Genomic DNA, 57,671 nt, shown 5'->3' with positions numbered 1-57,671 from the left:
TCCCTCTCGCGTGTCGTCATGCGCGAATCACGTTTCCAACGCGGTCGTACACGATCATGATCGATGTGAAGACACCGATGACCCGCGAGCAGATCGCGGCGCGCATGGCGAACGTGCGCCGCGCCGACACCGGCATCGAAGTGACGCTTCGATCCGCGTTGCATCGCCGCGGCCTTCGATTTCGCAAGAACGTCAAGGGGCTGCCCGGCTCGCCGGACATCGTATTCCCGCGCCGCAAAGTCGCCGTGTTCGTCGACGGCGACTTCTGGCACGGATGGCGATTCGAGGAGCGCGGTCACAAGCTCAAGCCGTTCTGGCGCGAGAAGGTCGAGCGGAACATGGAACGCGATCGCTGCAACGTCGCCGACCTCCAGGCGCTCGGGTGGCGGGTGCTTCGCGTCTGGGAGCACGAAGTCGAGGAGCGACTCGACGACGTCGTCGAACGCGTGCTGCGCTTACTGGACGACGAGGCCGCGTGACGCGGCCTCCGTCGACGCCGCGGTCGCGTCGAGGTGCGCCGCGATCGACCGAGCGACGACGCGCCCGACCTCGGGCGGAACGGCGTTGCCGATGTGCCGACCGATGTGCTCGAACGTCCACGGGCCTTCGGGCGGCACGAACTCGTACCCGGGCGGGAACGTCTGCAGCAGCGCGCCTTCGCGCAGCGAGATGGCGCGGTCCTGCTCGGGATGGCCGAAGCGGCCGTTGCCGAACCCGTAGAACTGCGTCGTGATCGTCGGGGATGGCTCGTCCCACGCCATGCGGCCGTACACGCTCGGAAAGGACTTGCCGCTGGCCTTGCGGTGGCAGTCGGCGACGAGGTGTTCGTCCCAATCGCGCCACGAACCGTTGGGTTTCGACGCGCGAATGCGCTCCAAGTTGCGCTGCGTCAACCCGGCCGCCCAATGCAACGGGTCGGCCAGGTCGCGTTCGCCGGCGCGCAGCGGACGCAACGCGCCGATCGTGTCGCGAACCGTGCGGTACGTGTCGGGCGAGCGGGAAGGCGGTTCGAACTCGATCGGACCGAGACGCGACGCGAGCAGCAGCAGACGCTTGCGGCGCTGCGGCACGCCGTGGTCGGGGCCGTGCACGTCGTCCCACGCGACGTGGTAGCCGAGGTCTTCCAACTTCGACACGAAACCGCGGAAGACCTCGCCGCCGCGGAAGGTCGCGAGGCGCGACACGTTCTCCATCGACACGACGTCCGGTTCGACGGCCGCGACGAGGTCGCCGAACACACCGAGCAACCGCCAATCGCCCGTCTGCTTTCCTTTCGTGTTGTTCGACGAGAACGGCTGGCACGGCGCGCACCCCACGAGGATTTTCGTGCGCCCTCGCGGGTAGAGGTCGCGCAGCAAGTCGGGCACGCTCGGATCGTCGACGCTCTTCTCCAAGAAGGTGGCGCCCGCGTTGTTCGCTTCGTACGCGTGTCGACACGACGAATCCACGTCCAGGCCGGCGGCGACGTGGAAGCCTTCGGCGACGAAGCCGTGCGTGAGGCCGCCGACGCCGCAGAAGAGGTCGACGACCGTGCTGTTCCGATGAGGACGTGGGTCGGGGTGAGAAGGAGGAGTCGGCACCGTGATCGACTTCACTCTAGCAGCGCGGGCGTGTCGTTCAAGCTCGAACGAGCACGCACGTGTCGACGAGCGCGCGGAAGTGCCGATCGAGCTGCTCCGGCACCCGCCCGCCGCGAATCGTCACGCCGAGTTCCATGTTGCGCTCCAACGCGGCCGTCGTGAGGTTCGCGCTCGTCACGAGGCAAGCCGCGCCGTCCACGACGACGGCCTTCGCGTGCACCGCACCGACGCGACGCGTGGGGTTCCATTCGTACAACGTCGCGCGCGGCACGGCGGCGCGCATCTTCTCGATCGAATCGACCGACAAGCTTCCTCCTTTGGCGGCGGACGTCTCCAGCAAGATCGACACGTTCACGCCGCGCGCGCACGCGCCGTCGAGCGCGGCCACGACGCTCGGCACGTCGTACGCCACGTAACTCGCCACGAAGACGCGCTCGCGCGCGGCGTCGACGAGTTCGACCAGCACGCGTTCCGTGTGCCGCACCGACAAGAACGTCGTGGTCGGGCCCGTCCACGCGAGCGACACGTCCGTCGCGCGCCGCGCCGCGCTCGCCGTGGCGGCCGCGGCGCGCAGCGCGCTCGCGAGTTCCGCGCCGGACGTCGGCACGTCCTTCCACACGACACCAAGGGCCGTCACGGCGTCGGACGGCACGCCTGGCAGCGCGTTCGCGATCGCGCGCGGTCCGGGCGCGCGTTGCACGAAGCCGGCGAGTTGCTCGACACGCTCGATCGGCAGCGTCGTGGCGACGCGCGCCACTGCCGCCCACAAGGCGCTCGTCGTGTGGATCGTCACGTCACGCTCTTCCGAAGAACGCGGCGTCCACGCACTCGAAAGTCGGCACGAGCAACGCGCGGTCCAAGTAGCGGTTGCCGCGCTCGCACGACGTCTCGGCGACGAATTCGCACGCGTGGCACGCCGCGGCGTGCAAGGAGCGATCCTGACCGGGGTCGTGCTCGGAGCACAACGGGTCCGACGAGCACACGCGCGCGCGCCGCAGCGCTTGGGCGAGCACCCGCCCGAGGTTCTCGGGCTTGCCGAGCTCGACGAGCCCGCCGAGCGTGCCGTCCGCGTCCGCCGCGGCCGTGTACAGCAAGAAGCCTCCCATGGGACTGGCCGCGTCCGCGTCGGCGTACACGCGTTCGCGAATGCTCGCCGCGCCGTACCCGCACTCCAACGCGAACTCCCGAATCAGCAGGTGCGCGAGCGAGTGCAGCATCGCGTACCGCACGCCTGGGTAGTGCGCGTCGGGCGGAAGGTCGCGGCTCGCGCGCCATCCTCGATGCCCGCGCCGCAAGCGCTCGTCGCGTTCGCGCACTGCCGGACGCGCTTCCCACCTGCGCAGTTCCGCCTCGTCGAAACGCACGAACACGCCTTCGCCGTGCACTTCGGACGCCGGCACCCAGCGAGGGCGCGCGGCCGTCAGCGACGCGACACGGTCGCGCGCGCCGACGTCCAGCACCTCCTCCGGCGAGTCGACGCGCGTGAAGCCGAGCAGCGCGTTGACTTCACGCAGACGCTTCACGAGCGACACCGACGCGATCGTCGACGCGAACGCCGTCGGCACGTCGACGCGCTCGGAGAGGAAGTGCGGCCACGAGGACGCCGCCGGGGCGGCCGTGAGGACCGTCCACTCAGGCCGCTTCATGTCCTCGGTCGACGCGGCGTCGGACGTCGCGGTGCTCGCCCCGGACCGCTTGCGCTCGACCGCGTCCCACACCTCCTCGGTCGTCAAAGCGTCGAGCGCCGGGAAGTGCCCACGCTTGCGCAACGTCTTCAGCACACCACGCAGTTCGCTGGCATCCTCCGCGTCCTTGAGGTCTTCCCACGCGTCTTCGACGAACTGTCCGAGCTTGTCCTCGGCCAGTGGGATCGCGAGGGCGGACAGCGTCACCGGAAACCACGTGTTCGTCGCGCCGAGCACCACGGCGCGCGGCCGCGCTTCACACCCGTCCTCGTACCGATCCAAGTGCGGATGTCGACCGCGACACGCGGGCAGCGCGCGCCGGCCTTCCTCGCCAAACGCGTGCGCGAGGGACTTCGCGGCTTCGCACGTGTCGCACCGCACCCACAAGTTCTCCGTCTGCAGCGACGCGCCGCGCTCGAAAAAACGCAGTGTGCCGCCGCAGTCGCTCGGACCGCCATGCACGAACCAATGCCACGGGAAGTCGTCCAGGTGCCCGTTCTCGCACGCGAGCAGGAACCTCGCGGGCACGGCGTCGCTGCGCTTGCCCTTCTCGCAGTTTGTGTGCACGAACGACGAACGTTCCGGTCGGAACGCGTCGGCGTCGAGGTCGAACAACCCTGAGTCGAACTCGCCGAGCAGACCGCACCGCACGCAACGCAACCAACGCGGGAACGGTCGCACCGGCACGCCTTGGTGCGCCTCCGCGGACAACGGGTCCACGTCGTCGTCCGCGACGGGCGGTTTGCGAAGACGCTCGACTTGCGGCCCGAGGGTGCGGCGCACGGCCGCGAGGAGGCGCGGTTCGTCCACGACTTCGCATGTGCTTTCGCGCCACTGGTCGAGGCCCATCGTGACGACCGACAAGTTCGGCAAGTCCACGAGCGCGCCGGGCCCGTACGTCCACAGCAACTGGCTGGGCCGCACGGTCCCGACGGGCGCGGTGGTGAATTTCGTCATGCTTCGACTCCTTCGTCCTCGGTGAGCGCGGCGCGCCACGCGGGGCCGTCGTGCGCTTTGGACTTGTCCATCACGAGGCGCACGCTCGGCTCGACTTCGCGCATCGACATCGGCACGGTCGTCTCCGTCCACGTCGCGGCGCTCGGCGACTGCAACAACGCCGCGACGGTACCCGTGCCTTCCTGGTACCCGAGGTCGCGCCCGGGCCGCTTCGCTTCGCGCACCCAGAGATCGAAGCGCGCGCGCGTCATGTCGCGCGCGTCGTCGCTCGCCGCGTGCTTGCCGGTCACGAGACCGGCGCGCCGCGCGACGAGCGCCGTCGCCTCCACGGCTTCCGCGCGCGTCACGTCGTCGAGCGCGCCCGCGCCGACGTTCGCGTTGAGCTCCCGGCCCCCGAGGCGCGCGAAGCTCACGAGCGTGCCCGTGAGCCCGCGGTCGAGGGCGCGCGGCGCGAACGGCGTGACGGACTGCGCTTCGACGTGCTGGTAGAACGTCGCGTGGTAATGCTCGAAGGTCTCGTAGTGCGACAAATCTCGCGGACGCGACCACGACAGCACCGTCACGACCAGGCCGGGCGATGAGCGGCCGACGCGGCTCGTCGCTTGGATGTACTCGGCGGTGGTCTTCGGTTGACCGTTCACGGCCATGAGGCCGAGGCGGTTCACGTCCACGCCGACGGAGAGCATGTTCGTGGCGAGCACGACGTCCACGGCGCGCGCCTCGCCTTTCGACCACGCCGTCTTGTGCTTCGTCTCCAAGCGATCCAAGGTGAGCGGGATGTCGCGGTTCGACACGCGCGACGTGAGCTCCACGACTTCGCGCACGGACCGCTGCACGAGGCCCGGCCGTTCGATGGCGCTCATGCTGACGCGGAACGAGCGCGTCTGCACGTCGTCCTCGCACAAGCGCTTCATGCCGCCGAGCTCCCGCAGAGCGTTGAAGTACCCCACGAGAGTCATGTACGGGTCGGCCGCCGCGCCGAAGCGTTCGAAGAGGGCTTGCGCGCCCGTGAGGAGCGCGACGTACACGCGGATGAGCATCGCGGGTTTCGACGAGCCGGGCGCGCACACGCCGAGGTACGAGCGCCCGGGCTTCTCGCTCGTCGGCGTTCGACGCGAGAAGAAGTTGTCGCCGACGTCCACGCCGTGCGGCGGGAAGACGGTCGCGCGCCTCAGGAACACCCCGTTGACTTGCTCTTCGGCTTTGCGCACCGTCGCGGTCGACGCGAGTACCTTCGGGCGCACGGTGGCGTCGCCCAGGCGCCACGAGCACAACGCGTCCACCGCCGTCTCGTACAGCCCCACCATGGTCCCGAGTGGGCCCGAGATGAGGTGGAACTCGTCTTGGATGATCAAGTCCGGCGGGCGAATCTGCCGGACTTTGCGCACCGTCGTCGCCGGTAGCTTCCCTTTGACGGGGTGGGCGCCGTTGCACTCCGAGTCCGGCCACAACAACCCGTGCCGCGGGCACTCGGCTTCCACGCGTCCGAACAGCGTGCGCACCTGCCCTTTCCATGCCATCATCGCGAATTTGTCGACCGTCGCGATCAGCATGGACGGCGGGCGGTGGTACAGCTCCTCGTCGACCACCACGACCGGCAGCCCGGGCCCGTTCGTGTCGGCGAAGGGGCACGCGTCGACCACGTCCGAACAGTACAAGCTCGTCGCGCCCTGCTCGGCGTCCACCACGACGTCGCGTTTCGGGTCGATCTCCGCGCCGCACCACGGACACGTCGTGAGTTGCGCGGGGCTCGCGGCGCGCGGCCGCTTGCCGTTTCTCTCGGCCTGAATCGCCTCGTGCGCTTCCTTCACGGTGTTCGGGGTGCTCTTCTGCCCGACCCACAGACCGATGCGGAACGGCGAGCGACCCCACACGGTCGGCTCGGCCGCGCGCAAGCGCTCCATCGCGCAGATCAACGCGCTCGCTCGTTGAAATTGCTGCATCGTCAGCAACCGCAGCGTGTACCGCATGATCACCGACAAGCCACGCGAACCGTCGAGTTCGCCGAGGTCGGGGCGAAGGCGGCGCATCGCCATCGCGAACGCCGCCACGCCAAGGTACGCCTCGGTCTTCCCGCCGCCCGTCGGGAACCACAGCAAATCCGCCTCGGCGTCCACGTCGCTCGTGCGGTCCTTGTGCGCCGGGTTCGCGAGCGACGGCACGCCGAGCAGCACGAACGCCAACTGGAACGCACGCCACGAGTGGTTGCGCGGCACGTCCACGTCCCCCACCGTCAACGTCTCGCCGCGGCGGCGACGCAACGCGAAGATGGAACGAACGCGCTGATCGGCCATCGCGAGGTTCGCGAAGCGAAAGGCCTCAAGGGCGGCGTCGTCGTGCCGCAGCACGTCCACGCCTTCCCTCAGGCGGTCGCGCACGTGCTCGCACCGCTCCAGCGCGGCGTTCGCCGTGTCCTCCCAGCCCGCGACGTCGGTGGCGATCCTCGCGCGCTGCGCCGCGATCCAAGCCGTGTACGACGCGACGAAGGCGTCGAAGCCCGCGACGAGCGTCTCGCGGTCCATCGCCGCGAGGCGGCGCATGTCCAGGAAGTCGCTCGGCACGCCGTCGAGCGGCGGCGTCTCCGTGATCGGCACTTCGTAGCTCGGCATCACCCGCGTCCGCACTTCCGTCGCGCGCTCGAAATCGAACAGCGACACGCGCGCCGCGACGGCCACGCCGTGCCCCACGGCGAACTCCACGTGTTCGCGGTACAGCATCGCGAGCGCCGCGCGCTCCGCGTCCGTGCCGTCCTCCTCCAAGGGCGGGCGGCGCCGGAACGATCCGTCGCGGCCGAGGTCGCGCACGACGAGTTCGGGTTGGAAGAGCCACGCGGCGTCCACGTTCGCGTCGGGCTCGCGTTGCGTGTTCACGAGGAACAGCGTCACGAGGCGGTCGCGACCGTTCGGCGAGAGGCGCACGCGACCGCGCACGACGACGCCCGGGCACGCCGGGTCCGGCGCGATCGGCTCGATCATCGCGCCGTCCAAGCTCAAGGCGAACTTCCCGCCCGATGGAATCCGCTTCCACGCCCGCATCGGGCGTTGCGTTCGAGGGTCGGTTTGCCGTTCGCTTTCGCGGCGTTCGTACCGTCCCCACGTCGCTTCGACTTCCACGTGCGTCGCGTCCGCGTCCACGCAGAAGGTCAAGCCGAACGACGACGGCACGATGGACGCGTTGCGCGACGCGTCGAGCTCCGACGCTTCCTCCTCGGGATTCGGGCGGCCCGACGCGCCCTCCAACGCCTGCCCGGGGTCCGCCGCGACGCCTTCGAGCGGCCGCAAGTCGATCGGCGCGCCAGCGTCCTCGTCGGCGTCGAGCGTCGCGACGGGATTCGCGATCACGTCGACGGGCGCGAGCTTCCCGACGAGGTACCGGTCGCGCACGCTCATCTCGACGATCTCCTCGTGCGGCCCGTCGGCCGGGCCGAGCAAGTCGTCGACGAGCGCGAGTCGCAGCAGCTCGCGCACGTACGCCTGATCGTCGCTCGTCGGCAGCGTTTCCCACGCCGCGCCCGTGGCGTCGCGCACCGCCTTCGCGAACGCCGCCTGGTCCACGCGTGCCACGAGGACGCGCGGATCGTGCCCGTCGAAACCGAGCGACGCCAGCGACGGCTCGCCGTCCACGCGGCGCGACACGTCGAAGTACAAGGTCGTCTCTGCGCTCGTGGACCGCACGCGGTACACGCGGCCCACGTGGACCACGCGCCACTCCTCGCCGTGCTCCTCGGCCACGAGGACCGCGTCGCCTTCGCCCACATCGCGCCACCGCTCGCGGTCGCCCGGCAATGCCAACGTGTGCTCGTCGAGCCGCGTGAAGGCGTCAAGGCTCGCGAGCCACGCGCTCGGAATTCGAGGGGGACGTTCGAGCGCGCCGCCCCGTCGCCTTGCTTCGTTCGTCATGTTCGACTTCTCCTTCCGATCGTCCTTCACGACTTCGCTCGGTACTTCGCGCCGCGCTTCTCGCCTTCGCGCTCGACGAGGCCCGCGTCGAGCAGCTGCGCGATTGCTGTGCTCCACGCCGAGTCCGGCAGCTTCAAGTTCGTCACGATCGCGTCCTTGCCGTGCCATCCCCCTCGCTCGCGTAGGAACGCCGCGATCGCGGTCGCGCGGTCCGAAGGCGAGGTTGCAGTGGTGGTACCGAACAAGTCGGGTTGCTTGTCGTCGACAGTCGCCGCGTCCGCCTTACCGGACTTCTTGGCGTGGCCCTTCACGGGCAGGGTCGCCTTCGCTTGCTCTGCCTCGTAGTACTCGAAATTCAGGTTCGCTAGGCGAGCTAAAACCTCTAACCGTGCAACTTCCGAAATCGTGAAACGTCTCCGATCATTCTCGGGTAAGTACGATACATCGTGGAAACCATGATTTAAGTCAAAGTAGATTCCGTATGCTTTTGCTACTATTTTATCATTACTCACTATTTCATTTCTTAATTCTTTCACATCATGATCGTTGCAATCATTGCTATTTACAAGCCGCAGTAGTGCGGTAAGTCCAATACCTCTGGATTCCATGCAATCCCTTCTCAAGTTTTCAAGGCGTCGGCCGGATTTTGCGAGATCATCGTCATAAGTAATCGAGTGTGGAATTGGGAATGTTGTGAAGCACATCGTTGGGCTGTACCGTAGATCGGATTTTAGTCGGCCTCCATATCTCCAGGCATGCACCAAATGAAGATTGCTTTGCAAGACTGCAAATAGCGCTCTTGATTCAGTTGGGATTACAACTACTGCGCTGTCGAAGACGTAGTTAGAGGGGACAAAAGCGAAAGAGCAAGAACTGCTAACCCTTGATATTGCCAAAACCTCTGCATATTTTGGAAGCACTTTTGCCAATGCTTTTGCATTCTTTTCATAAATCCACCATTGCTTCCATAAAGATGGCTTACTGCTTCTTATCTCAAATCGATGAGGCTTAACGCGCATCTCAAGAATATTATGAATTTCATCGAGTTTAAGTAGTTGGCCTTCGTTTAGATCGTTGACATCTATGATATAGCGTTGCGGTTTTTGACTTGGGCTACTATTTAGGTCTTTGCCGATCAGAAACGGTCTGATGTAGCGAGAATTGATCGGATTTTTCAGCAATCGCTCTGCTTCCTCGATACTTAAGAAAAAGCCATCCCCGTTTGGAATTACCCCGTTAAATGCCTTTCCCTCATTTTCTAATAGACTTTTGCACTCCCAATCATTCTCTTGTTCAAGAAAAGAATTGATTTCTTGAACCTGTAAATTGTCAATATTTTTAGTGCCCCTCCAGGCTCCAGAAATGATATGAACCAAGCAGAAAAATACATTGGCTTTGCCTGGCCATTTCCTTCGAGGGCTTGCAGAATAGATAGTTGATCCGCCTTCAATAATATGTTTCAATCCAGATATTCTAGACTCGCCCTCGGTTATCGAGGAGGTCGCTATCAGTCCTATGGTCCCTTGTCGTCTGACAAGAGTAGAGCTGAGAAGTAAAAAATGTACACACAAGTCAATATTTCTTGTTGCGTGACTGTTTCGATTTGCCAAAAAATGATTGTAGCTGCTCCCCATTGTAGTTGAGACGTCTTTGCCAAAAGCAAATGGAGGATTGCCGACAAAGGCGTCGAAACCACCATATTCACGCACAAATACTTCGGGAAATTCGAGTGGCCAATGAAATGGGCGGCGCGGCCGACCCTTGCTGGGCAAGTCAGTCGCGAGCGAGGCGGCGGCCCGGTCCGTCACGGTCTTCGCGGCTTGGGCATCGCCTTCGAGCATCCGCCCGACGTCGCCGGAAACGAGGTTCAACGCCGGGTTCAAGGCGTTCTTCGTGCCCGCGTGCTTTAAAGCCTCCCCGATCAAGGCGTCGGCGGCATGGTGCGGGCGTTCTAGCACGGCGCGCGCTTCGGCGTCTAGCGAAGCCATCGCGTCGACGTCCCGAATGTCGCGAATCGGCGTGGCGCGCAGGCGACGGCGCGCTTCGACCGCGCGGTTCACGGCGGCCTCGACGTTCCCCGCGAAGAGGCGCGCTTTGCCCGTCGGCGTCATGGCGAACTCGGTGAGCTGCTCCAAATGGTGCAAGCCGAGCAAGCTGTCGCCGTGGCGAAGGTTGTGGTCGAGGAAGCCGAACGGGCGTCCCTTGGCGAGCGTGACGAGCCATAGCGACAGTTTGGCGAGTTCGACGGCGAACGGGTTGACGTCGACGCCGTACACGCACCGCTCGGCGACGAGGCGGCGCGCGAGCAGCAAGCGCTCCTCCGCGTCGTTCGCGAGGGGTTCCGCGCCGCTCGTGGCGTCGCGCACCTCGCCGAAGGCGTCGACGACCGAACCGGCGGCTTCGGCATTCGCCCAGCTTTCGACGAGCCGTTCGGCGAGCCAGCGGCACGTTTGCACGAGGAAGGCGCCCGAACCCATCGCGGGATCGCAGATCTTGAGGTCCAGGAGTTCGCCGGGCGTCTTGAGACGCCATGCGTCGGGCGGCTCGCCCTCGGCGGGGCCGTGGTACGCGAGCGGCGTGAGGGTCGTCGCGACGACCTTCTCGGTGAGGGCCTTCGGCGTGTAGTGCGCGCCGGTCGCGCCGCGGTCGTCGCCGCGTGTCACCACGAACGCGCCCGCCGGGTACACGACCGGTTCCTTCCACGCGTCGACGCGCAGCAGGTGCGCGACCGGCAGCGCGCGCTCCATCAGGGCGACGTCGCCTTCGCACGCACGCAGCAAGCGCGCGCGGTCGTGGTCGTCGACGTCCTTCTTCACGGCCTTCGCGAGGGCGGACTTCGATCGACCCGTCACCTCGACGAGGAAGTCGACGAGCTTGCCTTCGCCGTCCAACGCGGCGGATTCGAGGCGGGCGAGCGTGACGTTCGGGTTGCGCGCCTTCTTCGAGCCTTCCAATCCCAGGGTGGGTTCGGTCGTGCGCGCGACCGTGCGTTCGAGCAGGCCTTCGTAGACGTGTCCGATCTGCTCGACGTCCAGCGCGCGGTACGACAGGAGTTGCGCGCCGTCGCCGCGCTCCAGCTTCTGCAGCGCGGACAGCAGCAGCAGCACCGTGCGGTTGTCGATCGGCAGCGGCTCGGTGGGCGCGCCTCTCCACGTCGTGCCTTTCGCGCGGCCTTCGAGGAAGGGAAAGCGGTCCGGGTCGAACAGCGAACCGCCGAGGGCAGGCAAGCGCACGGACTCGTGCTCGACGCCGCCATACACGGCGCGGAACGTGGCGAGCAAGCGACTCCACGCGTCGTGCCGTCGTTCGAGCACGGCGGGGCCGTCGCGATCGGCCGCTTCGTCGAGTTGTCCGCGCAGCGTCGACACGGCGTAGCCTTCGTCCCACGTCGGCTCGCCGTGCAGCAGCAGCCCGCGTTCCTCGGCGCACAGCAGCACGACGAGCCGCATCATGACCGTCAAGCCCGCTTCGTACAGCTCGGCCGGAGACACGTCGCGCAGCAAGGCGCCGTTCTTGTCGCGGTTCGCGCGGTCCAGGGAGCGCACGAGCACTTCGACGGCGCGCTCGACTTGCTCGCCGAGCGTGGACGTGACGTCCTCGCGGAATTCCGCCGAGCGGTCGAGCAGCGCCCACGGCGTGCCTTCCTCGCGGCCGAACAAGCGGCGCGCGTTCAGCAACGACGCGAAGGCGCGCAACGTGACGGGTTCGTGCCACCAAAAGCGCGCGAACCACGACACGTGCCCGGACACGGCCCCGAGCGGCGCGTCGAGCAGCGTCCAACGCTCGCCGTTCGTGACGAGCGCCGCGCGCACGCCGAGCGCGCGGCACAACGTCGCGGCGCGCTCCAACGGCGACGCCGCGCCGCGCGCGTTCGCGAGCGGCTTGTCGAGCGCCACGTTCGCGTCGTGCACGACGACCAGCATCTTCGGCGCGCCGCCCGCGCGGCCCACGACGAAGGTCGGCCGTAGCGTCTCGCCCGACTCCGGCACGACATGCGCGAACGCGTCGTCCTCGACGTCGCCGAGGACGCCGGCGCGCCAGCCGAGCACTTCGTCGAGGACGAGCTTCACCCACTCGCGGTGCAAGCCCGGCAAGAGGGCGTCCTCGTCGTCGACGGCGGCGCGCCACTCCTGCCACGCCGCGTGCGCGCGGCGGCGCGCGGCCGGGTCGGGCGTGTCGAGGCCTTGCGGGAATTCGTCGCGCAAGACGTCCGGGGCGAACCAAGCGCCGGCGACGTCGACGAGCGAAAGCCAATCCAGGGTGGAGTCGGTGTCGTGAAAGGTAGGCATCAGGCGCGACCTCGCGAGGTGGATTCGGGAACGAGGAAGATCACCGCGACGGGGAAAGTGCGCGGCGTGGGGTCGGCGTGGCGAAGGCGCGTCGCTTCGAGTTCGCGGTCGCGCTCCTCGGGAATGCGCCGCAAGCGCTCGCGCAACGCGGCGCGGTCGCGTCGCAGTTGCTCGGCTTCCGGCGGGGTGAACAGCATCGGTTGCAGCGGCTCCTCGTGCTCGATCTCGCGCCGCAACGCGCCCTCCAAGTCGGCGAGCACGCGTACGACGTCGTCCGCTTCGGCTTTCGCACGGCGCTCCAAGGTGTTGACGAGGGTCGCCATGCGGTCGCGCGAACGCGCTTCGACGGCCGCGCGAATCTGCTCCTCGTGGCGCGCGAAGCGATCGACGAGCGCGCCGAACAAGGCCTCGCTCGGTAAGGTCGGCGTGGAAGCGCGCTCCAAGTCGCGCAAGCGCGTCACTTGCGGCACGCGCACGAAACGGTCGTGCCCGAGCTCGCCGCCCGCGAAGGTCAACTCCTCGTGCAACCGGCGGTGGTCGCCGCCCGTGACGACGAGGCGCGACCACACGCCGACGACGGGCGTCGCGAGCAACGCGTCGGGCACCGCGCGCACCGCGGCGCGCTGCAAGCGCGCGCTCCCTTCCGACGACCACACCTCGGCGCGCAGGAGGCGCAAAGCGAGCTGCACGAGGTCGTGCTCCAAGTGCGCGAGGACGACGTCGTCGCGCCCCTTCGCGACCGCGTGGTCGAAGGTGATCGGACGGCGCTTCTTCGTGAACGGGTGCTCCAACCCGGCGCTCGCACGACCCCACGAACCCGTCGCGATCGGCACGTCGAACACCGCGCCGTCGGGCGCGCCCGGCAAGGTCGTCGGCACGAGCGGCAGCTGACCGTCGAGGCGCAGCGCGAGCGCCACGGCACGCGCGACCCGCTCGGGCGCGAGGCCGAAGTCGTCGCGCGACTCGACGAGCTTCGCGTGCAAGTCCGCCACGCGTTCGCGCAAGCGGCGCTCCACGGCGAGCGAGCCGCGCGCCGCTTCCGCTTTGCGCGCCGCGTCCGTCGTGTCGAGCGTCTTCGCGCCGCCCAGCATCGCCTCCTCAATGCGGCGCGCGAGCACCGGACCGACGCTGCCGAGGTCCTGGCGAATCGCGTCCACCTTCCTCGCGGCGCGCAGCAGGAACTCCGAGTCGTCGACGTCGCGGTCGTCGCTGCCGCCGCGCTTCCCGACGGGATGCCAAATCGACACGACGGACGCCTTCTGCCCGTGCCGATCGACCCGGCCGTTGCGTTGCTCCATGACGTTCGGATTCCACGGAATCTCGACGTGCAGCAACGTCGAACAGTGATTTTGAAGGTCGATGCCTTCCGACGCGGCATCCGTGGCGAGCAAGATTCGCACGGGCGACACCGCCGGACTCGCTTGGAACGCCGCCTTGACCTCTTCGCGTTCGGGGTGCGGCAGGCCGCCGTGCAACTTCGCGAGGCGGTCGCCGCCGTATCCGTTCGCGACGAGGATCTCTTCCAGCCACGCCATGGTGTCGCGGTACTCGGTGAAGAGGATCACGCGGCGATCGTTCCAAGCGCCGCCCGGGCGGACTTCGCGTTCCAGCCACGCGAGCAGCGCGCGCGCTTTCGCGTCCGGGCGGTTCTTCGCGCGTTCCGCCCACGCCGTCAAGCGGTCGAGCAGCGCGCGCTGCTCGACCGCGAGCGGCGTCGACGCGCCGCTCGCGGCGCGCGTCGCTTCGTCCAGCGCGCGTTCGGCTTCCTCGTCGTCGGCGTGGTCTTCCTCGGCGCGCGCGAGCGCGCGTCGCAAGATGCGCTCGTCCAGGTCGTTCGCTGTGACGCGTTCGCGCGCGCCCGCGAGGCTCGCGCGGTGCTCGGCGAGCGTCTTGGCGAACGCGCGCGGCGACGAGAACAGACGCTTCTTGAGCAGCTTCAGCACGAAGGTCGTGGCGTACTCGTGCCGCGTGCCGCTCGACGCGTCCAAGCGCGCCTTGGCGTACGCGGCGAGCAGGCGCTGCACGTCGCGTTCCTCGTCGTCGTACGCGACTTCGAGTCCGCGCAACTCGCGCTTCGGGTAGAGCGCGCGGCCTTCGGCGTCCACGAGGTCGCTCTTGAGGCGCCGCACCATCACTTGCTGCAACTGCCGCGGGTCGGGCGGCACGGAACGCGAGAAGCGTCGATCGTCGAGCAGTTCGAGCAGCGACGTGAACGACTGCTGGTAGCCGTTGTGCGGCGTGGCGCTGAGGAACAGCTTGTGCTCGAAGTGCGGCGCGAGCTTGCGAATCAAGCGCGTGCGTTGACTGTCGACGGCGTAGTGTTCGCTCGCCGACGGCGCGACGTTGTGCGCCTCGTCGACGATCAAGACGTCGAAGCGCCGCGGGTACGTCGCGTGCGGCGGCAAAGCGTCTTCGAGCAAGCGCAAGCCTTCGCCGCTCTTCGCCCAGTCCATGGATGTGATGAGGCGCGGAAACGACGTCCAAGGGTTGGCGTGAATGCCGCGGCGCCGACGGAAGTCGCGCAAGTACTCGGTGTCGACGATGCGGAACTCCAGCCCGAACTTCTCGCGCATCTCGACTTGCCACTTCACTTGCAGCGACGCCGGCACGACGACGAACACCGTGCGCGCGCGGTGCCGCAGCAGCAGCTCTTGCACGACCAGCCCGGCCTCGACCGTCTTGCCTAACCCCACGTCGTCCGCGATCAAGAGGTTCACGCGCGCCATGTCCACGGCGCGCGCGACCGGGTCGAGTTGGTAGTCTTCGATGGTCGCGCCCGACCGGAACGGCGCTTGAAGCAGCGAGCGGTCGGCGTTCGTCGCCGCGCCCCACCGCACGGCGTCCAAGAAGGCGTCGAGGTCGGTTGCGTCGTCGAAGCTCCGCGGCCTCGGCAAGCCCGCGCGTTCCAAGACGCGCGCGCCGGGTTCGAGTTCCCACACGAGGTCGAGCTCGTCGCGCGGTCCTTCCTCGTCGACGGACGTGACGCGCACGACGTGCGACGCGCCGCTCGCTTCAAGTGAGGAGGCGCGAACGTCGCCGACGACCCAGCGCCGTCGGCGCACTTCGACGAGTTGTCCAGGTTCGGGGATCACGCTAAGCACTCCTGAACGAATTGGAATGGCATCCTTCGAAGCTTAGCTCACGAAGAACGGCGTCGGCCTCGCAAATGACTTCGCGTTTTCCAGGTCCACGGCCGATGGGCCTTTTGTTCTACCGGACGATTGCAGCGACCTGCGTCAGCCATCCTGCGTAGGGTCGCAACTTCGCTTGGCGGATACGCTGTCTCGCCATAATCTGGCATCGTAGATCGTCCTACCACCCGTCGAATCACGTCGAAAGGTCGCATGTTGAAGTCAATCGAGCTGGAAAAATTCAAGTCGATTCGTACGACGCAGAGGGTGGAATTCAAGCCTCTCACGCTGTTGTTCGGTCCTAACAGCGCCGGCAAATCGTCGGTCATCCAAGCCTTGCTCCTTCTCAAGCGAGCGTTCGAAGTCGGCGACTTCAACCCGGGTGTGATTCGACACCAAGCACAGGAGGTCGATCTCGGCGGTTTGCTGAGTTTCATCCACGGTCGCGTTCCTTCGCGTACGTGCCGGCTGAAATTCACCGTCGAGGCTACCGACGATCGTTCGGAGGACCGGCCAGGTACGTCGCGCCGCAAGCGTACTTTGACGTGGGACATGGAGCTCGGCTTGGATCGGGACGAGCAGCAGGACCCTCGACTCGCGCAAGACCCGAACCGCCGCTTGGATCAAGGTGGCATTCGTCGATGCCGTATCTACGAGGACAACACCTACCTCTTGACGTTGGAAGCGGCTGAGGTGGCCGACGTTCAGGGTAGGAGTTTCCCGCGCGCGCTCGCGCTCACTCACCTCAACACCGACGCACCGCAGCTGCGGCGTCTCGTGCATTCGGCCCTGCGGTCGGAATTCAAGGAAGCATCGACGAATCCCGAAATATTGCAGATTTCGCGATCCCGTTACGACATGGCGGGTCGAGAATTGAATGCTGCTGTCTTGACGGCTCTTCGAACGGACTTCGCGATTCCGGAAGCCGCGCTTCTCACCGGCGTGTTGGGGCGTGCCGCACCTCGTGGTCTTCACGTCGAGCACAACCCAGGCACGAGACGGTGGCAGGCGGTGGAGGACGTGGGCGATCGTAGTCATCGTTATCTACCGTCCCTCGCTTCGCATTCGTCGGCGTTCCGTGAAGTTTTCGCCGAATTCGAGACGTCAACGACGCCTCGACAACTTCGCCTTCCTGCAGGTGACGTTGGACGTCGGCTTCTCGATCATCTCGCGCGGCCGTTGCATAATCCAGATCGCGAACAGTTGGCAAAAGACCAGCACGCCTACTTCCTAGCCTCCCACTACTTGGAGAACCAGCGCAGACTCGTCGAGGAGGTCCTACCGCTGTTCGTACGTTTCGTCGACACGCTGGCCGTCGACACTGCTCGCGCGCTCGAAGGATTTCGTTACCTCGGTCCGTTGCGTCGTCTGCCGGATCGACGTCTTGGACGAGAGCAATCGAGTCGGCAGGACGGCGACGTTTGGTCGACCCTCGTCAAGGACGGCAATATCAGAGAAAGAGTTAACCGCTGGTTGGGTCCGCACGGGCTGAACACGTCTTACCGATTCGTCGATCGGAGGCTGTTCGATCAGCGAAGCGTCCGGCGAAGGCAGCACTTGGCATACGAGGATGGCCTGACACAAGGTGTTTCGTGGCTGACGAAAGCCTTGAGGACAGAGCTTCCTCTCCAAGGAATCCCGCTCGAAGCCTTCGAGCACGCGCTGGAGCAGGTGCGACGGAGAGTCCTCGAAGCACACCTGGCGTCTTTGGAAGAGTTCCCCGATGCGGAAGAGCACTCGAAGGTCGAAGACGTGGACTTGGACGCGGAAAGCGAGGCGATCGACTTCGCGAACTCGAGAACCGCCGAGCTTGGGCAGCTGCGCTTGTCCTGGTGGGCGGCCGAACACTCGGCTTCGCTCGCCGACCTGTCGGCCGAGAAGTTCTACGCCGATCGCCCGAACGCCTACGACGAATTCACGTCGCCCGCTAGCGCAGAATTGGTGTTGTTCGACGTGCGTCACGACGTCGCAGTCAGCGTTCGGGACGTCGGAACGGGAATCAGCCAAGTCGTGCCCGTGTTGGTGTACGCGGAGGCCGAGGACGAAAAGCTGGTCGCCATCGAACAGCCCGAACTGCACTTGCACCCCGCGTTGCAAGCCGAGTTGGCCGACACGTTCATCGCGAGTGCCAAGAGAAATCGAAGCGTGTTCTTGCTGGAGACGCACAGCGAGCATCTCATGCTGCGAATCCTTCGGCGGATACGCGAGACGACCGAGGGCGAAGAGCCGAGTGAAGAACTACGAATCGGCCCTCAAGACGTCCTCGTGCTGTTCGGCGAACCGAGTTCGCAAGGAAGTACATTTCGAGAAGTTCCGCTGACGGTCAACGGTGAATTCGAAGGACATTGGCCCAAGGGGTTCTTCGCCGATCGCTCGAAGGAGCTGATGTGATGCTGCGGGAGTACGCCGTCGAACCCGACGCGCTCGCTCAACATCCGCTTCCGTATTCGTTCGTGATGGCGTTCGGCTCGCACAGCGGTCGCTACTTGGCGACGCTGCAAAGCTCGAGCAAGTGGCGTCGGCGAGTTGCACAAGCGATTCACACCATGCGCGAACAGGGGAGAGGGAGCGCCAGGGCGCTGGCACAATGCGAAGCTTGGCTCGAAGAGCAGCAGAACACCGCGTCGCAAACGATCTACGTCGACAGGACGGGCTCGCCGTACGACGGGCGACTCTCCTGGCTCGAGAACGCGTTGAAGCAACATGCCGACGATCCGTTCGACGCCGTTTTGACTGAAGACGGGCGCCGAGGCACGCAGCGAATCGACGAGGCGCACGACGGGCAATCTTGGTGGCGAGCGGTTCAATCTCGACGCATCGCGAAGAAGCCAGAGCAATACGGCGACGTGTTCGGTCGAACGCTCGCGCGAAGTCACAGCGTGCTGCTTTTGGACCCGTACTTTTCGCCTTCGTCTCGACACGTCGGCGTGCTCGGCGAACTGCTTGGGCAGCTCGAAGTTGCGCGCGGTCCGAGCGTCGAAATCGTTTGCCTGTGCACCGCGAACAATTCCGCGGACACCTTCGAAGTGGACTGCGAGCGGCGACTGCCTCGACTCGTTCCCGCGGGCGTCACGTTGAAGGTGCGGCGTGTCGAAGGTGCGCTGCCGGAAAAGTTCGACAAGTTCCACGATCGCTTCCTGCTCACCGATCGATTGAACGTCATGGTCGGCTACGGGTTCGACAGTCCATTCGGCGCGGCGCCGACGACCACTTTGGCCATGATCACGCCCGAAGATGCCATGGAACTTCGAAGTTGGATCGACGATTCGAGTCGTTTCGCCACGGACGTTTTGTGGGTGCATCGACGCGATTGAAGCGTGTCGAGCGGAGGAAGCGGAAACTCGGTTTGCCAACCGTTTGCCAAACTTCGTCTAATATCGGCCGAATCGAGGATCCGAAAAAGCGAAACCCCGTCGGTGACGGGGTTTTCTTGGTGGAGCTGAGGGGATTCGAACCCCTGACCTCCTCATTGCGAACGAGGCGCTCTCCCAGCTGAGCTACAGCCCCTCGGAAGGGTCCCTTACGGGCGAGGAGAAGATTAGCACGCGATGTCCGGGCGCGCAAGAGGGGGCCAGCTTCCCGTGATTCGCCCGCGCGAGGGGTATACTTCGCGCCAATATGGACGCTTCGAACGACCGCTTCGCGTACAAGTTCTCCCAGGACGGCATCACCTTCGACGACGTGCTGCTCATTCCGCGGCGCAGCGAAGTTCTTCCGAACGAGGTGAGCCTCGAGGCGCAGCTCACGCGTCGCGTCCGCCTCAAGGTTCCGTTCGCGTCCGCCGCGATGGACACCGTCACCGAAACGAACATGGCAGTCGCCATGGCGCGTGAAGGTGGCATCGGGGTCGTTCACAAGAACATGCCGCTCGAACTGCAAGCCGAGATGGTCCGCAAGGTGAAGCGTTCCGAAGTCGGCATGATCGTCGATCCGATCACCCTGCCGATCGAAGCGACCGTCGGAGACGCCGAGCGCCTCATGAACGAGTACCGCATCAGCGGCGTGCCGATCACCGCGCCCGACGGTACACTCCTCGGCATCGTGACGAACCGCGACTTGCGCTTCGTCACCGACATGAGCACCCCGGTGCGAGACGTCATGACGAGCGAGAACCTCGTCACCGTGCCTGTCGGGACGTCGCTGGAGGACGCCGAGGCGCAGTTCAAGAAGAGCCGCATCGAGAAGCTTCTCGTGGTCGACGAGGACTACAAGCTCACGGGTCTCGTGACGATCAAGGACGTCATGAAGCGCATCAAGTACCCGCGCGCCGCCAAGGACGACATGGGTCGCCTGCGCGTCGCCGCCGCCATCGGAAACTCGCCCGACCTCATGGACCGCGCCGGCGCTCTCGTCGCGGCGGGCGTCGACGTTCTGGTGCTCGATTCGGCGCACGGGCACTCGGTCGGCATCTTGCGCGCGCTGGAACGCGTCAAGACCCACTTCGACGTGGACGTCGTCGCCGGAAACGTGGCGACGTACGAGGGGGCAAGGGATTTGATCTTGGCGGGAGCGGACGCCGTGAAGGCGGGAATAGGGCCAGGGTCGATCTGCACGACGCGCGTCGTCACGGGCGTTGGCGTGCCGCAAATCACGGCGATCTTCAACACCACCGAAGCGGCCTTGCCCGAGGGCGTGCCCGTCATCGCCGACGGCGGCGTCAAGCAGACCGGGGACGTGCCCAAGGCGATCGCGGCGGGCGCGAGCGTGGTGATGCTGGGGTCGATGTTCGCCGGGACGGACGAAGCGCCGGGCGAAGTCGTGCTGCGCGAAGGGCGCCGCTACAAGTCGTACCGGGGCATGGGGTCGCTGGGAGCGATGGATCAGGGCAGCGGAGATCGGTACTTTCAAAGCGGTTCGAAGAAGTTCGTGCCCGAAGGCATCGAGGGCATCGTGGGGTACAAGGGCGCGGTGAGCGAGGTGCTGTATCAACTCGTGGGCGGCCTTCGAAGCGCGATGGGGTACTGCGGAGCGCCCGACCTCGACACGTTACGGCGCGACGCGCAGTTCACGCGCATCACGTCGGCGAGCCTGATCGAGAGCCATCCGCACGACGTGACGATCACGCAAGAAGCGCCGAACTACAGCCGCAAGTAGTCCAGGACGACGTCCGCGATCATGACGGGGGACCATTCGTCCTCCGTCGTTTCCGTTACACTTCCTGCATGCGACGCCTGTACAGCGCCTTGCGCGAGCCGATCAACGCCCTCACCCACTGGAGCGGGGTGGTGCTCGCCGTGCCGTTTACGATCGTGATGCTCGTGTGGGCGAACGCGAAGGGTCTCAGCTTGTGGCCGTTCGTGGTATTCGGCGTGTCGTTCGCGCTTCTGTACCTCGCGTCGGCGAGCTACCATTCCTTCCACGGCTCCGAGCGAACGCTGCGGTGGTTGCGCAAGCTCGACCACAGCGCGATCTTCCTCCTGATCGCCGGAAGCTACACGCCCATCGCGTACTACGGCCTCGGCGAACCGTGGCGCGACGTCGTGCTGTGGGTGATTTGGGGAATCGCCCTGGCCGGAATCACCCTCAAACTCGTCACGATGAAGTTGCCGCGCTGGATCTCGACGGCTCTCTACCTCGGGATGGGGTGGTTGGCCGTGATGTTCCTGCCTCAGTTTCTCAAGACCCTGCCGCCCGCCGCGCTGATATGGCTGGCGATCGGGGGCTTGCTGTACACGGTGGGCGCAGTCGTGTACGCCATGAAGAAACCCAACCTCGGAACGTTCGGTTTTCACGAGGTGTGGCACCTGTTCGTCCTCGGCGGTTCCAGCGCGCACTTCGCGATGATGCTGAGCTTGCGCTGAGCGGTTTTTCCTCGGCTTCAGCGCCCGGCGATACGCTCGCCGGGTGTTGAACTTTCTCGCGGCGCTGCTGCCTCGATCTTGCCCGGGTTGCCGCGCTTCGCTCGGAGCGGCGAGAGGGGTGTGCGACGCGTGCCTCGCCTCGCTGCGTCCCGACGTGAGCGCCCACTCCATGCTTCGCTCCGACGTGTCGCCACACCTTTTGAGCCTCGGGCCGTACGCGGGCGTGACGCGGCGGCTCGTGAAGGCCCTGAAGTTCGACGGAAGCCGAGAGGTGGCGTCGCGTCTCGCCAGCGTTCTCGCGCCGAGCGTGCCAGCCGCGTGGAACGTGCAGGTCGTGACGAGCGTGCCGTTGCACGCGTCGCGCGAGCGCGAGCGTGGCTACAACCAAGCGGACGTCTTGGCGAGGGAAGTCGCGGCTCGGCTCGGCGTGCCGTCGCGCCTCTTGCTGCGACGCGTGCGCCGCACGCGTCAGCAAGCCCGCTTGCGCGGCGCGGCGCGAAGTCTCAACGTCGAGGGCGCTTTCGAAGCGACGGAACGGGCGCCTCGGCGCGTGTTGCTCGTCGACGACGTGCTCACGACCAGCCGCACGCTCGGGGAATGCGCGCGAACGCTTCGAGCGGCGGGCGCGACGGACGTCTACGTGCTCGTGCTGGCACGATGAGCGACGCCGAGCATCCCCGCGTAGTAAGACGTGACCGCGTGCGTGACGTCGAAGAAAGTCGCGAAGTCGACGGGCTTCGTGACGAAAGCGTTCGCTCCCGCCGCGTAACTCGCCTCGACGTCGTGAGGCGCGTCCGACGTCGTCAGGATGATCACGGTGAGGTCTCGCCAGCGTTCGCTCGAGCGCACTTCTCTCAGCACGTCGAGGCCGCGCAGCCGAGGCATGTTGAGGTCGAGCAGCACGAGGTGCACGTCGGGCGCGCTTTCGAACGGTTCGCGCTTGCCCAAGAACGCCAAGGCGTCCTCGCCGTCGCGCACGGCATGAAGCTCGCACGGCAGCGGCGCTTCCTCCAGCGCGGCGCGCAGCAACTCCACGTCCTCGAGGTGATCCTCGGCGACCAGCAGACGAAGGGTCACGTGCGTCCCTTCGTCACACCGGGCAAGATGAAGTGGAAGGTCGTTCCGATTTCGGGCGTGCTTTCCAGCCACAACCGTCCGCCGTGCCCCTCGACGATCTTGCGGCAAATGGCGAGGCCGACGCCGTTTCCTTCGTACTGCTCGCGGGTGTGCAGGCGTTCGAACATCTCGAAGATGCGGTCGAAGTGCTCGGGTCGAATTCCGATGCCGTTGTCGGAGACGGTGAAGTGCCACATCATGCCGCTGCGCGTCACGCCGACGTGCACGCGAGAGGGCGCGTCGCGCCGGAACTTGAGGGCGTTCGAAAGCAAATTCTGCAGCAACTGCGTGAGTTGCGAAGAGTCGCCGCGCACGAGGGGCAAATCGTCACTCGTGACGACCGCGCCGCTCTCGTCGAGCTCGGCTTGGAGGTCTTGCAACACCGTTCGGGCGATGTCGGCGACGTTCACGCTGTCGAAGCGAGGCGGCGCCGAGTCGAGACGCGCGAAGGCCAAGAGATCGTCTACGAGGGTCTTCATGCGCTTCGCGCCGTCCTTGACGTAAGTCATGTACTGGCGCGTCTTGTCGTCCAGCATCGGCTCGAGGCGGCGCTCGAGCAGGCCTGTGAAGCTCGTCACGGCCCGTAAGGGTTGCTGCAAGTCGTGGCTGGCGACGTACGCGAAGCGTTCCAATTCCTCGTTGCTGCGCCGCAAACTCGCGTTCGCGCGCCGCAACTCCTCCTCGGCCTTGACGCGCTCGGTGACTTCGGTGGACACCCCGATCATGCCGCAGACGCGGCCCGCCTCATCGAAGCGCGGAGCGACCCACATTTCCCACACGAGGTCGAGCACCTTCACGACGCCCGTCGCCAATTCGCCCGAGAGCGCGCGGCGCACGAACTCCAGGGTTTCGGGCGACGAGGCGTACAACTCGAAGATGTTCTGCCCGACGATCTCGCCGCCCGACAAGCCCAACTTGCCGAGTCCTTGGCCTTCGGAGAGCACGAAGGTCCCGTCGGGCGAGACGGAATACAAGATGATGGGCGCGCCGCGAATGACGGCTTGCAACGTTTCGGTGCGTTCGCGTACGAGCGTCTCCAAGTTCGCGTTGAGGCGTTCGAGCGCCTCTCGCGCCTCGACCCGTTCGGTCACGTCGCGCGTCGTCACTTGCAATTGGCTCACCTGGCCGTCGTCGCTCAGAATCGGCAAGCTGGTGCTTTCCAGCCACAGGGGCGTGCCGTCCTTGCGCTGCCCACGGTACGTCACCGTGAACGGTCGGCCCGCCAAGACCGCCTCGTGGCTGCGTTCGATCTCGCTCAAGTCGTGAGGAGGAAAGAGCTCGTACACGTTGCGTCCGATAAGTTCGTCAGGCTCGAAGCCGAGAATGCGGCGGTGCGACGGCGAGGCGTACAGGTACACGCCCTCGGGCGACATGAGGCACACGAGATCGCTGGCGTGCTCGGCGAGCAGACGGAAACGCTGCTCGGACGCGCTGAGGGCCTCCGCCGCCTCGATGCGCTCGGTGATGTCGTAATTCACTCCGATCAACTTCACGGGCCGCCCTTCGTGGTCGCGCACCACTCGCGCGACGGACTGCAGCCAACGCGTCGATCCGTCGGGATGCACCGCGCGAAACGACGCGGAGTAGACGCCCGTGCGCAGAGCTTGCTCGTACGCCGCTTGCATCCTCGAGTGATCGTCGAGGTGCACGAGGCGGCGAAAGTGGTCGTCGGTCCCGTCGAACTCGCCGCGCTGGAGGCCGTACAACCGATCCATCTCGCCTTCCCACGCCGTCTTGCCGCTCGCCAAGTCCGCTTCCCACAACCCGAGTTGCCCTGCCGACAGCGTCATCTCGAGCCGCGCGAGCGTCTGCTGCAACGCCTCGGTGAGGCGGGCGCGCTCGTCGGCCTCGGCGACGCTGCGTTCGAGCGCCGCGTGCCGCTCGTGGACGTCCGTGGCGAGGCACAGCCACGCTCGTGGTGCCGCGTCCTGCGCCATGCCTTGAATGTGCCACCAACGGTAACCCTCGGCCGTGAGGACACGCGCCTCGAAGTTCAGCGTCGCGTGCGCCTCGTGCGCTTCACGCCACGCGCTGCGGACGAACGCTCGGTCGTGCTCGTCGCACAACTCCGCGAAGTCGCTCGGCAAGCGCTCCATGGTCACGCCGCACGTGCGCTCGAACGCCTCGTTGACGAACACCACATGCCCCCGTTCGTTCATGACCCAGGCGACGACAGGCAGAACGCCCAACGTTTCCTGAGACAACATGAACGGTTGGAACAGGGGAGGCGGATGAGTCATGTCTCGACTTCCTTCATCTTTTATCTTAGGTGGCCACATCTGCCGACATGTACGCGAGGATCGAAGATGAAGGAAGTCTTCAAGTGACGTTCACGCTCTTAATTGGACGTGCCCGTTCAACCAAGACGTGACCTTCGCGATCGCCTCGTCCGCGCCCTCGTCGTTGAACAGTTCGTGATACCCCCCCGCCACTTCCCAGTACTGCACGTCCGCGCTCTTGACTTCACGCAGAAAACGCCGCGAGCCTTCCACGGTGATGAGACGGTCGGCGTCACCGTGAATGACGAGCGTCGGAAGGCTCCAGCGGTCCAGCTGCGACCACAAGGCGTGGCCCGCCGTCATCATCTCCGCGCCCGTTCGCGCCTTCACCTTGCCCGTGTAGCACAACGGGTCGGCGTCGAAGGCTTCTTGCACTTGGGCTTGGCGCGACAAGACGCCTTTTTCGATGACGCTGGCGGGAAAGCTCGGCGCGACGAGCGCGATCAAAGGCGCGAGGCGACGCACGAGCGGCGGCGCGTCTTGTCCCGTCACGAGCGCCGGACTGGACAAGATCACACCCGCGAGGCCCCGCGAATCGCGAACGACGCTCATCGCCGTGACGAGACCGCCCATCGAGTGCCCGAGGGCGAACACCGGCGTCTTCACGTGCGCGCGCAACCACTCGCGCGCCGCGAGGTGGTCTTCGGCGAGGTCGGCCATGCGCACGAGGGCGCGCGGTCCGCTCGATTGGCCGTGCCCGCGCTGATCGTACGCGTACACGCTGAAACCAGCGTCGGCGAGGGCTTCGACGACGTGCCCGTAGCGGCCCGCGTGCTCACCGTAGCCGTGCAGCAGCAGCACCGCGCCGCGCTCGTCACGCGCGAGCTTGCGAAATCCCTTGAGCTCCCGGCCGAACGTCCAACTTTCCACGCCCCAATGCGACATGCCTCAGTGTAAAACCCCTCCCGACTCGGGAGGGGTGCGAGGTGACGTCTTCGAACTTGCGATCAGAAGCGCAGTTGCACGCCGAACGCGATCGAACCGATGTTGGCGTTGCTGCCGTCGAAGTAGTAGCGCGAGCGCGCTTCGCCGAACAAGGCGACGTTTTCGAGCAGGCGGTAGTCGACGCCGAGCACGCCTTCGCCGAACGTCGCTTGGTTCGACAAGTTCAAGCCGCCGCCGATGCCGACGTAGCCGTCGACGAGGCCGATCGTCGTGCGGTACGTGCCCGCGAGGGCGACGCTGTTGCCGGGCGACGTGCCGTTGATGGTGATGTCGCCGCTCACGCGCAAGCCGAAGTTGCCGACGAGCGAATCGTTCCCGGCGATGACGCGAACAACTTGGCCGACGTTTTGCTGTAAGACGCTGTACAAGCTCACGCCGAGGTACGAGGTCGTGCGGAAAGGCTCGGCGGGCGGCACGAAGTCGCGCCCGGCGCGGCCCTCGGGGCCTTGGGGACCGACCGGGCCTTGCTCGCCCGCGGGGCCTTGAGGACCGGCGGGGCCTTGGGCGCCCGTCGCGCCCGCGGGGCCTTGAGGACCGGCGGGGCCGGCAGGACCTTGCTCACCGGCGGGGCCTTGAGCGCCCGTCGCGCCCGCAGGGCCTTGAGGGCCGGCAGGACCTTGCTCACCGGCGGGGCCTTGAGCGCCCGTCGCACCGGCAGGACCTTGGGGACCGGCGGGGCCTTGCTCGCCAGCGGGGCCTTGGGCGCCCGTCGCGCCCGCAGGGCCTTGGGGACCGGCGGGACCTTGCTCGCCGGCGGGGCCTTGGGCGCCCGTCGCACCGGCAGGACCTTGGGGACCGGCGGGACCTTGCTCGCCGGCGGGGCCTTGGGCGCCCGTCGCGCCCGCGGGGCCTTGAGCGCCTGCCGGGCCAGGGGTGGTGGTGACGCGGCCGAGCGCGTCTTGGATGGCGCGGATTTGGTTTTGAAGTTGGTCGATTTGTTGCGCTTGGGCGCGCACCTGATCTTGCAGTTCGCTGATGGCGCGCAAAATTTCTTGCAAGCCGAGTTGCAGCGTTTGCAGCTCTTGCGTGTTGCGCGCGATGTCTTCGAGCTTGTACAGCGTCAGAAGCCGCGCGAAGATCACGGCGACTTCTTGCCGCGTGGCGGCGTCGCACCAATCGAAGGATCCACCGGGGTATCCGACGATGAGGCCGCGCTGCACGACGAGGTCGATCGCGGCGCGCGCGTATGGCGCGGCGTCCGTGCATGACACGGGCTGGGTTTGGGCGGGCACGGCCGGACGCACGGCAGGCTGTTGCGTCGGCTCTCCGCTTCCGCCGCCCGCGAAGGCTGTGCTGCCCAACAGCAGCAACGTCGTCAATGAGTATCTGAACTTCATACGTCTCCTCCTTCGAGCAACGCTCGTACTTCTCATATACATCATGAGGGTCCTTCATGTCACGCACTCGAAAGATTGGGTGAACACCCACGTTCACAAATCCTCAATTCTGTTCGTATGTTCACCGTAAGAGTCGTCGAGGCGAGGTCATGATGGCCGCCATGGCGAACATCAAGAGAAAAGCCAACGCTCATTGGACGGGCGATCTTCGCAGCGGTCGAGGTGAACTGTCCACGCCGAGCGGGGTCCTCAAGGACACGGCGTACAGCTACCACACCCGTTTCGAGGACGGCCAAGGTACCAATCCCGAGGAACTCGTCGCCGCCGCTCACGCCGGATGCTTCACGATGGCGTTCTCGAACGTCCTCAAAAGTCACGGACACGAGCCGCGCGACCTTCACACCGAGGCGACCTGCGTCATGAATCAAGTGCCGGGAGGCTTCAAGCTCGCCGAGATGCAACTCGTCGTGCGTGGAAGCGCCGACGGCCTCGACCAAGAAGGCTTTCAGCGCCTCGCCGAGGAAGCCGAGCAAGGCTGCCCGATCTCGGGCGCCTTGAGGAACAACTTGGCGATCAGCGTGCAAGCGACGCTGGAGTAACTCGGCCTTCGAGGTTCTTCGCCTCCTCTCCCGCTAAGGAGAGGGGGCGTAATTCTTGCGCTTTTCTAAAGACCCTCGTCTCGTGGAATCTGCGTGAAAGGCGGCGTGGAGGTTACACTGCCTCTCATGGCGACCGATTGGTACAAGGACGCGGTCTTCTACGAGCTTCACGTTCGCGCGTTTCAAGACGGCAACAACGACGGCAAAGGCGACTTTCGCGGGCTGATCACACGGCTCGACTACCTCAAGAGTCTCGGCGTGGACTGCTTGTGGTTGCTGCCGTTCTACCCTTCGCCTCTCAAGGACGACGGGTACGACATCGCCGACTTCTACGACATCCACCCCGACTACGGAACCTTGGAGGACTTCAAGGCCTTCTTGTCCGAAGCGCACGCCCGCGGTATTCGTGTGATCGCCGACCTCGTCGTGAACCACATCAGCGATCAGCACGCGTGGTTCCAAGAGGCGCGCAAGGGCCGCGACAATCCGTACCACGACTACTTCGTGTGGAGCGACACGGGCACCGAGTACCAAGAAGCCCGCATCATCTTCACGGACACGGAGAAGAGCAATTGGACGTGGGACGCCACGGCAGGCCGGTACTTCTGGCACCGCTTCTTCTCTCAGCAGCCCGACCTCAACTACGACAATCCGGCCGTGCGCGAAGAGATGAAGAACGTCATTCGCTTCTGGCTTGGCCTCGGTCTCGACGGCTTTCGCGTGGACGCCGTGCCGTATCTGTACGAGCGCGAAGGCACGATCTGCGAGAACCTGCCCGAGACGCACCAGTACCTGCGTGAATTACGCCAGCTCGCCGACGAGGAGTTTCCCGGCAAGGTCTTGCTCGCCGAGGCGAATCAGTGGCCCGAGGACGTCGTCGCGTACTTCGGCACCGACGAGCAACCGGAATTCCACATGTGCTTCCACTTCCCGGTGATGCCTCGCTTGTTCATGGGGCTGCGCCGCGAAGACGCCACGCCGATCCGCGAGATCATGGACCGCACGCCCGCCATTCCCAGCTTCGGACAGTGGGCGACGTTCTTGCGCAATCACGACGAGTTGACGCTGGAAATGGTGACGGACGAGGAGCGCGATTACATGTACGCGGAGTACGCCAAGGATCCGCGTATGAAGATCAACGTCGGCATTCGCCGACGCCTCATGCCGCTGCTCGACAATTCGCGTCGCCGCACCGAGCTGTTGCACGCGCTGCTGTTCAGCTTGCCCGGCAGCCCCATCTTGTACTACGGCGACGAGATCGGCATGGGCGACAACATCTTCCTCGGAGACCGCAACGGGGTTCGCACGCCCATGCAATGGAGCATGGACCGCAACGCGGGCTTTTCGCGCGCCGATTACAACCTCTTGTACTTCCCGGTCATCGCCGATCCCGTGTACGGCTACCAGACGGTGAACGTCGAGGCGCAGGAACGCTTCGAGACGAGCTTGCTGAAGTGGATGCGCCGCACTTTGCAGACCCGCAAGCGCTATCCGGCCTTCGCGCGCGGCGACATTCAATTCTTGGAGACGGGCAACCGCAAGGTCCTCGCGTTCTTGCGCACTTACGGCGAGGAGCGGCTGCTGGTGGTGTGCAACTTGTCGCGCTTCGTGCAGTCGGCGCAACTCGATATGCGCGCGTACGATGGCTTCACGCCCGTCGAACTCATCGGCGAGACGCCCTTCCCGCCGATCGGGGAGTTGCCGTACTTCTTCACCTTCGGCCCGCACGCCTTCTACTGGTTCCGCTTGGAAAAGCCTCTCGATCAGCCCAGTTGAGTCACGGGCGCTTCACGAGGTGGGCGTACGCGTGTCCCGCGACGGTCACGCGCGCGTCCTCCTCGTAGCCCACCGAACGGTAGAGGTTCCAAGCGACCGTGTTCGACGGGCTGACGAGAAGCGCGGTCGGCAAGCCGAGCGTCCGCGCTTCTTCCTCGGCGGCGAGGATGAGTCGTTTCGCCAGGCCGCGCCCGCGGTGTGCGGCCTGCACGACGATCGTGTCGAGGTAGAACTCGCCCGCGCTCGTCTCGGAATCGATGTGGTTGCGAAGACCGAGTGTGCGGAGGCGCTCGCGAAAAGGAGCGTCGAGGTCGTGCGCCCGCGCGCCGTCGTACGCGATCAGCAGTCCGGCGGGCCGACCGCCGAGCTCGGCCACGAAGGTGTTCTCGAAGCTCAGCCGATTGGCGGGCTGCCGAAAGAACGCCGCGATGATCGGCTCGGCCTCCTCGTTTCTTCGCGCGCCCGTCAACGCGAGGCCGATGTCGCCGATGGTTTCTTGAATCAGGGGCGCAGCGAAGAACGCGTCGGTGGGCGTGGCAGGGCGGATCACGCGGCCAGAATACGAAAAAAGCCCCCGAGCGGGGGCTGTGACGGCGAGCGAGTGAAGTCAGTCGCTGCTGCGCGCGAGTCCGAACAAGCGCAAGATGAACATGAACATGTTGATGAAGTCGAGGTACAGCGTCAAGGCGCCGTACACGGCGAGCTTCTCGCCCGTCGCGCTGCTCGCGTCGACGCCGCTCAAGGCGAGTTCCTTGAGTTTTTGCGTGTCGTAGGCGGTGAGGGCCGCGAAGAGGATCACGCCGACGATGGAGATGATCCAACTCAACGGTCCGCTCGCGAGGAAGATGTTGACGAGGCTGGCGATGACGAGGCCGATCAGCGCCATCAGCAAGATGCCCCGGAAGCGCGTGAGGTCGATCTTGGTGGTGTAGCCGAGCAAGCTCATCGCGCCGAACATGCCCGCCGTCGTGACGAACGCCGCGAGGATGTCCGCCGCCGGATAGATGGCGGGCAGGATGGAGAACGTCAGTCCCGTCAGCGCCGCGTACAGCACGAACAGGCCGCTCGCGACGCCGGCGGACACGCGGTTGATCAAAAAGCTCAACCCGAAGACGACGCCGAGCTGAAGCAGCATCAGCATCAAGAAGTTTTCGGCGACGAAACCGAGCAGGTTCTCGTTCGTGCTCGTGAGGTACGCGATGCCCGCCGTGAGGGCCAGGCCCATCGTCATCCACGAGTACGTCCGGTTGAAGAAGGATCGAACGGTCGAAACGGAAGAAGTCGCGATGGTGTTGGGATACATGCAGCGGTTCCTTTCGGTCAGAATCTCTGACTTACCTTCAGGTACGAGTCGGCTCACGGAAAAGTTGCATTTCAGGTTCTCTTTATCTTCGTGTGCTCGACGTACGCACTGTAGCAGATCGTGTGTTCGCAGAAATCGGTATGAACGACGATGTGGGGGCCATTTTACTTCCTTGGAGGACACGGGATGACCAACCGTAAGAACCTTGACCGCCGCGACGCCCTCAAACTCACCCTCGGCGCCAGCCTCGTCGCCGCCACGAGCGGATTCACCGCCAAAGCCCAGACGAGCCAGAACGCGCCCGCCGCCGGCACCAACGGCGGCGGCTTCTACCGCACCAAAGTCGGCGATTTCACGGTCGTCGTTCTCAGTGACGGGCAGGCCGCGCCGGGCGCGGCGCTTCCCAACTGGGGCGCCAATCCCGAACTGCAAGATCAGTTCGCCGCCGCCTTGCGCGAGAACTTCATCGATCCCGCGCGCTACGTCAACAACTTCAACCCGATGCTGATCGACACGGGAACGCAGCGTGTCTTGATCGACACCGGCCGTGGAGGCGACGCCGGCCGTCTCTTGGCGAACATGGCGGCCGCCGGCTACCGCCCCGCTGACGTCACCACGGTGTTTCTCACGCACGGGCACGGCGATCACATCGGGGGGCTCGCCAGCTTTCCCGGCGCCCGCCTCGTGATGGGCGAAGCCGAGTTCAACTTCTGGGCAACTCAGGCGCAGCCCAGCGCCGCCGTGCAGAAAAACCTCATCGCCAACCGCGCGCGATTCACGCTGCTCGGAGAAAACGCCGAGATCGTTCCCGGCGTCACCACGGTGCCTGCCTACGGCCACACGGCCGGCCAATTCGCAGTCCTCGTCCGCAGCGGCGACCAGCAACTCATGCACCTCGCCGACGCGGGCGGCCAATCCATCCTGTCGCTGCGCTTCCCCGCCAACTACCTCGGCTTCGACGCCGACAAGCCCACGGCCGTCGCCACGCGCGCCCGACTCTTCGACCGCGCCTCGAACGATCGCCTGCGCGTCGTCGGGTACCACTTCCCGTGGCCCGGAATCGGGTACGTGCGCCGCCGCGAAGGTGGCGGCTACGAATTCGTGCCGGAGTACTTCCTGTTCTAGCCGCGCTCGACTTCGGAAAGCGAGGCGAACGCGTTCGCCTCGCTCCTCTTTCACGGCTCGCGAAGGACGGTGGCGCTATCCTTGCGTCATGCTGATCCTCGGAATCGACACGTCCTGCGACGACACGGGCGTGGGCCTCGTGCGAATCGACGGCGGCGTTCCCGTCGTCGTCGCGAACACCGTCTGGACGCAGATGGTCCACGCGAAGTTCGGCGGTGTCATGCCCGAACTCGCGTCACGCGAGCACGTCGAGCGGATCGACGAAGTCACGGTCGCCGCCTTGAGCGAAGCGGGCGTGAAGATGTCGGACATCGACGCGGTCGCCGCCACGCACGGCCCCGGCCTCGTGGGGGCGCTTCTCGTCGGCTTGTTGTACGGCAAGGGCCTCGCGCAAGGGCTCGGCAAGCCTTTTTACGCCGTGCACCACCTCGAAGGGCACATCTACGCCGCCGCGTCCGAAGCCGAACTCGCTCCGCCGTACCTCGCCCTCGTCGTGTCGGGCGGGCACACGCACTTGTTCGACATCGAGCGCGTCGGAGAGTACAAACTCGTGGGCGCCACACGCGACGACGCGGCAGGAGAAGCGTTCGACAAGGTCGCGCGTCTGCTCGACCTCGGCTTTCCCGGCGGTCCTGCTATTTCGCGGGCGGCCGAGAGCGGAGATGCCGCCGCCGTACCGTTCACGCGGCCCCTCGCCGGACAAGGAGGCTTCGACTTTTCCTTCAGCGGCCTCAAGACGGCCGCGCTCCTCGCCGTGCGCGGCGGACGGTACCGAACCGAGGACATCGCCGCGAGCTTTCAGCGGGCCGTCGTCGACGCGCTCGTGACGACGACTCGGCGTGCCGCGCGCACCCTCGGGCGCGACACGGTCGTCGTGTCGGGCGGCGTGGCGGCGAACGCGGCCTTGCGAGAAGCGTTCGGAGCGACGGACCTCCGCGTGTTCTTTCCGGGCCGCGGACTCAATACCGACAACGGAGCGATGATCGCGCTCGCGGGAGCGGCGGCGGTGCTGGCAGGACGAGAGGTGGAGGGACTTTCGGCGGGTGCGGCGGCGTACTTGCCGCTCGCGTCGTCGTGAACCGGGCGTCATTGCCTTCTTCGTTCTTACCCCGTGTGCGCTCATGCAACTTGAGCGAACTTTACTCACCTTCATTCCTGCTTCACCCGTGAAGGCTGTATACTGCTCGGGTCATGTTTAGGCTCCTGAACAAAATGTTCGACAACAACCAGCGCGACGTGGCGAGGTTGCGCAAGACGATCGTCGAACCTGTTAACGCCATGGAGGCGGAGATCCAGCAAGTCGAGGATCTCGCTGCCGAGTACGCGAAGTTGCGCGAGCAGGTCCAAAGCGGCGAGAAGACTCTCGACGACGTCATCGTGCCCGCCTTCGCCATCATCCGTGAAGCGGGCCGCCGCTCGATCGGCAAGCGGCACTACGACGTGCAGCTCATCGGTGGCGCGGCCCTGCACCAAGGGCGAATCGCCGAAATGCGAACGGGGGAAGGCAAGACGCTCGTCGCGACGCTCGCCCTCGCCCTCAACGCCCTCGAAGGGCGCGGTTGCCACCTCGTGACCGTGAACGATTACCTCGCGCGGGTCGGCGCGGAGGAAATGGGCCTCGTGTACCGCACGCTGGGCCTCACCGTAGGCCTCATCCAGAATCAAATGCAGCCGCACGAACGCAAGGCGGCGTACGCCTGCGACATCACGTACGTCACGAACTCCGAGCTCGGCTTCGACTACTTGCGCGACAATATGGCGCAAAGCCCCGACGGGCTCGTGCTGCGCGCCGATCACCCGCTGAACTTCGCGATCGTCGACGAGGTGGACTCGATCCTCATCGACGAGGCCAGGACGCCCCTCATCATCTCGGGATCGGCTGAAAAGGCGACCGATCAGTACTACGTCATGGCGAAACTCGTCAAGCGCCTCAAAAAGGGCTTGCCCGCCGAGCCCGGCGTGCGCGAGGAGCCGACCGAGGACTTCGTCGTGGACGAGAAGACGAAGGGCGTCCACCTCACCGAGCAAGGCATCACGCGCATAGAGAAACTGCTGTCGATTCAGGACTTGTACTCGCCGGAGAACATGGAGCGCGCGCACATGATCACGCAGGCGCTGCGCTCCCTGCACCTTTACGAGAAGGACACGGACTACATCGTCAACGAAAAAGGCGAAGTCGTCATCATCGATGAGTTCACGGGCCGCGCGATGCCGGGCCGCCGTTACGGCGAGGGCCTGCACCAAGCGATCGAGGCGAAGGAAGGCGTGAAGATCGAAAACGAGAACCAAACGCTCGCGACGATCACGTACCAAAACTTCTTCCGCTTGTTCAACAAGTTCTCCGGCATGACGGGCACCGCGAAGACCGAGGAGAAAGAATTCCTCGACATCTACGGCGCGGACGTCCTCGTCATTCCGACGAATTTGCCCGTCATCCGAAAGGACGCCGACGACCTCATCTACCGCACGAAGAACGGCAAGTTCGCGGCGGTCGTGGAGGAAATCAAGACGATGCACGCGACGGGCCGTCCGATCCTCATCGGGACGGTGAGCATCGAGACGTCCGAGTCCCTGTCGAGGTTGCTGCACGCGGCGGGCGTCAAGCACAGCGTCCTCAACGCGAAGTACGAGGCGCTCGAAGCCTCGATCGTCGCGCAAGCGGGCCGCAGCAACGCCGTGACGATCGCGACGAACATGGCGGGTCGCGGAACGGACATCATGCTGGGCGGCAACGCCGAGTTCATGATCGGCGAGATGCTGGAGAAGATCGGCATCAGCCGCTACCAACCGGAAGCCGAGAACCTCATGAAGGCCGTGATGCGCCGCGACGAGCGCCTCGCGCAAGTCGCGGCGCAACTGCCGGGCGTGGACGACGCCTTCGTGCGTGACGCCGTTCAGATTCGCGACACCGTCGAGGCGGACCGCGTGAAGGTGAAGGAAGTCGGCGGTCTGCACATCATCGGGACGGAACGCCACGAGTCGCGCCGCATCGACAACCAGCTGCGCGGTCGCGCGGGACGGCAAGGCGACCCCGGCTCCAGCCGCTTCTACGTCTCGTTCGAAGACGACCTCATGCGCCTGTTCGCCAACGAACGCGTCGTCGCCATGATGGACACGCTCGGCATGGACGACACGCAGCCGATCGAGGCGAAGATGGTGACGTCCGCGATCGAGCGGGCGCAAAAGCGCGTGGAGGACCGCAACTTCAGCATTCGCAAGCAACTGCTGGAGTTCGACAACGTCATGAGCAAGCAACGCGAGACGATCTACGCGCAACGCCGCGAAGTGCTGCTCGGTCCCGACGAGGACGTTTCCGAAAGCGTCGAAGGCATGATCGGCGACTTCGTCGAGATGCAACTCGACAACTTCATGCCCGCCGATCAAAGTCCCGAGTCGTGGGACTACGATGGCTTGCGCGGCGCGCTTCTGGACGCCATTCCCTCGTTCGAGAGCTTCGACTTCGAATCCTTGAAGTCCATGAGCGTCGCAGACGCGCACCACAAGGTGCTGGAGGCGGCCGCCGAGGCGTTCGAGGCGCGCGAGAACGAACTCGGCCAGAGCTTGCTGGTCGGCGTGTCACGCTACGTGCTGCTGCAAGTCGTCGATCAGTACTGGAAGGAGCACTTGCACGGCATGGACGTCTTGCGTCAAGGCATCGGCCTTCGTGGATACGGGCAGCGTGACCCCTTCACGGAGTACAAATTCGAAGCGACCAAGATGTTCAACGAGATGATCGACACCGTCAAGGGCGAAGTCACGAAGTTCGTGTTCCGCATGCAAGTCGGCGGCACGGCAGCGGCCGACTGAGCGACCGTGGGTGTCGGCGCTTCCCCTCGCTTTTGCGAGGGGAAGCGCCTTGCTTCATTTGAACGGCAGCTTCGCGGCGCGCAGCCAGAAAGCTTCCATCACTCGCGCGATCTCGAAGAAGTCGTCGACGCGGTTGGGCTTCACGACGTAGGCGTTGGCGTGGTTGCCGTAGGCCTTGAGCACGTCGTCGTGCGAGCCCGACGTCGTCAACACGATCACCGGGATGGCTTGGAAGGCGGGCTCTCGCTTGAGTTCGCTCAGCAACTCGATGCCGCCCATGCGCGGCATGTTGAGGTCCAAGACGATGATGTCGGGCCTTGGACCGTCGCGAAGGCACGTCAAGGCGTCCACGCCATCGTGCGCGACACGCAGCTCAGCCGGAACGCTCCACTCGCGCAGACACTCCTCGAAGAGGATCACATCGGCGGGGTTGTCTTCCACGAGCAGGAGCTTGATAGGTCGGGAATGCGTCATCGGTCTTCCGCACCAGGGTAATGGACGATCGTGGGCGGCGTTCACGCTTCACCTTCAAGCGGCGTGTAGGAGAGGTAGAGCGTTTCGTGAGACATGCCCGTCGTGGCCCGAGGCTTCGCGAGGCCTTCCTCACCGCCGCGAGGTCGTAGCGGTCCATCGCGAAGTGCTGCGAGGTCGCGACGAAGGTGTTACACTACCCTCGTCAGCACGGCGGAAAGGTAACCCAGAATCTCAGTCGACACCCCGGTCGTCCGAGGAAGCTCACGGGCGAGAGATGGGGGAAGGAGTCACAGCATGGCAGAAGTGGTGCTGCAAAACGTCTACAAGCGGTACGGAAAGACCACGGCGGTCAAGGACTTCAACCTGCACATCCAGGACAAGGAGTTCATGGTTTTCGTCGGCCCGTCGGGCTGCGGAAAGTCCACGACCTTGCGCATGATCGCGGGCCTCGAGGAAATCTCGGACGGCACGCTGCGCATCGGGGAACGCGTCGTGAACGACGTGCCGCCGAAGGACCGCGACATCGCGATGGTGTTCCAGAACTACGCGTTGTATCCGCACATGAACGTCTACGAGAACATGGCGTTCGGCTTGCGTCTGCGCAAGACGCCGAAGGCGGACATCGACAGGCGCGTTCGTGACGCCGCCCGCATCCTGCAAATCGAGCACCTGCTCGCCCGCAAGCCGAAGGAACTCTCCGGTGGTCAGCGTCAACGCGTGGCGCTCGGCCGCGCCATCGTGCGCGAACCGAAGGTGTTCCTCATGGACGAGCCGCTGTCGAACCTCGACGCGAAGCTCCGCGTGGAAATGCGCTCGCAGATCAGCCAGCTGCACCGCCGTCTCGGCACGACCATCATCTATGTCACGCACGACCAAGTCGAGGCGATGACGATGGGCACGCGCATCGTCGTGATGCGCGACGGGCTGATTCAGCAAGTCGACACGCCGCTGAATCTCTACGATTACCCGCGCAACAAGTTCGTGGCGGGCTTCATCGGTTCGCCCTCCATGAACTTCCTCACGGCGACGGTGCAAGGCGGCCAATTCAAGATCGGCGACTCTGTCATCCGCCCCGAAGGGACGCTCGCCGAGTCGCTGCGCGCGTACGAAGGCAAGCAGATCTGGATGGGGATTCGCCCCGAGCACCTCGACCTTGCCACCGATATGACGAGCGGCCCGACGCTCATCGGCAAGATTCTCGTCGTGGAGCCGCTCGGCGCGCAGACGGACATCATCGTCGACATCGCCGGTCAGACTCTCACGGCGAAGCTCGAAGGGCACGCCCGCGTCGCGCCGGGTGACGACGTGCGCCTCACGCTGGAATTGCCGCGCTTGCACGCCTTCGACTACCAAACCGAAGACTCCCTGGGCCGCCGTGGCAGCCCGGTGGAAGCGCCCGCCATCTCCGCCGACTGAACTTCGAGCGCCTCGAGGCGCTCGGCAACCACCAGGATGAAAACGAGGAGGACGGCATCGCCCGTCCTCCTCGTTCCTGTTCTTTTCTCAGCCACCGTCATGTAAAGTAATGCAATTCAGCGCCGCTCAATACAGGAGGAACTCATGAAAAAAATCGCCTTCGCGCTTGTCACCCTCACGCTCGTCTCGGCGGCAAGTGCTCGCACCTTCGATCAGATCAAGAAGGACGGCACGATCATCATCGCGACGGAAGGTGCCTTCCAGCCGTTCAATTATTTCAAAGGCCAAACCCTCACCGGCTTCGAGGTGGACCTCGCCAACGCCCTCGCCAAGCAGATGGGCCTCAAGGTGAAGTGGGTGACGCAGCCGTTCGATTCGCTGCTGATCGGACTCAACCAGAATCGCTACGACTTCGTGATCGCGTCGCACGGCATCACGCCCGAGCGTCAAAAGGCCGTCGACTTTTCCAATCCGCACTACTGCACGGGCGGCGCGATCGTGTCGCGCACGGGCGGTCCGAAGACGGTGGCGGACCTCAAAGGCAAGACGGTCGCCGTGCAAGTCGGCACGACGTACCTGGAGAACGTACAAAAGGTCGCCGGCGTCGGCAAGGTCAACACCTATCCGAAGGACACCGACGCTCAGCAAGCGTTGCTGGCGGGCCGCGCGGACGCTTGGGTGAGCGACAAGTTCGGTGGGCTCGACGCGATCAAGGCTTCGAGCGGCAAGCTGCAACAAGGCGCCCTGCTGTTCCAAGAACGTATCGCGATGGCCGTGAAGAAGAACAACCCGACGCTGCTCAAGGCGCTCAACGACGCGTTGGTCGCCGCGCAGAAGAACGGTACGTACGCCAAGATCAGCCAGCAGTACTTCGGTCAAGACGTTCGCTGCCGCTGACTTTTGACTTTTCGCTGGCCCTTCTCCCACGTCGGGAGAAGGGCTTCCTCGTTTCGCTCAGCGACCGTGGAGCCGCATCACGAGGCCCTTCTTGGGACGCAACGTGATGGACGCCTCGAGCGGCACGGCTCCGGTGGAGCGAAGCCTGAACCGTGTCGCGAGCACGGCGAGCAGCAACGTCGCCTCCATTTGCGCGAACGCCTGACCGATGCACACGCGCGGTCCGCCCCCGAAGGGGAAGTACGCGTACTTCGGCAAGCGACGCTCGAAGTTCGTTTCGAGCCAGCGATCCGGGCGGAACTCGTCGGGCGCTTCGAACCAGCGTTCGTCACGGTGCACGACGTACTGACTGATGAGCAGAGGCGTACCCGGCGGAAGGATGTGGCCTCGCAGCGTCCACGCGTTCACGGTGCGGCGCTGCACGCTCCACGCGGGCGGGTAGAGGCGCAAGACTTCCTTCGTGACGGCGGTCGTGAAGGCGAGCTTCGGCAAGTCGGCGAGCGTCGGGGCGCGACTCTGGAGTACTTCGTCGAGTTCGGCGTGCAGCCTCGACTCGGCGCTGGGATGAGACGCGAGCAGCATCCACGTCCACGACAGCAAGTTCGCCGTCGTCTCGTGCCCGGCGAGCAAGATCGTCTTGACCTCGTCGAAGAGCTGCGCGTCCGTCATGCCCAAGCCTTCGTCGTCGCGCGCTTCGAGCAGCATCGACAGCAAGTCGCCGCGGTCGCCGGGATGCGCGTGACGTTCGTCGATGATGTCGCGAACGACGGCGTTCAAACGACGAACCGCGTCCGTGACACGCCGCCGCGATTCGGCCAGCAAGGGCGGCACCAAGAAGAGCATGCCGCGCCACTGCCGCTCGTTTTCGCGCAACACGACGTCGAGGGCCTCGCCGACGGTGTGCAGGGCCTCCGTGCTCGGCTCGGCATCGAACAGGGTCTTCGCGACGATCTCCAGCGTCAGACCCATCATGTCCGCGTGCACGTCGCGCACGTCTCCGGGTCGCCACGTGCGCGCCAGGCGCTCGGCGTACGCCACCATCGCGCCCGCGTACCCCTCGATTCTCGCCTTGTGGAACGCGGGCTGCGCGAGTCGGCGCTGACGACGCCAGAACTCGCCTTCACTCGTCAAGAGGCCGCGCCCGATGAGGGCGTCGAGGACGGGATCGCCCGCCAGGCCCTTGTCGAATTCACGCCCCGACAGCAAGTGCGCCGTCTCGATGTCCGCCGGGTTCGACAGCAGCACGGTGAGGTGCCTTCCGAAGCGAATGTCGACGACGTCTCCGTGCGTCTTGGCGGCGCGGCGAAGGAAGCCGAGCGTGTCCAAGGCGAGAAACGGCAAGTGCCCCACGCGTGGAAACGCGAACGGGCGCGGCAGCGGCGACGCCGAAGGTGGAGTCACGTTCATGCCGTCAGGATAAAGAAGACCGAGGCGGCCTGTCTTCGCTCGGCGCGGCGATTCAGGACATGCCTTCGGGCAGAAGCTTCATGCGAACCGCCCGCCCCTGGATGCGGTCGAAGCCGCGCCGCTCGTACAAAGCTTGCGCGGGCGCGTCTCCGAGGTCCGCCCCGAGTTCGAGGCGACACGCGAAACGCGAGACCGCGAGCGCCTCGGCGCGTTCGAGCAGCGCGGTGGCGACGCCACGCCGCCGCCGCTCGGCTTGCACGAAGAGGTCTTGGACGAGTAGCACGGGGGCGCCGCGGCTCAACGAGAACGACCACACGGCGGCCAGGTAGCCCACCGGGTCGCCGCCATCACGAGCGACGAGCACGTGGTGACCTCGCGCGAGAAAGTCGCGCAGAACGAGGGTTGCTCGAGACGTGGAGGATTCCAGGCCGCGCTCGGCGAGCGCCTCGATCAGCAGCGCTGCACCGCTCGGCGTGTCGAGCGTGTGAAGTTCCGAAACGACGATCGCTTCGGCGGTCGCGTGCTCGCTCATCGCTTCGCTCCGCGTTTCGCGGCGCGCACGAGGGCCACGAAACGGGCGAGGCGCGGCGCTCGGTTCCAGCGCTTGCGGTCCGACGCGATGCGCCAAGCCCACTCCAAGCCGACGCGGCGCGTCCAGGGAGGCGAAAGCTTGACGTTCCCGGCGAGCACGTCGAGGGTGCCGCCCACGCCGATCATGACGGGGACGTTCATCACTTGCCGCCAGTACTGCAAGAACGTTTCCTGTCTCGGCGCGCCGAGCGCGGCGAGCAGCAGGTGCGCGCCCGAGTCGCGAACCAGCTCGGCCACGCGCTGATCGTCGGCGAGGTCGAAGTAACCGTGGTGGACGCCCGCGACCTTCACGCCGAACGACTCGCGGGCTTTGGCCGCCGCGAGTTCGGCGACGCCGGGGCGAGCGCCCAGGAAGAACACGCCGAGGCGCTCGCCGTGGCGTCGCATGAGCTCCACGGCAAGATCGTAGCCGGGCGCGCGTCCCGGAAGGCTCACGCCGAGCAGTTCCTTCGTCGCCCAGACGATGCCGACGCCGTCGGCCGTCACGAGGTCGGCGGCGCGAATGGCGCGCGCGAAGGGTTCGTCGCTGCGCGCCTGCACGATGAACTCGGGGTTGAGCGTGACGACCGTGTGCGGCTGCCTCGGCGTCTCCAACATCCAAGTCGACAGGACGTTCGCCGCGCCTTGCAAGTCCACCGGGTCGAGCGGGAAGCCCATGAGCTCCAAGCGATCGGGTCGAGTCACACGGAACGCTCCGAAGCCGGCTCGGCGGCCGGGATGGACACCGCCTCGAAGCGGTACACGGGGTGCCCCTCGACGTCCTCGCCGGAAAGGAGGCGCGGCACGACCGTCGAGTGCGAGATCAGCGACGCCACGGCGAGGTCCTCGTGGAGGCCCAGCTTCATCAGCAGTTGACCGCTCGCGCTTTGCGCCAGCGCTTCTTGCGGGTCGGCGAAGGACCGCAGCAGGGTCTGAGCGAGCTTCACGCGGTCGCGGGTCTCCACCCGGCCCGTCTTTTCGAGTTTGCGGGCGAGAAAACCCGCGCAGACGATGTCTTCGATCGCTTCCTCGCCGCGCATGCCCGCGCAGACGATGGCGATGTCGGTGGTGGCCAATTCGAGCGCGGCCTCGATCACGGCGCGGGCGTTGAAGAAACTGCCCAGCAGTACGTGCCGCGCCTCCTGAACGTGCGCGATTGCCCGAGGACCGTTCTCGGTCGTGAGGACGACGTCACGATCGAACGTCGCTTTGCGCAAATCGTCAGGCGAAGCGCTGAAATTGAAGCCTTCAGGCGGCAATCCGTCGCGTTCGCCCGCGAGGAGCAGACCGCGGTCCCCGGCGAAACGCCGCGCAGCGCGCAAGCTCGGGGTGACGAAGAGGCCGGTGCGTTCGAGCACGATCGGAGCCGCCGTCGTGGCGCGCAAGACATCGACGAGAATGACGACGTCGGTGTAGTCGCGCCCGGGCAGCAAGTCAACTTTGAGCCGCATCCTTCCTCCAACGGTGCGTCGCGGCATGCCGCGCGCAGTCCGCGTGGAATTGTATCACCGTCGCCTGCGCGCGAACACTCCTCGTCTTGCGCACGCCCATCTGGACGATACTTTGTGGATCGTGACTTGGACTGCACTTACCCCGCGACGTCGAATCGATACTGGCCGCATATGCCCCGAAGTGAGCAGAGCGGCTTCCTCAACGAGTTGCCGCCCGACGTCCGCGCGAGCTTGACCGCCACGGCGCGCAAGGTGCGCGTCACCAAAGGTCACCTCATCTACCACACCGAGGACGCCGCCGAAACCGTCTATATCCTCGTCTCGGGCCGCGTGCGCTTGTACCGCATCGGTGCCGGGGCTCGTGAAGTCACCGTCGCCGTGCACGAGGCGGGCGAACTTTTCGGGACGACGAGCATCGCGCCCGACTCCACGTACGGTTTGTACGCCGAAGCTTTGGAGGACGGCGAGGTGCTCGCCTTGGGCGCGAACACCCTGCGCGACTTGCTGCGCTCCCAGCCCGCGCTCGGCGTCGCCTTGAGCGCGCAACTCACGCGGCAAGCGCGCGATTTGCAAGAGCGCCTCACGGGCCTCGTGTTCCTGGAAGTGTCGCAGCGCCTCGCGGGCGCCTTGCTGACGATGGCGGAAGCGAGCGGCGCGACCGAGAGCGGTAAGAAGGCCCTCAAGGGCCGCATCAGCCACCAGGACCTCGCGTACCTCGTGGGCTCCACACGCGAAACGATCACGAAGCTGCTCGGGGAATTCAAGGAACGCGGCCTGCTCGACCTCGGCTACCGCCGCATCGTCGTCCTCGACGAGGCGGGTTTGCGCGACGTCGCCCGGAACCCCATTCACTCATGACAAGAGCCGCATGACTTCACCGACCATCGCCTCCGCCTACCGCGCGGGTCAACTCTCCGACTTCTTCGAGCGCCACCCCGCCCGCCTGTCCGAAACGCGTGCCTTCTCGCGGCCCGACGTCGACCGCGCGGCCCTCGTGGCCGCCCTGCGCGCCTACCACGCCGACCTCGGCACGCTCGACGAGCATGTCGAGCGTGCCTTGACGCGCCTCGCCCATCGTGCGTCCCGAGTCGTCGTCACCGGTCAGCAGGCGGGCGTCCTCACGGGACCCGCCTACAGCGTGCACAAAGGCATGGGAGCCGTTCTGCTCGCGGGCGAGCTCGACACCGAAGACGCCCCCACCGTCGCCCTCTACTGGGTGGCGAGCCAAGACCACGACGCCGCCGAAGTCGCCGCGACGACGCTGCTCGACATGGACGAGACCCTGCACCACCTGAGGCTCGACCTTCCGAACGGACGACCCGTCGCCAAGGTCGCTTGGCAAGACGGCTGGACGCGTGAAGCGCGGCGCGTCCTGACCGCCTTCGCCGCGCCCGAAGTGCACAAGGCGGCGGTCGTCGACTTGCTCGAGCGAAGCGTGGAGCGCGGCGGAAGCGTCGCCGACATCTTCGCGCGTCTCGTGCACCGACTGCTCGGACCGCGCGGATTGCTCGTCCTCGATCCGATGCATCCCGCCTTGGCCCGCCTGTTCGCTGCGACGCTGGAACGCGAGATCCAAGCGCCGCTGGAAAGCTCGAAACGCATCGAGCACGCCGCCGTGAACTTGCAGCGCCTCGGCTTCACGCCGCAACTGCGCCGCCCTGAAGGCGCGACGAACCTCTTCTTGGAAGGTGAGGACGGCGCTCGGCGTTTGCTGCGCTTCGACGGCCGCGCCTTCCACGCCGACCGAGCGTACAAGGCGTCGGCCCTCGTCGAAATCCTGCACGACGATCCGACGCGGCTCACCCCGGCGGCGGGCCTGCGTCCCATCGTCCAAGACGCGGCGCTTCCGACCGTCGCGTTCGTCGTCGGTCCGGGCGAAATCGCGTACGGCGCTCAGTTGCGCGACGTGTACGAACTGCACGGTCTTCGGCAGCCGCTCTTGTGGCCGCGCTTGGCCGTGACGTGGCTCGAGCCGCCCGTCGCGCGAATTCTGACGCGCTTCGGCTTCTCGGCCGCCGACTTTCAGCGCGACCCCGACGGAGCGCTCGGCCTCGAGCTCGCCAAGACGCGCGGCGCGGACGCCACGACCAGCGCGCGGCTCGACGACTTGCGCACGTCCTTCACGGCCCTCGCGCGCGAAATCGCCGACCTCGACCCCGTGCTCGAAGGCGCCGCGAAGCGCACGGAAGCGCGCACCCTCGAACGCTTGGAGCGACTGCAACGCCTCGCGCACCTCGCGCTGGTGCGCCGCCACGAGGAGCGGACGGGGCAAGTGTCGCGCTTAAGAAAGCACTTGCTGCCCGGCGGCGTGCCGCAAGAGCGCGAGATGAACTTCCTGACGTACCTGCTCAAGCACGGCGCCGCTCCACTCGAACGGCTCGCCGCCCTGCCCGCCGACTTTCAGGGCGAACTGCCCCTCTGAATCTTCTATGCTGTGAAACACCGTGCGTCCCTCTTTGCCCCGCAGCGTCCGAACCCGGCTCGAAACGAGCCGGGTCGTCGTGTACAGCCTCGTGGCGGGCGCGCTCGTGGGCGTGCTCGGCAGCGGCTTGCGGGCGTTGCTCGACGTTCTCGGAGACGTCTCGGCCCGCGTGATCGGCTTTCGCCCACCCGGCACGCCCGGCGAAGGCGGCTTCTTGCAGGCGTTCGGCGGCTTCGCGTCTCCGGACGTCGGCCTCACGCTTCGCACGCTGCCGTGGGGCCTGCTGGCCTTGCCGATCCTCGCCGCGTTGGCGGTCTGGCTACGCGGACGAACGAGTGACCCGCTGGAGGAAGCCGTGCGCGCTTATCACGAAAGCCGTACGGAGCCGCTCGTGCAACGCGGACGCGAACTCGGCGCCACCTTGCTCGCCTACTCGTCGGGGCTCGCCGTGGGACGTGACGGTCCGTTCACGGCCCTCGGCAACCTCTCGGCGAGCGTGCTGAGCCGTATCGCGCGCCTCAACCCCCTCGAAGCGCGCACGCTCGGGCTCGCGTCGGTCGCCGCCGCGCTCGGGCTCGTCTTGCACGCGCCGCTGGCGAGCGCCCTGCTGATCGTGGAAGTGCTGTACCGCCGCTTCGAATTCGAGGTGGAGGTCTTGCTGGCCGCCGTGCTCGCCAGCGTGACGGCGTACGCCATTTACGGCACGCTCTTCGGCTTCTCGCCGCTCGTGACGCCCGAACTGCTCGAGCTGCCGACGCTCGTTCAAGTGCCGCTGTACGCCTTGCTTGGCCTCGTCGTGAGCTTCGGCGCGCTCCTCGTCGCGACGGTACGGGCCGTTGTGCCGTCGAGCGATCGCTGGCGGTACGGTCTCGTCGGCGGCGCGTTCCTGTTCGGCTTGCTGTCGGCCGTTCTCGTGTACTTCATGCTCGAAGCCTTCGGCGACGGCAGCGGTTGGTGGCAGCTTGGCCTCAGCGGCTTCGCGGGCGCCGAGGCGGTGTCGCAAGGACTCGTTCGCGTCGCGCTGCTGCTCGCCGTGACTTGGCTCGCCCTCGGCGGCACGGTGTTGACGTCTTTGAGCGCGGGCGGTCTGCTCGGCGTGGGCCTCGCCGTCATGCTGCCGAGCCTCGGCCTCGATCCCGTCGCCGCCGGCCTCGTCGGAGCCGCCGCCTTCCTCACGACGTCGCACAACGTGCCCGTCGCGGCGACGCTGCTGCTCGCCACGTGGAGCGGCGACGCCCTGCTGCCCGCCCTGCTCACGGCGACGCTCCTCGCGCACGCGGTGAGCGGCGAATCCAGCATCGTGTTGACACAACGCCGCCGCCGCGCCGACAGTCCCGCGCACGGCGCCCTGCCCGCGCCGACGCCGATCGAGGATGACGAACCGCTGCCCGCGCTGCCCGAATCCATGCTCGCCGAGCAGCTCTACCGCCTGCCCCTTCCGAACGCGTGGGCGGACTTGCCCGCCGAGCAGGTCGTGTGGCCCGACGGTTTGGAATTCGTGGCGGTCGTGCGCGGCGGCGAAGTGCAACTCTCGCGCCCCGGTCAGGTGCTGCGCGGCGGCGACGAGCTCATGGTCCTCGCGACGCCCGAAGCCTTCGACGGTTTCGCGCGCGCGCTCGGCGAAACGCGCGGCAGCACGCCCGCCTGACGGGTGTAGGATGGCGCGGTGCGCCGCCTCCGCTTGCCCGCGCCGTCCGAATGGGCCGATTCCAACTACCGTCTCGGCGTTCTGAACGGCTGGATCGTCTACATCGGCGACGGGTTCTTCAACTCCAGCATCGTCCTCGCCGCCTTCGTCAGCAAGCTGGGCGCTCCCAACACCGTCATCGGGCTGTTGCCCGCCATTCAAGGCGGTGGGTGGATGCTTCCGCAGATCCTCGTCGCCGCCCTCATTCGAGCCAAACCGTACAAGTTGCCCGTGTACCGCTCGGCCGCCACGATTCGCACGCTCAGCTACTTGTGGATGGTCGCGTCGACGGTGCTGCTGATCTCGAATCCGTCCCTGCTGCTCGTGAGCTTCCTGCTCGGCATGATCGTCAACGCCCTCGCGTCGGGCGTGTCCGGCCTGCCCTTTTTGGAAGTCGTCAGCAAGGTCATCGCGCCGCCCAAGCGCGCCGCGTTCTTCGGAACACGCAATCTCTTCGGAGGCATCCTCGCGTTTCTCGCGGGGCTCGTCGTGCGCGAAGTGCTCGCGTCGCCCATCCCGTTTCCGTACAACTACACCGTGCTCCTCGCGTTCGGCACGGTCGCGTACACGGTCGGCTACGCCCTGTTCGGACGCATCAAGGAGCAGCCCGATCCGCCGCTTCCCCCGTCGAACGTGAAAGCCGAACTCGCCGCCATCCCGGTCACGCTTCGCGAGGACCCTCACTTCCGCGCTTTTCTCGGCGTGCGGCTCCTGCTGGCCTTCGCGTCGCTCGGCGATCCCTTCTACGCCGTGTTCGCGCTGCGCGAGCTCGGCATGCCGTCGTCCATGCTGGGGGTGTTCCTGATGGCCCTGTCGGGCGCGGCGCCCTTGTCGAACATCTTGTGGACGCGCGTCGCACAGCGGCGAGGCTCGCGGCGCATCATCCGCATGGCCGCCGTGGTGGCGCTCGCCGCTCCGCTGCTCGCCCTCGTCGTTCCCGGCGACCTGCCGTTCTTGTATCTGCTGGTGTTCGTCTCCGCGAGCGTCGCCGGAACCGGCTTCAACCTCGGGCACACGAACCACCTGCTGAACCTCGCGCCCCCCGATCGGCGCGGACGCTACATCGGCACGCTCAACACCCTCGTCGGCGCGGCCCTGTTCGCCCCGGTGATCGGCGGCTTTCTCGCCGACCGTTTCGGTTACCGCTCGGTGTTCGTCGTGAGCATCGTGCTGTACGCGGCGGCGTGGTGGCGAAGCGGTCGATTGCGGCGAGACGCTTGACCGCCGCAGTTAGCTTTCCGAAGGCGCGGCGTTCAACGCACGAAGCGAATCGAAAGCGGGTAGCGGTACGGCTTGCCGTTCAAGGTCGACGCCACCGCGAGAATCATCACCACGAACTGCATCACGTAGAATACCGCGAACACCGGCCACAGCAACAGCAACCCGAGTCCGAACGTGAACAACACGATGCCCGCTCCGACGAGCGAGTACAGCGTCAAGGACAACTGGAAGTTCAACGACTCCTTGCCTTGCGCGTCCAGCACGGGGTGACGTTCTCGCAGCAGCAACCACGCGGCGAGCGCCCCGACGACGTTTCCGAACATCGGCAAGAACAACGCCAAGAGGGGCGCGAGGTGCTCGACGGCCGCGAACGAACGATGCTCCAACGGCACGTGATCGGTGAGGGGAGAAGGCTGCATCTTGCTTGACAGTACGCGCCTCGCCTCACTAGAGTTGCGCGAATGAACCGACCGTTTCGCCCAAAACAGGACTCGGCGCGCGACCTGCTTCCCATCAAGGCGTGCATTCAACCGCCGAAGCCCGTCGTGGGAAGCACGGTCGAAGTCTTCTGCGACGGCGCTTGCGACACCACCGCCCGCCTTGGCGGCTGGGCCACGATCCTCAAGTCGAGCGGCAAGGAACTCCTTTTGTCGGGCGGCGAGCGCGACACCACCAACAACCGCATGGAACTCACCGCGTTGCTGCAAGGACTGCGGGCCCTCAAGCGCCCCTGCGTCGTTCGCGTCGTCACCGACTCGCAGTATCTGCGCAAAGCCTTCACGGACGGCTGGATCTTGAAGTGGATGCGAGGCGGCTGGAAGACGGCCGCGAACGAGCCCGTCAAGAACCAAGACCTTTGGGAGGAACTCATCGCCCTCGCCCGCGTCCACGAACTCACCTTCGTTTGGGTACGCGGTCACGCGGGTCACGGCGAGAACGAACGCGTCGACAAACTCGCCGTGGAGGAACGCAAGAAGCTTCGCTGACTGCAGCGCTTCCCGAGCCCCGAGCCTTCACGGCTCGGGGCTCGTTCATGGGTCGTTCAGGGCTCCCCGCGTACCTTGCCTCCACAAGGAGAACGAGATGAACGACCGATCCCGACACCACGCCCCGACGGCCCCTCGCACGCTTCGTCAAGACCGCTTCGGCGGATTCCGGAGGTTCCCCATGCACCGCATCCTCGCATCGGCCCTGACGATCACCCTGAGCCTCGCCGCGACCGCGCACGCCCAGAAGGACGCGCCGGCTTTCTCTCAACCTGCGACGGTCAAAGTGATCGCCACGGACGTTCCGCTCGCCACGCTGGCCGTCAACTCGAAAGTGCAGCCCGCTGTCTCGAAGATTGAAGGCGTCGACGGAGGGCCGTCCCGCCTCGTCGGGCGCGTGATCGGCGCGAGCGGCGCGAGCACCGACCTCGTGAAGGACGAAGTCATCGTCCGCACCGACGACAAGGCGGCCCTCGAGGCGTTCGTGCAGCGCTGGAACGGCGACGTCCTGACCCGCACCGACTTTCGCAAGGCCGGGCTCGACATGCCGGCGCAATACCTCGTGCGGGTCGACACGTCGAACGTGGACGCCAAGTTGCTTCCGGAACTCGCGCGCAAGTTCGTTCCGAGCGTCACCGGGTCCCTCGTCGCGTCCGACGAAGCGACGCTGCGCATCGTGGCGTTGGCCCTTCAGGAAAAAGCCAACGGGCTGGACGTGAGTGTCAACCCGCTCGTCACGTCTCAAAGCGTCGCCGATCGCCGAGCGACCGACGGACCCTTCGCGAGTCCTGTCGACGGCGAGTTCTCGCCGAACGCGTTCTCGTGGCCGTACCTGCGTTCGGGCGGGACGATGGACATCGGCGTGACGGAGGCTTGGCGCAAGCTGCGTTTGCGCGGCGTGCTCGGCGAGAACGACTCGGCGGCGGGCGCGAACCGCGTCAAGGTCCTCGTGATGGACGCGGGCTTCAACCTCAACGCGGACTACCCCGCGAGCCGCACCCTGTTTCCCGCCGACGCTTGGGGACGTCCCAACACGTGGGGATGCAACACCGGACCCGGCTGCGAATTCCACGGAACCCACGTCGTGCAAGCCCTCGCCGGGCAGCTCGACAACAACTTCGGCGCGGCGGGTCCGGGCGCTCCCGTCGTGGACCTCCTGATGGCGCAAAGCCCCTCGGCGGACGTGGCGCAACTCATGCGGTACTTCACCCTGGCGTTGCCTGCCGCGTTGTCCGAACGGCCCTTCATCGTCAACGCGAGCTTCGCGTTCGAACTCGATCCGCTCCTCACGCCGGTCGGTGACGCCTTCGGCGTGTTCTTCTCGAGCTTGCGGCGCGCCGGAATGCTGGTGTTCGTCTCGGCGGGCAACCGAGGCATCGACGTGGACGCCATGGCGCGCCTGGGCTCCATCGAACTGCCGTACGAGGCTCTGTACGTCGTGCCGTGCGAAAACGACGGCGTCATCTGCGTGGGCGGACTCGACTGGAATACGAACCGCAAGGCGCGCGAAGGCGGCGGGTCGAACTTCGGGCAGGTGCGCTCCGGCGATTCGGGTGGAACCGTGGACATCTTCGCGCCGTTCGACCTTTGGCTGGGCTCGAACACGGCGGGCGGCCCTTCGAGCGTCTCGCGCTTGAGCGGAACGAGCTTCTCCAGTCCCTTCGTGGCCGGCGTCGCGGCTCTCGTGAAGGCCGCCAATCCCTCCTTGAGCGCCAACGAGGTCGAGCGGATCCTCATGACGACCGCTCACACGGGCAGCCCCGATTCGCGCGTTCCGCGCTGGGTGAACGCCAACCTCGCCGTCTCCAGCGTGCTCGGCGACGTGTGCGAACTTCCCAGCGTCACGATCACTTCCCCGGCGGCCAGCGTGTCCGTCCCGGTCGGTTCACCCGTGACGTTCAACGGCTTCGGAACGGACAGCCCCGGTCTCGGCCGAAGCGCCCCCTTGCCCGCGTCGTCCCTGACGTGGCTCGAGAACGGTACGGCGGTCGCCTCGGGCGGCACGATGACGCGCACGTACACGACGACGGGTTCGCGCACGGTTCGTCTCGTGGGTCGAGGCTGCTCGGCCGTTTCCGCAAGCGCCACCGTGATGGTGAACGTCGTTCCCGCGACGGCCGCACCGAACTCCGCGCAGATCCTCGCGCCGAGCGTCGGCACCACCGTGATGGTGGACCTGCGAGACGCCCGAGGTTGGTACCTCCCCGTCCAGCTCATCGGACGGGCCACGAATGCCGACGGCACGGCGACGCGTGACGAGCGTTTGCGCTGGACGATCTCCAGAGACGGACGTACCGTCGCGACGGCCTTCGGTCGCGCGCCCACCGTGAACTTGTACAACAACGAGGAGCGCACCCTCACGTACGACATCGTCCTCGACGTGCTCGACGAACGCGGCGTGCCCATCGCGGGTCTCAGACGCGCCACGAGCATTCGCCTGGAGAGCGTTCCGGGCTGAACGAGCGAGCGACGCGCGAGAGCGGCCAGGGAGAGTGAACCCCTGGCCGCTCTCGCGCCGTTTGGAAATCAGCGCGCGACGACCGACGTCGTCAAGGCGTCGCGGCAGGCGAGGCGGAGCAAGCCCAGCATCTCGTCGACTTCTTGTGCGGTGATCGTGAGGGGCGGCCCGAGCAGGACGTGGTCGCCGCGTCTGCCGTCCACGGCACCGCTGCCAGGGTACGTCACCAGCCCTCGTGTGAACGCCGCCGTCGCGAGCCGATCGGCGAGACCGGGCGTGTCGTACGCTTGCCCCGATTCCGGATCCCCGAGGACGAGGCCGAGCATGAGCCCGCGCCCCCTCGCTTGCAGAAGCTGGGGAAATTCCGCTCGAAGATCGTGCAGGCCCGCCAGCAGTTGCGCGCCTCGCTCGCGCGCGTTCTCGACGAGACGCTGCTCCTCGATGACGTCGAGGACCGCCTCGCCCGCCGCGAGGCTCACGGGATGGCCCGCGTACGTGAAGCCGTGCTTGAACGCGCCCGAGCCTTGCATGACGGCGCCGTACACGTCGGGCGAGGCGAGCAGTCCGGCGAGCGGCGCGTATCCCGCCGCCAAGCCCTTGCCCAGCACGAGGATGTCCGGCCGCGCGTTCCACTGCGAAATCGCGAAGGTCGTGCCCGCGCGCCCCATGCCGCTCATCACCTCGTCGGCGACGAACAGGACGCCGTGCTCTCGGCAGATGCGCTGCACTTCCTCGTAGTAGCCGGCGCTCGGTACGAGGGCCGCGTCGGACGCTCCGACGATCGGCTCGGCGATGAACGCCGCGACCGTTTCCGGGCCCGCTTCGTGCAGCACCGCTTCGAGTCGTCGCGCGTCCTCGTCGCCGTTCAGGGCGGCGTCGGGCTTCGGCATCTTCGGGAAAGCGTCGTCGTTCATCAAGGGCAGATACAACTCGCGCCGCGCGCCCATTCCCGAGGCGGCGAGCGCGCCGAGACTCGCTCCGTGGTAGCTGGGGCGCCTCGTGACGATCTTGAACCGTTTCGTGTCGCCGCGCTCGGCGTGGTACTGGCGAGCGAGCTTCACGGCGCTTTCGATCGCTTCCGAGCCGCCCGAGCACGCCCAGAAGCGGTAGCCCGGAAAGGGGAGAAGGTCCGCGAGCCGCGAGGCGTACCGCTCGAATACCTCCGAGGTGAACTGACTGCCGTGCACGAAGGCCAGCGTTCGCGCTTGCGCGGCCATCGCGTCGGCGACGCTCGCGTTTCCATGCCCGATGTTCGCGACGAGCGCTCCGGACGCTCCGTCGAGGTACTTCCTGCCCGCGGCGTCGAAGAGGTACACGCCTTCGCCGCGAACGGCGGTCGGGTAGTGCTTGACGGAGCGGTAGAAAACGCTGCTCACCACGTATCACCTCCGCTCGGGGGCGGCCACGCGCCGAGCATGCGGCGCAAGAGGATGACTTGCCCGACGTGAACGGCGTTGTGTCCGGCGTGACTCGCGAGCTTGTAGCCGAGGGTCTCGCGGTCTCGCACGACCCGCGCGAGATCGCCTTCGCGGGCCAAGCGCTTGGTCTGCGCCAAGCCCGCGAGGAAGGCGCCCCGCAAAGCGTCCCACTCGGCTTCCGTCACCTGGGGCCAGCCTTCCGAAGCGTGCGCGGGCGGCGTCGGTCGTTCGTCACGCGCGACGGCCAGGAAGTACACCTGCCAATAGCGCAGGTGCGCCACGATCTCGGCGATCGTGTGCGGCGCGCCCGGCACGCGCCGACAAGCGTCGTACGCGCTCAACCCTTCCAGAAAGCGGCTGGGCGCGACGAACTCGCTGCCTTCGTCGAGCAGGCGTTCGAGGGCTTCGGGCGAAGGGCCTGTCAGGAGCGGTTGCGAGGTGTTCGTCATGTCAGTACTTCTGGGCGATCGTCTTCGTCTGCACGAACCAGAACAAGTAGTCCGGACCGCCGACCTTCGCGTTCGTGCCGCTCATGTTGTAGCCGCCGAAGGCGTGCGTGCCCGACATGGCGCCCGTGCACTTGCGGTTGACGTAGAGGTTGCCGACGTGCATGAGACGGCGCGCCTCGGCGATCTTGACGGGATCCTTGCTGTAGAAGCTCGCCGTGAGGCCGTAGTCGGAGTCGTTGGCGAGTTCGATCGCGTGACGCCAATCGCGGGCGCGCGTGAACGTCAGGACGGGGCCGAAGATCTCCTCTTGGAACAGCGAGGAGTCGGGCGCGACGTCGGCGAAGATCGTGGGTTGCAGGTACGCGCCGTCACGACCTTCGACGGTCGCGCGTTCGCCGCCGAGGACGAGTTTCGCGCTGCGCTTGCCTTCCTCGACGAATCCCAGGATGCGCTGCAAGCTTCCTTCGTGGATGACGGGGCCGAGCGGCGCGTTCTCCTCGGGCAGACCGACTTGGATCTTGCCCGCCAAGTCGACGACCTTCTGCAACACCGCGTCGTACACGCTGTCCTCGACGATCGCCCGACTGCACGCCGAGCACTTCTGGCCCGCGTACCCGAAAGAGGCAGCCACGATGCCTTGCGCCGCCGCGTCGAGGTCGGCGTCGGCCGCGACGACCGTGGGGTCCTTGCCGCCCATCTCGGCGATGACGCGCTTGAGCCACTTCTGGCCGGGCTGCACCTTCGCCGCCCGTTCGTAGATGCGGCAGCCGATTTCACGGCTGCCCGTGAAGGCGACCATGCGAATCTTCGGCGAGTCCACGAGCGGATCGCCGAGGACGTCGTCGGTGCCGGTGAGGAACTGGATCACGCCTTGCGGAAGGCCCGCTTCGTGAAGCAGTTCGATCATGAGGTAGCTCGAAAGCGGCGTCTCGCTCGCGGGCTTCCACACGACGGTGTTGCCCGCCGCGATCGCGCCGAGCGCCATGCCGAGGGGAATGGCCGCCGGGAAGTTCCACGGGGAGATGACGGCGACGACGCCGAGCGGTTCGTACACCATCGTGACGTGCTCGTCTTGCATCGGCTCGACGGGCTTGCCTTGCGCCCACTTGAGGGTTTCGCGCGCGAAGATCTCGAGGTGATCGACGCACTCGGCGACCTCGCCGTCGGCCTCGGCCCAGTTCTTGCCGTTCTCGAGGGTCATGACGGCGTTGAACTCCATGCGCCGAGCGCGCAGCAAGGCGGCGGCTTTGAGCATGATGCTCGCCCGCTGCATCGGATCGGAGAAGCGCCAAGACTCGAAGGCGACCGTGGCCGCGTCGATCGCGTCTCGAAGGTCTTGCTCGGTCGCCTTCGGAAAGTGCCACACGACTTCGGCGCGGTCGGCGGGATTGCGCACCTCGAAGGTGTCACGGTCCGAGACGGCTCGGCCGCTCACGAGCAACGGGAAGGTCTTGCCGACGTACGTCGAGCGGACGTACGCGAAGGCTTCGCGTTGGCGACCCGCGACCTCGGCGTCCTTGAAGGGAAAAAACTCCTCGTGTTGGAAGGGCAGCAAACCTGCCATCAGCGTTGCCGTCATGAAAAGCTCCTTTCGAGAAAACAAAGCGTTTCCTGGAGGCTAACACGTGTTCGAGGACGTGTGACAGGAAGTTTTCGAGTGGTAAGCGCGCTCGATGTACCGCTTGCCACTTCGCTTCGAACGCGACGTTCGTCCTTACACTTGTCGCGACGCCTCCACGAACCAGCGCAGCATGTCCGGAAAGCGAGCCGCCCACGCGGCCTCGTCGTGCCAGTGTCCCTCGCCGATCACGAGCCGCGTTTGCTTCGTACGCCCGGACAGCAGGTGAGCGAGAACGCGCGTTCCACGCACGACGTTCGCCGCGTCGTCCACGTCCGCCCCCTCGTGGTCGCCCGTGTCGACGTACACGCGCGTCTCGGAAGCGGACGAGCGCGCCACGAAGTCGAAGAGCTCGAAGTCGCCGACCCACAAGCTCGGCGAGAACGCCCCGACGAAGCCGTACACGTCCGATCTCGTCAAGCCTCCGTACAAGCTGACGAGGCCTCCGAACGACGAGCCCGCGACGCCCGTCGACGCTCGGCCCGCGAGCGTGCGGTACACCGCGTCGATGTGCTCTTTGAGCGTTTCCGCCAGGAATGCCACGTACTCGTCCGCTCTCGGCGCGAAGTCGTTCACGCGCGACTTGAACGGCGTGTAGACGTGACTGCGTTCCGCGCCGACCGCGACCGCGACGACGATCGCCTCGATGCCTTCGCGCGCGAGCGTTTCGGCCGTTTCGTCGACGCGCCACTCCTGGCCCATGAACGACGTCGCCTCGTCGAAGCAGTTGTGGCCGTCGTGCATGTACAGCACCGGGTAACGCCGAGTGCCCGACGCGTACGACGGCGGTAAATACACTTGCACGTCCCGGCTCATGCCGAGTTCCGGCGAGGACAGCGTGAACGAGTCGACGTGGCCGGACACCGTGGAAGGCTTGCCGTCCTTCTTCGCGTCTTGCCAGCCGTGGACGTCGATGCTCAGCGTCGCGTCGCCCGTCACGACGAGGCGATGCGGCGGCGAGCGATGCCCGAACGCGTCGCCTTCCTCGGTGTCGCCGCGTCCGCGCGTCACCTTGCACGCCAAGAGTTGCCCCATCGGCACGTCCTGCTCCAGCACGAGGCGGTCGCCTCGACGTTCGAATCGCCAGCCCTCGAGACGCGGATGCCAATTCAGCATGTTCGTGCGCAACCAGAACTCGGCGTCGTTCGGCGTGCCGTCGGGCAGGGACGAGAGGACGAAGGTGACGCGGGCGGTGTCGAGAAACGTCATGACGGCAGCTTACCCGCAGGCGCCCTCGCCGCCCTGCGTCCTTCGGCCTACTTCACGGGCAGAAGCATCTTTCCTGGAAGCGGGGTGGACAAGATGATGCTCGTCGAACACGTGAAGCCCATCGTGATGAGCTCGCCGAGCAAGGCTTCGAGGGCGTGCACGTCGGGCAAGGCGACCTTGAGCAGACACGAGTTGCCGCCCGTGACCGAATGGCATTCCAGCACGCCGTCGCGCGTCTTGGCCCATTTGACGAGTTGAGGATCGCGCTGACCGGAGTCTTGAACGCCGATGAAGGCCGTGATGCTGCGTCCGAGCGGTTCGGGCGCGACGCGCGCGCCGTACCCGAGAATCACGCCCGCGTCCTCGAGGCGCCGCACGCGTTCCGTGACGGCGGGCGCCGACAACCCGACGCGGCGGCCAAGTTCGCGCATGGAAAGGCGAGCGTCCTGCTGCACCTCGTTGAGGATGCGAATGTCCGTGGAATCGAGCTTCATCACCCCATCTTATCAAACGTAAAGTCGCGGGCTCACGCTTGTCAGATGGGCGGGGTCATCGTCCTCACTTTGCCTTCACTTCCTCATTCCCTCGGACAGGGGCCGTCTCCTACACTGAAATCAAACGACCGTTCGAACCGCGGCGTGGAACCGCCACGTCGACGTACCTTCTTGCCCACGGTTTTCGTTTGCCGAAAGGAGACAGCTCATGCCTCTACATCCCCAAGCGACCGCGAGTGCCCACCACATGCTTCCCAGAAATCATCGCGCCGCCCCCTGGAAGGACGTGCCCGACGAACTCTGGTACGACTGGAAGTGGCAACTCAAGAACCGCATCAACTCTCTGGAGGAGCTCGAGCAGATTCTCGAGCTCACCGAGTCCGAGCGCATCGGGATTTCCGCCAAGGACATCTTCCGCCTCGACATCACGCCGTACTTCGCGTCCCTCATGGACAAGCAAGACCCGACGTGCCCCGTCCGGCGCCAAGTCATCCCGACGCACCACGAGCTCGAACCCTTCCACTCCATGATGGAAGACTCGCTCGCCGAGGATCGCCACTCGCCCGTTCCCGGCCTCGTGCACCGCTACCCGGACCGCGTCCTGATGCTCGTCACCACCCAGTGCGCGTCGTACTGCCGCTACTGCACGCGGTCGCGCATCGTCGGCGATCCCGCCGAGACGTTCAAGCCCGACGAGTACAAGCTGCAACTCGATTACCTGCGCAAGTCGCCGCAAGTGCGAGACGTCTTGTTGTCGGGAGGCGACCCGCTCACCCTCGCGCCGAAAGTCCTCTCGGGTCTGCTGTCGGAGCTGCGCAAGATCGAGCACATCGAGATCATTCGCATCGGGACGCGCGTGCCCGTCTTCATGCCGATGCGCGTCACCCAAGAGCTTTGCGACGTCCTTTCGGAGCATCACCCTCTTTGGATGAACATCCACATCAACCACCCCAAGGAGATCACGCCCGAAGTCGCCGAGGCGTGCGATCGACTCACGCGCGCGGGCGTGCCGCTCGGAAACCAGGCGGTGCTGTTGCGGGGCGTCAACGACCACGCCGTCATCATGCAAAAACTCATGCGCGAACTCGTCAAGATTCGCGTGCGGCCTTATTACATCTACCAGTGCGACCTCGTGCACGGCGCGGGCCACCTTCGCACGACCGTCTCCAAGGGCTTGGAGATCATGGAGAGCTTGCGCGGTCACACCAGCGGCTACTCCATTCCGACGTACGTCGTGGACGCGCCGGGCGGCGGCGGCAAGATTCCCGTCATGCCGAACTACGTGCTCGCGCAAAGCCACGACAAGCTCATCTTGCGCAACTTCGAAGGGTACATCGCCGCGTACTCCGAGCCGACGGACTACACCGGTCCCGACATGGTCGTGCCGAGCGAGTGGGAACGCAAGGAGCCCGGCCAGTCGGGCGTGTACGGCCTCATGCGCGGCGAGCGCATCTCCATCGAACCCAAGGAATTCAGCGAGTCCAGGCACCGCCCCGGCGCCATCCAGCACCGCCTCAACGCCCGAGAGGACAAGTGGCAGGCGTTCGGCGTCGGCGACTCCGGTCCCGCCACGGACACCGCGCCCGACGGCATGGTGCAAGAGCCCGTGACGAGCGGCGACTGACGAATCCGACCTTCCGCCCGGGCGGGTGACGAATCCGCCCGAACGACGTCCCGCCGGACGCCACCTCAAGGAGCTTCCATGACCATCGCCACCCCCGTTCGCCGTCCCGTCCTGAAAACGCCCCTGCCCGGCCCGAAGGCCGCCGAGATCCTCGCGCGTGACAAGACGCACTTGTCGACGTCGTACATGCGTCCGTTCGCGTTCGTGCCCGATCATGGCGAAGGCGCGTGGCTGACCGACG

Annotated in this window: 44 protein-coding genes, 1 tRNA gene and 1 pseudogene (1 of these 46 running past the window's edge); 22 read left to right on the top strand and 24 right to left on the bottom strand. The window is 65.9% G+C overall.

Translation table 11 applies throughout. The features are described from left to right. Positions 1-65: 65 nt before the first annotated feature. Positions 66-479 (top strand): very short patch repair endonuclease, encoded by a 414-nt coding sequence (locus tag DES52_RS14555; RefSeq protein WP_425451129.1) that lies wholly within the window; start codon positions 66-68, stop codon positions 477-479. Here the strand turns inward: DES52_RS14555 and DES52_RS14550 are convergent. From DES52_RS14550 to drmD, 6 genes are read right to left on the bottom strand one after another with little or no spacing between them, the layout of a single operon-like run. Then, the gene (locus tag DES52_RS14550; RefSeq protein WP_110887585.1) at positions 456-1,580 is read right to left on the bottom strand and encodes a DNA cytosine methyltransferase; all 1,125 of its coding nucleotides are present in this window, start codon (positions 1,578-1,580) and stop codon (positions 456-458) included. The two genes, DES52_RS14555 and DES52_RS14550, sit on opposite strands and share 24 nt — an antisense overlap. A gap of 37 nt (positions 1,581-1,617) precedes the next feature. Then, positions 1,618-2,373 (bottom strand): DISARM system phospholipase D-like protein DrmC, encoded by a 756-nt coding sequence (gene drmC / locus DES52_RS14545; RefSeq protein WP_110887545.1) that lies wholly within the window; start codon positions 2,371-2,373, stop codon positions 1,618-1,620. Between the two features lies 1 nt (position 2,374). Then, positions 2,375-4,222, bottom strand: a complete 1,848-nt coding sequence (drmB, locus tag DES52_RS14540) for a DUF1998 domain-containing protein (protein ID WP_110887544.1) — start codon at positions 4,220-4,222, stop codon at positions 2,375-2,377. Beyond that, entirely contained in the window at positions 4,219-8,121 is a 3,903-nt protein-coding gene (gene drmA, locus DES52_RS14535; protein WP_110887584.1) for a DISARM system helicase DrmA, read from the bottom strand. The genes drmB and drmA overlap by 4 nt, the downstream gene beginning before the upstream one ends. A 26-nt stretch (positions 8,122-8,147) precedes the next feature. Next, a complete protein-coding gene (locus DES52_RS14530) occupies positions 8,148-12,410 on the bottom strand; it encodes a type IIL restriction-modification enzyme MmeI (RefSeq protein WP_110887543.1) in 4,263 nt (1,420 codons plus the stop codon). Continuing rightward, entirely contained in the window at positions 12,410-15,502 is a 3,093-nt protein-coding gene (gene drmD / locus DES52_RS14525) for a DISARM system SNF2-like helicase DrmD (protein ID WP_110887542.1), read from the bottom strand. The genes DES52_RS14530 and drmD overlap by 1 nt, the downstream gene beginning before the upstream one ends. A 252-nt stretch (positions 15,503-15,754) precedes the next feature. Between drmD and DES52_RS23760 the strand changes: the two are divergent. The 3 genes and pseudogenes from DES52_RS23760 to DES52_RS14515 all read left to right on the top strand — a co-directional run. Next, positions 15,755-15,835 (top strand): annotated as a pseudogene (locus DES52_RS23760) (hypothetical protein); the annotation flags it as partial. A gap of 1,458 nt (positions 15,836-17,293) precedes the next feature. After that, a complete protein-coding gene (locus DES52_RS23485) occupies positions 17,294-17,932 on the top strand; it encodes an AAA family ATPase (RefSeq protein ID WP_245901015.1) in 639 nt (212 codons plus the stop codon). Next, entirely contained in the window at positions 17,932-18,855 is a 924-nt protein-coding gene (locus DES52_RS14515) for a hypothetical protein (RefSeq protein ID WP_110887540.1), read from the top strand. The genes DES52_RS23485 and DES52_RS14515 overlap by 1 nt, the downstream gene beginning before the upstream one ends. Before the next feature lie 117 nt (positions 18,856-18,972). Here DES52_RS14515 and DES52_RS14510 read toward each other — a convergent pair. Next, a tRNA-Ala gene (locus tag DES52_RS14510) sits at positions 18,973-19,048 on the bottom strand. Positions 19,049-19,159: 111 nt separating this feature from the next. Here DES52_RS14510 and guaB point away from each other — a divergent pair. The 3 genes from guaB (at position 19,160) to DES52_RS14495 (ending at position 22,003) form a co-directional block, all read left to right on the top strand. Next, entirely contained in the window at positions 19,160-20,635 is a 1,476-nt protein-coding gene (gene guaB / locus DES52_RS14505; RefSeq protein ID WP_110887539.1) for an IMP dehydrogenase, read from the top strand. A gap of 68 nt (positions 20,636-20,703) precedes the next feature. Continuing rightward, the gene (gene trhA, locus DES52_RS14500) at positions 20,704-21,342 is read left to right on the top strand and encodes a PAQR family membrane homeostasis protein TrhA (RefSeq protein ID WP_110887538.1); all 639 of its coding nucleotides are present in this window, start codon (positions 20,704-20,706) and stop codon (positions 21,340-21,342) included. 43 nt (positions 21,343-21,385) lie between these two features. Then, positions 21,386-22,003 (top strand): ComF family protein, encoded by a 618-nt coding sequence (locus tag DES52_RS14495; RefSeq protein WP_110887537.1) that lies wholly within the window; start codon positions 21,386-21,388, stop codon positions 22,001-22,003. Here the strand turns inward: DES52_RS14495 and DES52_RS14490 are convergent. From DES52_RS14490 to DES52_RS14475, 4 genes are all read right to left on the bottom strand, one after another. Then, positions 21,979-22,419 carry a response regulator gene (locus tag DES52_RS14490; protein WP_110887536.1) on the bottom strand — a complete coding sequence of 147 codons (441 nt, stop codon included), beginning with the start codon at positions 22,417-22,419 and terminating at the stop codon, positions 21,979-21,981. The two genes, DES52_RS14495 and DES52_RS14490, sit on opposite strands and share 25 nt — an antisense overlap. Further along, positions 22,416-24,698 (bottom strand): PAS domain-containing sensor histidine kinase, encoded by a 2,283-nt coding sequence (locus DES52_RS14485; protein ID WP_170131064.1) that lies wholly within the window; start codon positions 24,696-24,698, stop codon positions 22,416-22,418. Before DES52_RS14485 ends, DES52_RS14490 begins: the two co-directional genes overlap by 4 nt. Before the next feature lie 90 nt (positions 24,699-24,788). Next, entirely contained in the window at positions 24,789-25,622 is an 834-nt protein-coding gene (locus DES52_RS14480; RefSeq protein WP_110887534.1) for an alpha/beta hydrolase, read from the bottom strand. Positions 25,623-25,684: 62 nt separating this feature from the next. Next, positions 25,685-27,019 (bottom strand): collagen-like protein, encoded by a 1,335-nt coding sequence (locus tag DES52_RS14475; protein ID WP_110887533.1) that lies wholly within the window; start codon positions 27,017-27,019, stop codon positions 25,685-25,687. Positions 27,020-27,180: 161 nt separating this feature from the next. Here DES52_RS14475 and DES52_RS14470 point away from each other — a divergent pair, with 161 nt between their 5' ends. Both DES52_RS14470 and treS read left to right on the top strand, forming a co-directional pair. Then, entirely contained in the window at positions 27,181-27,618 is a 438-nt protein-coding gene (locus DES52_RS14470; RefSeq protein ID WP_110887583.1) for an OsmC family protein, read from the top strand. Positions 27,619-27,744: 126 nt separating this feature from the next. Then, complete coding sequence (treS, locus tag DES52_RS14465; RefSeq protein WP_110887532.1) at positions 27,745-29,394, top strand: maltose alpha-D-glucosyltransferase; 1,650 nt, start codon at positions 27,745-27,747, stop codon at positions 29,392-29,394. 1 nt (position 29,395) lies between these two features. Here the strand turns inward: treS and DES52_RS14460 are convergent, their stop codons facing one another. Together DES52_RS14460 and DES52_RS14455 are read right to left on the bottom strand one after the other, a co-directional pair. Continuing rightward, the gene (locus DES52_RS14460) at positions 29,396-29,944 is read right to left on the bottom strand and encodes a GNAT family N-acetyltransferase (protein WP_110887531.1); all 549 of its coding nucleotides are present in this window, start codon (positions 29,942-29,944) and stop codon (positions 29,396-29,398) included. 57 nt (positions 29,945-30,001) lie between these two features. After that, on the bottom strand, positions 30,002-30,697 hold the full coding sequence (locus tag DES52_RS14455) for a Bax inhibitor-1/YccA family protein (RefSeq protein WP_110887530.1): 696 nt from the start codon (positions 30,695-30,697) through the stop codon (positions 30,002-30,004). Between the two features lie 186 nt (positions 30,698-30,883). On the opposite strand from DES52_RS14455, the gene DES52_RS14450 reads away from it, so the two are divergent. The 3 genes from DES52_RS14450 (at position 30,884) to secA (ending at position 35,629) form a co-directional block, all read left to right on the top strand. Continuing rightward, positions 30,884-31,822 carry an MBL fold metallo-hydrolase gene (locus tag DES52_RS14450; RefSeq protein ID WP_110887529.1) on the top strand — a complete coding sequence of 313 codons (939 nt, stop codon included), beginning with the start codon at positions 30,884-30,886 and terminating at the stop codon, positions 31,820-31,822. Between the two features lie 88 nt (positions 31,823-31,910). Continuing rightward, positions 31,911-32,900, top strand: coding sequence for a tRNA (adenosine(37)-N6)-threonylcarbamoyltransferase complex transferase subunit TsaD (tsaD, locus tag DES52_RS14445; RefSeq protein WP_110887528.1), 990 nt, complete (start codon positions 31,911-31,913; stop codon positions 32,898-32,900). Positions 32,901-33,013: 113 nt separating this feature from the next. Next, positions 33,014-35,629: a preprotein translocase subunit SecA gene (gene secA / locus DES52_RS14440; RefSeq protein WP_110887527.1), complete on the top strand. Its 2,616-nt coding sequence runs from the start codon at positions 33,014-33,016 to the stop codon at positions 35,627-35,629. A gap of 54 nt (positions 35,630-35,683) precedes the next feature. Here secA and DES52_RS14435 read toward each other — a convergent pair whose 3' ends face one another. Beyond that, positions 35,684-36,103, bottom strand: coding sequence for a response regulator (locus DES52_RS14435; protein ID WP_110887526.1), 420 nt, complete (start codon positions 36,101-36,103; stop codon positions 35,684-35,686). Positions 36,104-36,397: 294 nt separating this feature from the next. On the opposite strand from DES52_RS14435, the gene DES52_RS14430 reads away from it, so the two are divergent. Beyond that, positions 36,398-37,519 carry an ABC transporter ATP-binding protein gene (locus DES52_RS14430; protein ID WP_110887525.1) on the top strand — a complete coding sequence of 374 codons (1,122 nt, stop codon included), beginning with the start codon at positions 36,398-36,400 and terminating at the stop codon, positions 37,517-37,519. Between the two features lie 144 nt (positions 37,520-37,663). Continuing rightward, complete coding sequence (locus DES52_RS14425; RefSeq protein WP_110887524.1) at positions 37,664-38,416, top strand: ABC transporter substrate-binding protein; 753 nt, start codon at positions 37,664-37,666, stop codon at positions 38,414-38,416. A 57-nt stretch (positions 38,417-38,473) separates the two neighbouring features. Here DES52_RS14425 and DES52_RS14420 read toward each other — a convergent pair whose 3' ends face one another. Genes DES52_RS14420 through DES52_RS14405 form a run of 4 tightly spaced genes read right to left on the bottom strand, consistent with a single transcriptional unit; the run spans position 38,474 to position 41,844 of the window. Next, the gene (locus DES52_RS14420; RefSeq protein WP_110887523.1) at positions 38,474-39,823 is read right to left on the bottom strand and encodes a cytochrome P450; all 1,350 of its coding nucleotides are present in this window, start codon (positions 39,821-39,823) and stop codon (positions 38,474-38,476) included. A 52-nt stretch (positions 39,824-39,875) separates the two neighbouring features. Continuing rightward, the gene (locus tag DES52_RS14415) at positions 39,876-40,355 is read right to left on the bottom strand and encodes a GNAT family N-acetyltransferase (RefSeq protein WP_110887522.1); all 480 of its coding nucleotides are present in this window, start codon (positions 40,353-40,355) and stop codon (positions 39,876-39,878) included. Further along, positions 40,352-41,071, bottom strand: a complete 720-nt coding sequence (locus DES52_RS14410; RefSeq protein ID WP_110887521.1) for a WecB/TagA/CpsF family glycosyltransferase — start codon at positions 41,069-41,071, stop codon at positions 40,352-40,354. The genes DES52_RS14415 and DES52_RS14410 overlap by 4 nt, the downstream gene beginning before the upstream one ends. 23 nt (positions 41,072-41,094) lie before the next feature. Continuing rightward, on the bottom strand, positions 41,095-41,844 hold the full coding sequence (locus DES52_RS14405) for a 2-phosphosulfolactate phosphatase (RefSeq protein ID WP_110887520.1): 750 nt from the start codon (positions 41,842-41,844) through the stop codon (positions 41,095-41,097). Between the two features lie 171 nt (positions 41,845-42,015). Here DES52_RS14405 and DES52_RS14400 point away from each other — a divergent pair, with 171 nt between their 5' ends. The 4 genes from DES52_RS14400 to DES52_RS14385 are packed head-to-tail and all read left to right on the top strand — an operon-like array spanning position 42,016 to position 47,174. Further along, on the top strand, positions 42,016-42,702 hold the full coding sequence (locus tag DES52_RS14400) for a Crp/Fnr family transcriptional regulator (protein ID WP_110887519.1): 687 nt from the start codon (positions 42,016-42,018) through the stop codon (positions 42,700-42,702). A gap of 10 nt (positions 42,703-42,712) precedes the next feature. Further along, positions 42,713-44,266 (top strand): bacillithiol biosynthesis cysteine-adding enzyme BshC, encoded by a 1,554-nt coding sequence (bshC, locus tag DES52_RS14395; protein ID WP_110887518.1) that lies wholly within the window; start codon positions 42,713-42,715, stop codon positions 44,264-44,266. Positions 44,267-44,288: 22 nt separating this feature from the next. Beyond that, positions 44,289-45,914: a chloride channel protein gene (locus tag DES52_RS14390; RefSeq protein WP_110887517.1), complete on the top strand. Its 1,626-nt coding sequence runs from the start codon at positions 44,289-44,291 to the stop codon at positions 45,912-45,914. 18 nt (positions 45,915-45,932) lie between these two features. Continuing rightward, complete coding sequence (locus DES52_RS14385; RefSeq protein ID WP_245901013.1) at positions 45,933-47,174, top strand: MFS transporter; 1,242 nt, start codon at positions 45,933-45,935, stop codon at positions 47,172-47,174. Positions 47,175-47,206: 32 nt separating this feature from the next. Here the strand turns inward: DES52_RS14385 and DES52_RS14380 are convergent, their stop codons facing one another. Further along, on the bottom strand, positions 47,207-47,593 hold the full coding sequence (locus DES52_RS14380; RefSeq protein ID WP_110887516.1) for a DUF4870 domain-containing protein: 387 nt from the start codon (positions 47,591-47,593) through the stop codon (positions 47,207-47,209). 42 nt (positions 47,594-47,635) lie between these two features. On the opposite strand from DES52_RS14380, the gene rnhA reads away from it, so the two are divergent. Beyond that, positions 47,636-48,160, top strand: a complete 525-nt coding sequence (gene rnhA, locus DES52_RS14375; RefSeq protein WP_110887515.1) for a ribonuclease HI — start codon at positions 47,636-47,638, stop codon at positions 48,158-48,160. Positions 48,161-48,341: 181 nt separating this feature from the next. Beyond that, the gene (locus DES52_RS14370) at positions 48,342-50,618 is read left to right on the top strand and encodes a S8 family peptidase (protein WP_170131063.1); all 2,277 of its coding nucleotides are present in this window, start codon (positions 48,342-48,344) and stop codon (positions 50,616-50,618) included. A 68-nt stretch (positions 50,619-50,686) separates the two neighbouring features. On the opposite strand, the gene DES52_RS14365 is transcribed toward DES52_RS14370, so the two are convergent. From DES52_RS14365 to DES52_RS14345, 5 genes are all read right to left on the bottom strand, one after another. Further along, positions 50,687-51,994 (bottom strand): aminotransferase family protein, encoded by a 1,308-nt coding sequence (locus DES52_RS14365; RefSeq protein WP_110887581.1) that lies wholly within the window; start codon positions 51,992-51,994, stop codon positions 50,687-50,689. Further along, entirely contained in the window at positions 51,991-52,485 is a 495-nt protein-coding gene (locus DES52_RS14360) for a DinB family protein (RefSeq protein WP_110887513.1), read from the bottom strand. The genes DES52_RS14365 and DES52_RS14360 overlap by 4 nt, the downstream gene beginning before the upstream one ends. 1 nt (position 52,486) lies before the next feature. Then, a complete protein-coding gene (locus tag DES52_RS14355; protein WP_110887512.1) occupies positions 52,487-54,064 on the bottom strand; it encodes an L-glutamate gamma-semialdehyde dehydrogenase in 1,578 nt (525 codons plus the stop codon). A 135-nt stretch (positions 54,065-54,199) separates the two neighbouring features. Continuing rightward, positions 54,200-55,312, bottom strand: a complete 1,113-nt coding sequence (locus DES52_RS14350) for an alpha/beta hydrolase (RefSeq protein ID WP_110887511.1) — start codon at positions 55,310-55,312, stop codon at positions 54,200-54,202. A 47-nt stretch (positions 55,313-55,359) separates the two neighbouring features. Then, positions 55,360-55,806, bottom strand: coding sequence for an Lrp/AsnC family transcriptional regulator (locus tag DES52_RS14345; protein WP_110887510.1), 447 nt, complete (start codon positions 55,804-55,806; stop codon positions 55,360-55,362). Positions 55,807-56,014: 208 nt separating this feature from the next. Between DES52_RS14345 and DES52_RS14340 the strand changes: the two genes are divergently transcribed. Both DES52_RS14340 and DES52_RS14335 read left to right on the top strand, forming a co-directional pair. Further along, positions 56,015-57,430, top strand: a complete 1,416-nt coding sequence (locus DES52_RS14340) for a KamA family radical SAM protein (RefSeq protein ID WP_110887509.1) — start codon at positions 56,015-56,017, stop codon at positions 57,428-57,430. Between the two features lie 78 nt (positions 57,431-57,508). Then, on the top strand, positions 57,509-57,671 hold the start of the coding sequence (locus tag DES52_RS14335) for an acetyl ornithine aminotransferase family protein (RefSeq protein WP_110887508.1). The gene runs 1,199 nt beyond the window's last position; only the first 163 of its 1,362 coding nucleotides appear in the window; it begins with the start codon at positions 57,509-57,511; the stop codon falls past the right edge of the window.

The sequence above is a fragment of the Deinococcus yavapaiensis KR-236 genome, assembly GCF_003217515.1.
In the GTDB taxonomy this organism is placed as follows: Bacteria; Deinococcota; Deinococci; order Deinococcales; family Deinococcaceae; genus Deinococcus_A; species Deinococcus_A yavapaiensis.
Note: the sequence above shows the minus strand (reverse complement) of the source record. Positions and strands in the feature narration are given on the sequence as shown.

Bases quoted from the DNA above. Each gene is read 5' to 3' on its own strand.
- DES52_RS14360 (WP_110887513.1), bottom strand. From the start codon at position 52,485: ATGACGAACACCTCGCAACCGCTCCTGACAGGCCCTTCGCCCGAAGCC.
- DES52_RS14370 (WP_170131063.1), top strand. From the start codon at position 48,342: ATGCACCGCATCCTCGCATCGGCCCTGACGATCACCCTGAGCCTCGCC.
- DES52_RS14380 (WP_110887516.1), bottom strand. From the start codon at position 47,593: ATGCAGCCTTCTCCCCTCACCGATCACGTGCCGTTGGAGCATCGTTCG.
- DES52_RS14400 (WP_110887519.1), top strand. From the start codon at position 42,016: ATGCCCCGAAGTGAGCAGAGCGGCTTCCTCAACGAGTTGCCGCCCGAC.
- tsaD (WP_110887528.1), top strand. From the start codon at position 31,911: ATGCTGATCCTCGGAATCGACACGTCCTGCGACGACACGGGCGTGGGC.
- DES52_RS14350 (WP_110887511.1), bottom strand. From the start codon at position 55,312: ATGACGTTTCTCGACACCGCCCGCGTCACCTTCGTCCTCTCGTCCCTG.
- DES52_RS14455 (WP_110887530.1), bottom strand. From the start codon at position 30,697: ATGTATCCCAACACCATCGCGACTTCTTCCGTTTCGACCGTTCGATCC.
- DES52_RS14420 (WP_110887523.1), bottom strand. From the start codon at position 39,823: ATGAACGTGACTCCACCTTCGGCGTCGCCGCTGCCGCGCCCGTTCGCG.
- DES52_RS14475 (WP_110887533.1), bottom strand. From the start codon at position 27,019: ATGAAGTTCAGATACTCATTGACGACGTTGCTGCTGTTGGGCAGCACA.
- bshC (WP_110887518.1), top strand. From the start codon at position 42,713: ATGACTTCACCGACCATCGCCTCCGCCTACCGCGCGGGTCAACTCTCC.
- DES52_RS14345 (WP_110887510.1), bottom strand. From the start codon at position 55,806: ATGAAGCTCGATTCCACGGACATTCGCATCCTCAACGAGGTGCAGCAG.
- DES52_RS14405 (WP_110887520.1), bottom strand. From the start codon at position 41,844: ATGCGGCTCAAAGTTGACTTGCTGCCCGGGCGCGACTACACCGACGTC.
- DES52_RS14485 (WP_170131064.1), bottom strand. From the start codon at position 24,698: ATGACTCATCCGCCTCCCCTGTTCCAACCGTTCATGTTGTCTCAGGAA.
- DES52_RS14530 (WP_110887543.1), bottom strand. From the start codon at position 12,410: ATGCCTACCTTTCACGACACCGACTCCACCCTGGATTGGCTTTCGCTC.
- DES52_RS14435 (WP_110887526.1), bottom strand. From the start codon at position 36,103: ATGACGCATTCCCGACCTATCAAGCTCCTGCTCGTGGAAGACAACCCC.
- DES52_RS14450 (WP_110887529.1), top strand. From the start codon at position 30,884: ATGACCAACCGTAAGAACCTTGACCGCCGCGACGCCCTCAAACTCACC.
- drmA (WP_110887584.1), bottom strand. From the start codon at position 8,121: ATGACGAACGAAGCAAGGCGACGGGGCGGCGCGCTCGAACGTCCCCCT.
- DES52_RS14410 (WP_110887521.1), bottom strand. From the start codon at position 41,071: ATGGGCTTCCCGCTCGACCCGGTGGACTTGCAAGGCGCGGCGAACGTC.
- DES52_RS14355 (WP_110887512.1), bottom strand. From the start codon at position 54,064: ATGACGGCAACGCTGATGGCAGGTTTGCTGCCCTTCCAACACGAGGAG.
- guaB (WP_110887539.1), top strand. From the start codon at position 19,160: ATGGACGCTTCGAACGACCGCTTCGCGTACAAGTTCTCCCAGGACGGC.
- drmB (WP_110887544.1), bottom strand. From the start codon at position 4,222: ATGACGAAATTCACCACCGCGCCCGTCGGGACCGTGCGGCCCAGCCAG.
- trhA (WP_110887538.1), top strand. From the start codon at position 20,704: ATGCGACGCCTGTACAGCGCCTTGCGCGAGCCGATCAACGCCCTCACC.
- DES52_RS14515 (WP_110887540.1), top strand. From the start codon at position 17,932: ATGCTGCGGGAGTACGCCGTCGAACCCGACGCGCTCGCTCAACATCCG.
- DES52_RS14480 (WP_110887534.1), bottom strand. From the start codon at position 25,622: ATGTCGCATTGGGGCGTGGAAAGTTGGACGTTCGGCCGGGAGCTCAAG.
- DES52_RS14340 (WP_110887509.1), top strand. From the start codon at position 56,015: ATGCCTCTACATCCCCAAGCGACCGCGAGTGCCCACCACATGCTTCCC.
- treS (WP_110887532.1), top strand. From the start codon at position 27,745: ATGGCGACCGATTGGTACAAGGACGCGGTCTTCTACGAGCTTCACGTT.
- rnhA (WP_110887515.1), top strand. From the start codon at position 47,636: ATGAACCGACCGTTTCGCCCAAAACAGGACTCGGCGCGCGACCTGCTT.
- secA (WP_110887527.1), top strand. From the start codon at position 33,014: ATGTTTAGGCTCCTGAACAAAATGTTCGACAACAACCAGCGCGACGTG.
- DES52_RS14470 (WP_110887583.1), top strand. From the start codon at position 27,181: ATGGCGAACATCAAGAGAAAAGCCAACGCTCATTGGACGGGCGATCTT.
- DES52_RS14425 (WP_110887524.1), top strand. From the start codon at position 37,664: ATGAAAAAAATCGCCTTCGCGCTTGTCACCCTCACGCTCGTCTCGGCG.
- DES52_RS14415 (WP_110887522.1), bottom strand. From the start codon at position 40,355: ATGAGCGAGCACGCGACCGCCGAAGCGATCGTCGTTTCGGAACTTCAC.
- DES52_RS14430 (WP_110887525.1), top strand. From the start codon at position 36,398: ATGGCAGAAGTGGTGCTGCAAAACGTCTACAAGCGGTACGGAAAGACC.